The 57671-nt window shown below is 71.6% G+C and carries 49 protein-coding genes (1 of these 49 running past the window's edge); 25 read left to right on the top strand and 24 right to left on the bottom strand.

The window, feature by feature from the left end:
* Positions 1-900, bottom strand: partial view of an acyltransferase gene (locus QL987_RS04100; RefSeq protein ID WP_290156403.1) — the 5' portion only. It extends 219 nt beyond the left edge of the window; the window shows 900 of its 1119 coding nt (coding positions 1-900); its start codon is at positions 898-900; its stop codon lies off the left edge, out of view.
* 117 nt (positions 901-1017) lie between these two features.
* Here QL987_RS04100 and QL987_RS04095 point away from each other — a divergent pair, with 117 nt between their 5' ends.
* Both QL987_RS04095 and QL987_RS04090 read left to right on the top strand, forming a co-directional pair.
* Positions 1018-2253 (top strand): glycosyltransferase family 4 protein, encoded by a 1236-nt coding sequence (locus QL987_RS04095; RefSeq protein WP_290156402.1) that lies wholly within the window; start codon positions 1018-1020, stop codon positions 2251-2253.
* Positions 2250-2900, top strand: a complete 651-nt coding sequence (locus QL987_RS04090; protein ID WP_290156401.1) for a sugar transferase — start codon at positions 2250-2252, stop codon at positions 2898-2900. The genes QL987_RS04095 and QL987_RS04090 overlap by 4 nt, the downstream gene beginning before the upstream one ends.
* Positions 2901-2964: 64 nt before the next feature.
* Here QL987_RS04090 and QL987_RS04085 read toward each other — a convergent pair whose 3' ends face one another.
* From QL987_RS04085 to QL987_RS04040, 10 genes are all read right to left on the bottom strand, one after another.
* On the bottom strand, positions 2965-4104 hold the full coding sequence (locus tag QL987_RS04085) for a glycosyltransferase (protein WP_290156400.1): 1140 nt from the start codon (positions 4102-4104) through the stop codon (positions 2965-2967).
* Positions 4101-5345, bottom strand: coding sequence for a glycosyltransferase family 4 protein (locus tag QL987_RS04080; RefSeq protein ID WP_290156399.1), 1245 nt, complete (start codon positions 5343-5345; stop codon positions 4101-4103). Before QL987_RS04080 ends, QL987_RS04085 begins: the two co-directional genes overlap by 4 nt.
* Before the next feature lie 14 nt (positions 5346-5359).
* Positions 5360-6574 (bottom strand): hypothetical protein, encoded by a 1215-nt coding sequence (locus QL987_RS04075; protein WP_290156398.1) that lies wholly within the window; start codon positions 6572-6574, stop codon positions 5360-5362.
* A complete protein-coding gene (locus QL987_RS04070; RefSeq protein ID WP_290156397.1) occupies positions 6571-7836 on the bottom strand; it encodes a hypothetical protein in 1266 nt (421 codons plus the stop codon). The genes QL987_RS04075 and QL987_RS04070 overlap by 4 nt, the downstream gene beginning before the upstream one ends.
* Complete coding sequence (wecB, locus tag QL987_RS04065) at positions 7833-8981, bottom strand: UDP-N-acetylglucosamine 2-epimerase (non-hydrolyzing) (RefSeq protein WP_290156396.1); 1149 nt, start codon at positions 8979-8981, stop codon at positions 7833-7835. The genes QL987_RS04070 and wecB overlap by 4 nt, the downstream gene beginning before the upstream one ends.
* Positions 8978-10066 carry an NAD-dependent epimerase/dehydratase family protein gene (locus QL987_RS04060; RefSeq protein ID WP_290156395.1) on the bottom strand — a complete coding sequence of 363 codons (1089 nt, stop codon included), beginning with the start codon at positions 10064-10066 and terminating at the stop codon, positions 8978-8980. Before QL987_RS04060 ends, wecB begins: the two co-directional genes overlap by 4 nt.
* A complete protein-coding gene (locus QL987_RS04055) occupies positions 10063-11124 on the bottom strand; it encodes an SDR family NAD(P)-dependent oxidoreductase (protein WP_290156394.1) in 1062 nt (353 codons plus the stop codon). The genes QL987_RS04060 and QL987_RS04055 overlap by 4 nt, the downstream gene beginning before the upstream one ends.
* A 37-nt stretch (positions 11125-11161) precedes the next feature.
* Positions 11162-12568, bottom strand: coding sequence for a polysaccharide biosynthesis tyrosine autokinase (locus QL987_RS04050; protein ID WP_290156393.1), 1407 nt, complete (start codon positions 12566-12568; stop codon positions 11162-11164).
* Positions 12569-12683: 115 nt separating this feature from the next.
* Positions 12684-13109 carry a DUF3060 domain-containing protein gene (locus QL987_RS04045; RefSeq protein ID WP_290156392.1) on the bottom strand — a complete coding sequence of 142 codons (426 nt, stop codon included), beginning with the start codon at positions 13107-13109 and terminating at the stop codon, positions 12684-12686.
* A 106-nt stretch (positions 13110-13215) separates the two neighbouring features.
* Positions 13216-15999: an Ig-like domain-containing protein gene (locus QL987_RS04040; protein ID WP_290156391.1), complete on the bottom strand. Its 2784-nt coding sequence runs from the start codon at positions 15997-15999 to the stop codon at positions 13216-13218.
* A 167-nt stretch (positions 16000-16166) separates the two neighbouring features.
* Here QL987_RS04040 and QL987_RS04035 point away from each other — a divergent pair, with 167 nt between their 5' ends.
* Positions 16167-18101: a hypothetical protein gene (locus QL987_RS04035; protein WP_290156390.1), complete on the top strand. Its 1935-nt coding sequence runs from the start codon at positions 16167-16169 to the stop codon at positions 18099-18101.
* Positions 18102-18210: 109 nt separating this feature from the next.
* Positions 18211-19044, top strand: a complete 834-nt coding sequence (locus QL987_RS04030) for an aldo/keto reductase (protein WP_290156389.1) — start codon at positions 18211-18213, stop codon at positions 19042-19044.
* Positions 19045-19108: 64 nt separating this feature from the next.
* Here QL987_RS04030 and QL987_RS04025 read toward each other — a convergent pair whose 3' ends face one another.
* Positions 19109-20260: a methyltransferase gene (locus tag QL987_RS04025; RefSeq protein WP_290156388.1), complete on the bottom strand. Its 1152-nt coding sequence runs from the start codon at positions 20258-20260 to the stop codon at positions 19109-19111.
* Positions 20261-20402: 142 nt separating this feature from the next.
* On the opposite strand from QL987_RS04025, the gene QL987_RS04020 reads away from it, so the two are divergent.
* Positions 20403-21086, top strand: a complete 684-nt coding sequence (locus QL987_RS04020; RefSeq protein ID WP_290156387.1) for a GntR family transcriptional regulator — start codon at positions 20403-20405, stop codon at positions 21084-21086.
* A 28-nt stretch (positions 21087-21114) separates the two neighbouring features.
* Here the strand turns inward: QL987_RS04020 and QL987_RS04015 are convergent, their stop codons facing one another.
* From QL987_RS04015 to QL987_RS03995, 5 genes are all read right to left on the bottom strand, one after another.
* Complete coding sequence (locus tag QL987_RS04015; RefSeq protein ID WP_111075870.1) at positions 21115-21534, bottom strand: MerR family transcriptional regulator; 420 nt, start codon at positions 21532-21534, stop codon at positions 21115-21117.
* A 117-nt stretch (positions 21535-21651) separates the two neighbouring features.
* Positions 21652-22656 carry a DnaJ C-terminal domain-containing protein gene (locus QL987_RS04010; protein WP_290156386.1) on the bottom strand — a complete coding sequence of 335 codons (1005 nt, stop codon included), beginning with the start codon at positions 22654-22656 and terminating at the stop codon, positions 21652-21654.
* Positions 22657-22686: 30 nt separating this feature from the next.
* Positions 22687-23343: a nucleotide exchange factor GrpE gene (locus QL987_RS04005; RefSeq protein ID WP_111075872.1), complete on the bottom strand. Its 657-nt coding sequence runs from the start codon at positions 23341-23343 to the stop codon at positions 22687-22689.
* Between the two features lie 3 nt (positions 23344-23346).
* Positions 23347-25212, bottom strand: coding sequence for a molecular chaperone DnaK (gene dnaK, locus QL987_RS04000; RefSeq protein ID WP_290156384.1), 1866 nt, complete (start codon positions 25210-25212; stop codon positions 23347-23349).
* A 151-nt stretch (positions 25213-25363) separates the two neighbouring features.
* Positions 25364-25786 (bottom strand): pilus assembly protein CpaE, encoded by a 423-nt coding sequence (locus QL987_RS03995; RefSeq protein ID WP_290156383.1) that lies wholly within the window; start codon positions 25784-25786, stop codon positions 25364-25366.
* 297 nt (positions 25787-26083) lie between these two features.
* Between QL987_RS03995 and QL987_RS03990 the strand changes: the two genes are divergently transcribed.
* From QL987_RS03990 to QL987_RS03920, 15 genes are all read left to right on the top strand, one after another.
* Positions 26084-28726 (top strand): glycoside hydrolase family 2 protein, encoded by a 2643-nt coding sequence (locus tag QL987_RS03990; RefSeq protein WP_290156382.1) that lies wholly within the window; start codon positions 26084-26086, stop codon positions 28724-28726.
* 172 nt (positions 28727-28898) lie between these two features.
* A complete protein-coding gene (gene tatA / locus QL987_RS03985) occupies positions 28899-29195 on the top strand; it encodes a twin-arginine translocase TatA/TatE family subunit (protein ID WP_221849911.1) in 297 nt (98 codons plus the stop codon).
* A gap of 142 nt (positions 29196-29337) precedes the next feature.
* Positions 29338-30771: an MFS transporter gene (locus QL987_RS03980; RefSeq protein ID WP_290156381.1), complete on the top strand. Its 1434-nt coding sequence runs from the start codon at positions 29338-29340 to the stop codon at positions 30769-30771.
* Positions 30772-30846: 75 nt separating this feature from the next.
* Positions 30847-33021 carry an AAA family ATPase gene (locus QL987_RS03975; RefSeq protein ID WP_290156380.1) on the top strand — a complete coding sequence of 725 codons (2175 nt, stop codon included), beginning with the start codon at positions 30847-30849 and terminating at the stop codon, positions 33019-33021.
* A gap of 79 nt (positions 33022-33100) precedes the next feature.
* A complete protein-coding gene (locus QL987_RS03970) occupies positions 33101-33655 on the top strand; it encodes a DUF2231 domain-containing protein (RefSeq protein WP_290156379.1) in 555 nt (184 codons plus the stop codon).
* A gap of 56 nt (positions 33656-33711) precedes the next feature.
* Complete coding sequence (locus QL987_RS03965; protein ID WP_290156378.1) at positions 33712-34365, top strand: response regulator transcription factor; 654 nt, start codon at positions 33712-33714, stop codon at positions 34363-34365.
* A complete protein-coding gene (locus QL987_RS03960; RefSeq protein WP_290156376.1) occupies positions 34362-35519 on the top strand; it encodes a HAMP domain-containing sensor histidine kinase in 1158 nt (385 codons plus the stop codon). Before QL987_RS03965 ends, QL987_RS03960 begins: the two co-directional genes overlap by 4 nt.
* A 64-nt stretch (positions 35520-35583) precedes the next feature.
* A complete protein-coding gene (locus tag QL987_RS03955; protein ID WP_290156374.1) occupies positions 35584-36114 on the top strand; it encodes a hypothetical protein in 531 nt (176 codons plus the stop codon).
* Positions 36115-36155: 41 nt separating this feature from the next.
* Positions 36156-36656: a hypothetical protein gene (locus QL987_RS03950; RefSeq protein WP_146248221.1), complete on the top strand. Its 501-nt coding sequence runs from the start codon at positions 36156-36158 to the stop codon at positions 36654-36656.
* Positions 36653-37726, top strand: a complete 1074-nt coding sequence (locus QL987_RS03945; protein WP_290156371.1) for a peptidoglycan-binding protein — start codon at positions 36653-36655, stop codon at positions 37724-37726. Before QL987_RS03950 ends, QL987_RS03945 begins: the two co-directional genes overlap by 4 nt.
* Before the next feature lie 41 nt (positions 37727-37767).
* Positions 37768-38505 (top strand): ABC transporter ATP-binding protein, encoded by a 738-nt coding sequence (locus tag QL987_RS03940; RefSeq protein ID WP_290156430.1) that lies wholly within the window; start codon positions 37768-37770, stop codon positions 38503-38505.
* A complete protein-coding gene (locus QL987_RS03935) occupies positions 38502-39689 on the top strand; it encodes an ABC transporter permease (RefSeq protein ID WP_290156370.1) in 1188 nt (395 codons plus the stop codon). Before QL987_RS03940 ends, QL987_RS03935 begins: the two co-directional genes overlap by 4 nt.
* A gap of 277 nt (positions 39690-39966) precedes the next feature.
* On the top strand, positions 39967-40755 hold the full coding sequence (locus QL987_RS03930; protein ID WP_290156369.1) for a DeoR/GlpR family DNA-binding transcription regulator: 789 nt from the start codon (positions 39967-39969) through the stop codon (positions 40753-40755).
* On the top strand, positions 40752-41852 hold the full coding sequence (locus QL987_RS03925; RefSeq protein ID WP_290156368.1) for a hexose kinase: 1101 nt from the start codon (positions 40752-40754) through the stop codon (positions 41850-41852). Before QL987_RS03930 ends, QL987_RS03925 begins: the two co-directional genes overlap by 4 nt.
* Before the next feature lie 114 nt (positions 41853-41966).
* On the top strand, positions 41967-44126 hold the full coding sequence (locus QL987_RS03920) for a fructose-specific PTS transporter subunit EIIC (protein ID WP_290156366.1): 2160 nt from the start codon (positions 41967-41969) through the stop codon (positions 44124-44126).
* A gap of 213 nt (positions 44127-44339) precedes the next feature.
* On the opposite strand, the gene QL987_RS03915 is transcribed toward QL987_RS03920, so the two are convergent.
* Positions 44340-46025, bottom strand: coding sequence for a beta-N-acetylhexosaminidase (locus tag QL987_RS03915; protein ID WP_290156365.1), 1686 nt, complete (start codon positions 46023-46025; stop codon positions 44340-44342).
* A 61-nt stretch (positions 46026-46086) separates the two neighbouring features.
* On the opposite strand from QL987_RS03915, the gene QL987_RS03910 reads away from it, so the two are divergent.
* Both QL987_RS03910 and QL987_RS03905 read left to right on the top strand, forming a co-directional pair.
* On the top strand, positions 46087-47247 hold the full coding sequence (locus QL987_RS03910) for an ROK family protein (RefSeq protein WP_253466933.1): 1161 nt from the start codon (positions 46087-46089) through the stop codon (positions 47245-47247).
* A gap of 81 nt (positions 47248-47328) precedes the next feature.
* Entirely contained in the window at positions 47329-48042 is a 714-nt protein-coding gene (locus QL987_RS03905) for a DedA family protein (RefSeq protein WP_290156363.1), read from the top strand.
* Between the two features lie 28 nt (positions 48043-48070).
* Here the strand turns inward: QL987_RS03905 and QL987_RS03900 are convergent, their stop codons facing one another.
* A complete protein-coding gene (locus tag QL987_RS03900; RefSeq protein ID WP_290156361.1) occupies positions 48071-48268 on the bottom strand; it encodes a DUF2945 domain-containing protein in 198 nt (65 codons plus the stop codon).
* A gap of 222 nt (positions 48269-48490) precedes the next feature.
* Here QL987_RS03900 and QL987_RS03895 point away from each other — a divergent pair, with 222 nt between their 5' ends.
* Together QL987_RS03895 and QL987_RS03890 are read left to right on the top strand one after the other, a co-directional pair.
* Complete coding sequence (locus QL987_RS03895) at positions 48491-49546, top strand: serine/threonine-protein kinase (protein ID WP_290156359.1); 1056 nt, start codon at positions 48491-48493, stop codon at positions 49544-49546.
* 49 nt (positions 49547-49595) lie between these two features.
* Positions 49596-50219, top strand: a complete 624-nt coding sequence (locus QL987_RS03890; protein ID WP_111075893.1) for a phosphoribosylanthranilate isomerase — start codon at positions 49596-49598, stop codon at positions 50217-50219.
* 73 nt (positions 50220-50292) lie between these two features.
* Here QL987_RS03890 and QL987_RS03885 read toward each other — a convergent pair whose 3' ends face one another.
* Positions 50293-51054 carry an HAD-IIB family hydrolase gene (locus QL987_RS03885; protein WP_290156357.1) on the bottom strand — a complete coding sequence of 254 codons (762 nt, stop codon included), beginning with the start codon at positions 51052-51054 and terminating at the stop codon, positions 50293-50295.
* Positions 51055-51075: 21 nt separating this feature from the next.
* Positions 51076-51666 (bottom strand): nitroreductase family protein, encoded by a 591-nt coding sequence (locus QL987_RS03880; RefSeq protein WP_111075894.1) that lies wholly within the window; start codon positions 51664-51666, stop codon positions 51076-51078.
* Positions 51667-51727: 61 nt separating this feature from the next.
* Between QL987_RS03880 and QL987_RS03875 the strand changes: the two genes are divergently transcribed.
* Positions 51728-52651 (top strand): AEC family transporter, encoded by a 924-nt coding sequence (locus QL987_RS03875; RefSeq protein WP_111075895.1) that lies wholly within the window; start codon positions 51728-51730, stop codon positions 52649-52651.
* 356 nt (positions 52652-53007) lie between these two features.
* On the opposite strand, the gene QL987_RS03870 is transcribed toward QL987_RS03875, so the two are convergent.
* The 3 genes from QL987_RS03870 to QL987_RS03860 all read right to left on the bottom strand — a co-directional run bounded on the left by QL987_RS03870 (position 53008) and on the right by QL987_RS03860 (position 57587).
* Positions 53008-54768, bottom strand: coding sequence for a hypothetical protein (locus QL987_RS03870; protein WP_290156354.1), 1761 nt, complete (start codon positions 54766-54768; stop codon positions 53008-53010).
* Between the two features lie 43 nt (positions 54769-54811).
* Positions 54812-56653 carry a hypothetical protein gene (locus QL987_RS03865; RefSeq protein ID WP_290156353.1) on the bottom strand — a complete coding sequence of 614 codons (1842 nt, stop codon included), beginning with the start codon at positions 56651-56653 and terminating at the stop codon, positions 54812-54814.
* Positions 56654-56750: 97 nt separating this feature from the next.
* Positions 56751-57587 carry an exodeoxyribonuclease III gene (locus tag QL987_RS03860; protein WP_111075898.1) on the bottom strand — a complete coding sequence of 279 codons (837 nt, stop codon included), beginning with the start codon at positions 57585-57587 and terminating at the stop codon, positions 56751-56753.
* Between the last annotated feature and the right edge of the window lie 84 nt (positions 57588-57671).

Below are 57671 nucleotides of genomic sequence, written 5' to 3'. Positions count from 1 at the left end.
CCAGGCGAGCGGTCGCACCGCCAGCAACCGGGCTGGCAGGGAGTCCGAGGTGCCGAGGCCGACGATGCAGGCTGCCGCGACGGCGCCTGCGAGCGGGATCGTCAGCAGGAGTGCCAGCGGGTCGGACTTCCAGTCCGCGGGGAACAGTGCAGCGAGTGCCGTCAACGTGGCCAGGCTGCACCAGGTCGTGAGACGACCGGCCGTGCCGCTCCACCGTCCGCTCCGCCGGAGCCGGTCGAGGACCAGTGCGGCCAGGCACCCCGAGGCCAGGGACGACATGCTGAGCGGTGGTGCGTAGTAGATGCTCGCCGGGCCGCCGTCCGGACTGGGCGTGAAGAACGGCGCGCAACACAGCGGGCCGAGCACGACGATCGCGACGAGGATCCCGAGCAGCAGCCGACGACCGCGTCCGACGGGCAGGAGCAGTGCCGCGAGGACGGGCCAGAACACGTAGAACTGCTCCTCCGCGGACAGGCTCCACAGCGGGTCCAGGACTCCCTGGTGGACGCCGAGGAAGGCGCGGCCGATGTTCGTCGTCCACGTCAGTGCCAAGCCGGCCGCGAGCCCGAGGTTGCTCGTCGACTCGCCATACCCGCCGACCCATGGCCAGAGGAGCGCGACGGCGACGACGACCACGATGACGGGTGGTGCGATCCGGAGGGACCGGTTGAGGACGAACCGACCCAGGCGCACCCGACCGTGGCGGTGGAGCTCGGCGAGCAGGAGGCTCGTGATCAGCGTGCCGGACAGTGCATAGAACACCGGGAGCGCGAGCACCGCGCTCTGCAGCCCGGGAGCGCCCATGTGGTAAGCGGAGATCGAGATCGCCAGCACTGCTCGGAGTCCGTCGAGCGCCGCGATCCGCGCGGGTGCCCGACTGGTCGCGATGGGGATGTCCATCTCCCGAGCATCGTGCCCAGCGTCATCAGGATCGCAGTTATTCACATGTTGAATTTTACGCACGGATATAGACTATCACGCGATTGCTATTGATACTTCGTATGATAGTGTACCGAGATGCCCAGTTCTGACCGAGCGCACATGCGCATCACCATCGTCACCCAGTACTACCCGCCGGAGATGCAGGGCTGGATACCGGCTTCGGTCGCACGTGGTCTCGCCGCGCGGGGCCACGACGTCCGAGTCGTGACGGCGTTCCCGAACTACCCCTTCGGTGCGGTGTTCCCAGGATGGAGCCAGCGGTTCGGACACGTCGAACAGGACGGTGCGGTGACCGTCCACCGCGTCCCCATCGTCCCGGACCACTCCGATCGGGCGGGCCGTCGGATCGTGAACTGCCTGAGCTTCGCCGCCTCGTCGCTGGCCACGACCCGTACCGTCCGCCGCTCGGACGTCGTGTACGTGCACAGCGCGCAGCCGACCGCGGCGATCGGGCCGATGCTCTGGAAGGCACTGTTCCGCACCCCGTACGTCCTGCACGTGCAGGACGTGTGGCCGGAGTCGGTCATCGGCTCCGGCTTCATCGCGAGCGAGCGCGGAGCCCGTCTGGCGCGGATCGTCCTCCTCGCTTGGCTCCGACGCCTGCACCGCGGAGCGGCACACGTGCTCGCCATCGCCCCGGGGGCCGCACGCCTCCTCGTCGAGCGCGGCAGTCACCCGGACCGAACCTCGACCGTCGTCAACTGGGCCGTACACACGCCGTCCGCGGCAGAGCGTCCTGCCCGGGGCGAAGACGGCACCACGACGATCGTGTACGCGGGGAACATCGGACCGAACCAAGGCCTCGACGCGATCGTGCACGCCGCCGCGCGGTGCTCGGACCTGCCCGGGCTCCGTTTCGAGTTCGTCGGGGACGGACTCGCGAGGCAGCGCCTGCGAGACCTTGCCGATGCGCTCGGGGCGACCAACACCACGTTCCGTCCGCCGGTCAGCCGGGAGCACATGCCGGCGGTGCACGCCGGCGCGGACTTCGAGATCGTCGCGTTGGCGGACGCCCCGATGTCCCCGATCACCATCCCGTCGAAGCTCCAGGACGCCTTCGCGAACGGCGTCCCGGTCATCGCGGTCGTCCCGGGCGACGCTGCGGACATCGTCCGCGGGGGTGACGCCGGCATGGTCTCGCCGCCCGGGGACGTCGACGCCATCGAAGCGGCGTTCCGCGCAGCGCACGCCGTGGACTCCGACGGACGTGTACGCCTGTCCGCCAACGCACGCTCCGTCGTCGATCGCCACATGAACCCCCGTCTGGCGATCGACCGCATCGAGCAGGTCCTCCGGAAGGCCGCCGCATGACCGACAACGACGTCCTGAACCGTTGGGCGGGGCCGAAGCGCGTGTGCGACGTCGTCACAGCGGCCGTGCTCCTCGTCGTCTCGGCGCCCCTGATGCTCCTCGTCGCCGTCCTGATCCGGTGTGAGGGCTCCGGTCCGGTCCTCTACCGGCAGCTCCGACCCGGTCTGCACGGCGAGCCGTTCCAGATCGTCAAGTTCCGCTCGATGCGGCCCGACCCGGAGCTCGAGCGTCTCGGCACCGACGGCGACCACGTGCGGATCACCCGACTCGGACGCATCCTCCGGACCAGCAGCGTCGACGAGCTCCCGAACCTCGTCAACGTCCTCCGGGGCGAGATGAGCATCATCGGGCCTCGACCGCTCCTGATGTCGTACCTCGACCTCTACTCCGCCCACCAGGCACGCCGCCACGAGGTCCGACCGGGCATGACCGGTCTCGCGCAGGTCAACGGGCGGAACGACACCGACTGGACGACCCGGTTCGACCTCGACGTCGAGTACGTCGAACGGTGCTCCCTCCGGCTCGACGCCCAGATCCTCGTCGCCACCGTCTGGACCGTCGTGTCACGACGCGGGGTCTCCAAACGCGGGCACGCCACGATGGTCACGTTCCGGGGCGACGACACCGAGTCCTTCGCGACGCGCTGACCGGGTGCGTCACCGCGGGAGCGCCCGGCGCCGCCGACGCGTCACCGTGGGCGTCGCCTGCGCCTCACCGCGGCAGCCGCCGGAGCGCCAATTCGAAGACGTGCGGTTCCGGCGGTGTGGACCGCCACACGTCGTAGCTGCTCGCTGCCCGGGCCGCGCGGCTGGCCAGCTCCTCGCCCGAGTACGACGCCCATCGGTCGATCGTCGCGGCCCAGTCGTCGTCGGCGACGACTTCGCCCCCACCCGCCTCGACGCGGGCCGACCACGGTGTCGTGTCGGACAGCAGCACCGGGCGACCGACGGCGAGCGCCTCTGCGATCGTGTGTCCGAAGTTCTCGCCGGCGGTCGCCGTCACCATGGCGTGCGCCGCCCTGACCGCGTCCACCGCGGCTGCGTGCGGTTGCACCCCCGTGAACTCGACCTGGACACGGGCGGGAAGCACGGCAGCGGCTGCCGCGCAGCGCCGACCGTACGCGACGTCGTCGACCGGGCCGAGGACCACCAGACGGACCGGACGTGAGACGTGGGCGAGCGCCTCGATCACCAGGTGCGTCCGCTTCTTCGGGCTGATCCGGCCGACGGTGACGAGTTCGAGGCGTTCGTGCGTCGATTGCGGGGTCCGTTCGGCCAGGGCGGGCAGGCGGGTCTCGTTCTCACGGACGACGATGTCCGCGCTGGCTCCGACGGCCCGACGGACGTGCGACGCCTCGAGTTCGGTCGAGGCGTGCCACGTCACACCGTGGAACAGCCCCAGACGGCGAGCGAGCTCGAGGTACCGTCGCTTCTTCGCCGACTTCAGGGCGAGGGCCCCCGGGTCGAATTCGCCACGCGGTGCCACGAGCACCGGTCCGGCGGGGACGAGCCGGCACCGTCGCAGGAGCAGCGGCAGGACACCGAAGCGGGCATCGAACACGGTGTTGAGGTACGTGAGGTCGGGAGCCGGATGCGTCCGGATCGCGGACGCGAGACGGAGGACACCGAGCGGCCCACGGGTGTCGAGGAACCGGACCCGCCGACCAGCCGTGGTGACGACGGCGTCGGGCACGGCCAACCGAGTGGTCGCCCCGAGGTCCCGGTCCCGCGTCACGATCTCGAGCGCGATCCCCTCCGGTGCCGACCTGACGAGGGCGTCCAGTGTCCGGATCGGACCGCCGCCGGCCACCGCCGGTGGGAAGTACGGGGCGAGGATGCGGACCCGTGTCATCGGATTCCCCTGGTCCGCGCGCCGGAGTCGATCGCTTCGGCGACGAGGTCACGCCAGGCCTGCTCGGCGACGTCGTCAGCGTAGGTGGCCTCCACGTGGAGCCGCGCTCGGCGACCACGTGCGTCGGCACGCGCCGCGTCGTGGACACCCTCGGCCAGGGCCGCCGCGAAGTGCCGGACCAGGTCCTCCCCGAACGGCACCAGGGTGCCGACGTCTGCGGGGACCGCCTCGGTCGCACCCCGGGTCGCGGTCGTGACCACCGGGAGACCGGAGGCCATCGCCTCCAGGAAGACGAAGCCGAGCCCTTCCTCCTGCGAGGCGAGCGCGAAGAGCGAACTCGTCCGTAGCATCGCGGCGAGCGCGTCGTCCGACGGTGACTCGACGACCTGTACGACGTCGTGCAGACCGAGCTCCGTGATGAGGGCGACGTCCGCCCCGGGGAGGGTGTGCCGGCCGGCGAGGACGAGGTGATGGCGGACACCGTGGTCACGGCGGGCCATGGCGTAGGCGCGGAGGAGGGTCTGGACGTCCTTCCGCGGGTCGTTCAGGCGGCTCACCATGATGATCGGCCCGTCCGCGGTACGACGGGTCGACGGTCGGAACCAGTGGGTGTCCACGCCTGCCGGGACCACGCCCACGGGGCCTCCCGCGAGCGGCCGGAGCCGGTCCGCCATCGTGCCGTTGAGCGTCACGATGGTCGGTGCCGTGGCGAGCGCGCGGCGGTCCGTCCGCGCGGTCGCGATGGTCGCCCGGCGCAGGAGCGCCGCACGCCACCCGGAGGACGCCGAGAGACGTGCCGCTCGTTCCTCTTCCACGAGGCTCGCGACGCTCAGCACCCACGGCGTCCCCACATCCCGCATCACGGCGCCGATGGCCGGCGTGCCCGCGATGACGACGGCCGCGTCGCAGTCGTCCACGAGCGCGGTCAGGGCGCGGCGCGGGCGGTAGCGGTTCGTCTCCACCTCGGGCAGGACCGTCCCGACGTCCCAGGTCTCCCGCTCGGCTCCGGCCCGACGTCGCGCGATGGCGCCGCGGAACAGGGAGGACGGCCGGAGCGGGGTCGCGTGCTCGGCAGCGCGGTGGTACATCCGGGGGACGACGAAGCGGACGTGCCACCGGTCAGCCGCAGCCAGGTGTGGCCCGTCGAACGCGCGGGCGACGAAGTCCGCCTCCGCCGACAGGCCTCCGCCTCGAGCTTCGGGCGTGCGGTACTCGGGGACGATGATCGCGAGGGTGCGCATCGGTTCCTCCATCATCAGGTCGCCAAATCGGGGAGCACCCCGTGGCTGGGGGTCGGACGGGACAGCGTCGCGAGGCTCACCCACCACGCAGTCGCACTGAGCATCGTGACGACCGCCGCCGCGGCCACGACGGCGTCGAGGCCGGACAGCGCTGCGAGGACCACGACCGGGATCCGGACCACCGCGGACCCGGACCGGACGGCGACGATCCGACCGCCGCGGCCCAGCGCTCGGTGCGCGGACTCCGGCACCGCAGCGACGAGCTGGAACAACAACTCCAGCGCGGTCAGCGGGAGGATCGGCGCGACGAGTCGCCAGGTGTCACCGAGCAGAGCGCGGCCGATCGGGTCGGGGATGAACGAGAGGGCGGTGAGCGCCGGCATCGCGAGCGCGGTCATCAGCGCAGTGTCCACCACGAGGCCGCGGACGCCGCCGGTCGATTCGAGGTGCCGGAGCGTGCGGGGGATGAGCACGGCCCGCGCGGCGGACAACCCCACGGTCACCGGGCCGGCGAGCGTGCCTGCGCCACGCAGCGCTGCTGCGATCGAGAGCCCACCGATGGCGGTCGCGATCCACGTCACGAGTTGGACGACACCACTCCCGATGAGCGTGTCCGACGCGAACGCCACGGAACGCGCACCGGGCACCGGGGTCCGTGACCACACGGGCACCAGGTCGGAACCGGTCCGCGCCGCGGCGACGTAGCCGAGCACGGCGCCGCTGCCGGCCCAGAGCGCGAAGGCGACGCTCCCGCCCCAGGCGCCTGCGAGCGTGCCGAGGAACGCCGTGGCGCTCGCCACGGCCCAGATGGCCTCGAGGACGACGGCCGTGCGGGCGGACCCGATGGCGACGAGCACGGCGCGGACACACTCACGGACCGTGAGGCCGTGGGCAGCGACGGCGGCGATCAGCAGGTCCTCGGACGCCGTCGTGGTGCCGACGGCCAGGAGCACGACGGCACCGGCCACACCGATCAGTGACGCACGTCCCAGGGACCCCGTGCCGGAGGGGGTCCTCCGCGCATCGGCGACGAGCGGATCGGTGACGGCCGACCGGGCCAGTGCCGTGACGAGGAGCAGTGCCGAGGCCGCGATCCCGTACTTCCCCGTGTCGACCGTGCTCGACGTCCGTGCGACGGCGACGGCCACGAGGAGACCGGAGACGCTCGTGAGTGCGCTGACGGCGAGCGCGGCCGCTCCTCGTCCACCCGCCGACCGACGGACGGTCACGACGCCGCCGCCACGACGTCGGTGCGTTCCGAGGACGGTCGTCCGACGTCTCTCGCGACCGGCGGTTCCGACCGCCGCGCCCAGAGGTGCAGGACCAGGAACACCGGGAGGATCGTGACCAGGGTCTGCAACAGCGCGATGGTCGTGTCCGGGGGTGTGCTGAACCACGCGAGGGGCCCCCCGAGCATGAGCGTGAGGAGGACCACGGCGTACGGCCGTCGCGCGATCGTGCGCCACGGTCGGAGCGCCATCACGGCCGCGGCGCAACCGGCGTAGAGCAGGACCACCGTGAAGGTGCCCCAGAAGAACCAGGCGGTCGCGACCGGGAGGAACGTGTACGCGGAGAAGTCGACTCCACCGAGGTACTCGTTGATCAGGTTGCCGGACGAGACGCCGGCGCGGCCAGGGTCGAGGACCCGCGGTACCAGTCCGTACCGCAGGCTGTCCCACAGGCCGGGCTGGCCGAGATCGTGCCCGGGGCCGTACTGCGCGGCTCGGACGATCTGCTCGTCGAACCGGAGACGGTCAGACGCCGAGACGTCTGCGTCCACGTCGATGCCGTGCGCGGTCCGCAGCTGGTTCCGCACGGCGTACACGGTCGGCCAGAGCACCGCGAGGACCCCGATCCCGCCCGCGATCCAGGCCCGGGGCACCAGGTTCGTGAGGAACGCGAGCACGACCAGCAGGACGAGGAAGCTCACGGCCCGGGCCGTGATGGTCAGGATCGACGCCACGGCGATCTGCGCGAGGATGAGGACTCCGATCCACCGGAGGACCGCCACCTGGCTGAGGCCTCCGAGGAACCGCGCCGCGACGAGCAGCGCGAGGGCGACCTGGGCCCAGGAGACGAACGGCGTGAGGATGCTCGCGGCGCCGGACGGCAGGACCCCGTCGACCTGGGAGCGGAGCGTGCTGGCACCGAGCAGGGCACTCGTCAGGTTCGCCACGACGGAGATGATCGTCACCGTGCGCGCGATGGTCGCCACCCGCTGCGGCTCCCAGCGTGTGGGAGGATCCGGTGTCGACGCCGTCGGGGCGATGCGGCCGGATCGACGCTCGGCGGCGACGACGAGGGCGACCGAGGCTTCGACGACGAGGGTGCCGGCAACGGCGATCCCCCACATCTGGACGATGAAGTCCGTGCCGGGGTTGTCGTTCCAGATCGCCAGGGGCAGGAACACGAGGACGTGCGGCGCGGAGACGACGAGCGTCGTCGGGAAGCGCAGCGCGACACGGAGAACGAGGGATCGCTTCGCGCTCACTGCCGGCGCCGGATCCCGGCGTTCGCGTGGTGCGCGTGCGCCGTCCCGAGGATGACGGCGACCACGCGCCGGGCGGTGTCCGGTACCGAGTACTCGACCGGGCCTCCGGATGGAGGGCTGCTGACGCCCGCGCGCACGAACCGCACCGCCTCGCTTACGGAGGAGGGCGTCACGCCGGCGGTGACCATCGCGCCCGAGTCGAGGGCCTCGGGGCGCTCGATGCGGTCTCGGAGGGTGACCGCCGGGAACCCGAGCATGACGGACTCCTCACTGATCGTGCCGGAGTCGGAGAGCACCACGAACGCCGAGCGCTGCAGCGCGTTGTAGTCGTGGAAGCCGAACGGCTCGTGGAACACGAGACGGGGGTGGTGGGCGACGTCGACGTCCGCGAGCGCGCGACGGGTCCGCGGATGCGTGGAGACGAGTACCGGAAGGTCGTGCTCGTCGCCCACGGCCTGGACCGCCGCGAGCAGCGCGGCGAGACGCTCGGGGTCGTCGACGTTCTCCTCGCGGTGGGCGCTGACCAGGATGTAGCCGTCCGGTCGCAACGACAACCGGTCGAGGACGTCGCTCGCGTCGATCCGGGCACGGTGCGTGGCGAGGACCTCGCACAGCGGCGATCCGGTGAGGACGATGCGCGACGGGTGGATGCCCTCCGACAGCAGGTTCCGGCGTGCGTGCTCGGTGTACACGAGGGCGTAGTCGGCGACGTGGTCGACCATCCGGCGGTTGGTCTCCTCCGGCACGTTCTCGTCGAACGACCGGTTGCCGGCCTCCATGTGGAAGACGGGGATGCGCATGCGCTTCGCCATCAGCGCCGCGATGGCGCTGTTCGTGTCGCCGAGGACCAGCACGGCGTCGGGACGCTCAAGACGTAGGACCCGCTCGGTCTCGCGGAGGACGTCCCCGAGCACCGCGCCGAGCGACGACGTGTCGATGGACAGGCGGTGGTCCGGTAGACGGAGGCCGAGCTCGTCGAAGAAGACGTCGCTCAGCTGCCGGTCGTGGTTCTGCCCGGTGTGCACGAGGACGTGGTCGCAGGTGGCTTCGAGCAGGTGGATGACCTGGGAGAGTCGGATGATCTCGGGGCGGGTCCCGACGATGGTGAGCACCTTCGTGCGGTGCGGCTTCAGCTGCGTGGTCATGCTGGTTCCTGGTGAGTGTCGGGTCGAGCGGGGTCGAAGAGCTCGTCGGCCCAGAACACGGTGACGAGGGGGACGTCACCGGTGTTCGTGACGGAGTGGGCCCAGAGGGTCGGCATGTCGACGGCGACCGGTTCGTCGCCGGTCACGCGGATCACCTGGCGCTCGTCCGTGAGCACGCGGCGGAGGACGATCTGCGCCTCGCCCTGGACGACGACGAAACGCTCGACCTTGCGGCGGTGGAAGTGGTCGCCGCGGGTGACCCCGGGCAGGGTGGTGGACATCGAGGTCTGTCCTGCGCTGCCGTGTGCGCGGACGAGTTCGGTGAAGGAGCCGCGTCCGTCCACGGCCGGGCCGAGCCGGTGGACCGGGTCGAGCGCGAAGGCGTACGAGCGGTAGGTGTTGAAGAGGTCACGGTCGAAGGCGTTGCGGAGGACCGGGAACTCACCACGTCGGTACGGGGTCGCGAGCGCGCCGATCCGGTCGGCGAGCTCGGGGATCGCCAGCGTGGTGCCGCGGCGTCGGAGCTCGGCCTGGTCGATCATGCCCGCGAGCGCCTCGCCCACGTCCTGCGCGTGGACGAAGGTCCGGATGTCGGTCGAGTCCACCTGCGGCTGCTCTCCCCGGGCGATGCGGTGGCAGAAGGTCAGTGCGACACCGTTGTGGTACGGCGTCCCGTGCTCGCCGAAGACGTTGTCGATGACGACGTCGACGTACTCGGCACCCCATCGTGCCGCCGCCGCGGCCAGGACCTCCCCGGCTCGGGCCTTGCCCTCCGTGTACGGGGTCGTCCCGCTCATGCCGGTGTTCGCGTAGACGACACGGCGGGGTCGCGCCACGGCGCGTTCGAGCGCCGCGACGAACCGTCGGGCGAGCTCGGTGTTGCCGTCACGGACGTCCTGCTCAGGACCGCGGGAGATGCCGGCGACGTGGATCGCGGTCTCGATCGAGCTCCCGTCCGCTCCCGCGCCCTCGACCACCGGGACCGTCGCGCGGAGGTCGACGTCGCGCCAGGACCGCCCGTGCGCGTGCAGCACCGTTCGGAGGTGCCACCCGACCAGACCGCCCCGACCGCTGATCGCGATCACGCGGCCACCCCGACCACGTGCCGTCCGGCGGAGGCCAGTTCGGCACGGATCTCCGGCAGCGAGAGCAGGAGCTGCTCGACACCGCACACGTCGAGGCGTTCGACCGAGTGCGAGTCGTACGCGAGACGCTCCGTCTGCATGAGGTCGCCCTCGTCGACGTAGGCGGAGTAGTTGAGGTCCCGGACGTCCGCGGGGATGCGGAAGTAGTCGCCCATGTCCTCAGCGCGGGAGAGCTCTTCACGACTCGCGAGTGCCTCGGAGAGCTTCTCGGCGTGCCGTGTCCCGATCACCCGGAACGGGTCTCCGTCGACCCCGAACAGGTTGGCCAGGGCGCGTGCGAGATCGCCGATCGTGCACGATGCGGCCTTCTTCACGAACAGGTCGCCCTGGTTCGCGTGGACGAAGGCGTGCTCGACCAGGTCGACGCTGTCGTCGAGCGACATCATGAACCGGGTCATCTCCGGGTTCGTGATGGTGAGCTGCTGTCCCCGCCGGATCTGGTCCACGAAGAGCGGGATGACCGAGCCCCGCGAGTACATGACGTTGCCGTACCGCACGCACGAGACGGTCGTCTCGGCGTCGTGGTTGTTGAGCCCGTAGGACAGCGCCACCTTCTCCATGAGCGCCTTGCTGATGCCCATCGCGTTGACCGGGTACACGGCCTTGTCGGTGCTCAGGCAGACGACCGACCGGACACCGGCATTGACCGCCTCGGCGACCACGTTCTGGCTGCCCAGCACGTTCGTCCGCACCGCCTCGAGCGGGAAGAACTCGCACGACGGCACCTGCTTCAGCGCGGCGGCGTGGAAGACGTGGTCCACACCGCGCATCGCGCGACTGACGCTCTCCGGCTCGCGGACGTCGCCCAGGTAGAAACGGGCGCGGGGGTCGTTCAGCTCGTTCCGGAGCTGGTCCTGCTTCGCCTCGTCTCGGCTGAGGATCCTGACCTCGCCGATGCCGCGGGCGAGCAGGCGTCTGGTGACGGTCTTGCCGAAGGAGCCAGTACCGCCGGTCACGAGGACGCGGGAGCCGATGAGGGAATCGGTGCTGATGGTCATGGTGGTGGTCCTGTCCAAGGTCGTGAATGGGTGGGGATCAGTCAGCGACACGGGCGCCGCGGAGCGGATGCAGATCGTGCTTCGTCAGCTCGGGGACGTCGCCGAGGTACCCGTAGCCGTACTGTGATGCCGAGGTCCTCGCCATGCTGATCGCGATGCCGAGCGTGTGCGCATCGGCACGTTCGAGGATCATGAGCGCGTCGCGGAGCTCGTTGGTGCGCGACTTCGCCGCCGCGGTCACGACGATCGCGCCGGAGGTCGCAGCAGCCAGGATCGCGGCATCCGTCACGGGGAGCAGCGGTGGGGTGTCGATGATCACGTAGTCGTTGTCCGCCGCGAGCGCAGCGAGGACCTCTGTCATGCAGGCCGATGCGAGGAGATCCGAAGGGTTCGGAGGGACTGGCCCCGTCAGCAGGACCTGACCCGTGGCGCCCCAGGGCTGTATGACGTCCTCGAGCTCGGCCCGCCCGATCAGGACGTCCGTGAGGCCGGCGTTGTTCTCGAGGTCGAGCCGCGTGGCGACCGCGGGGCGTCGGAGGTCGCAGTCGATGATCGCCACTCGGGCACCACCCTCCATGAGCGCTGCTGCCAGGTTGACCGCGGTGGTCGTCTTGCCTTCGTTCGCGTTCGCCGAGGTGATCACGAACAGGCGGCCCGTTCCCGTGCTGCCGAGGAACCGCAGGTTCGTCCGGAGTGCCCGGAACGACTCTGCGAAGGCGCTGCGGAGGTTGCCCTGGATGAACACCGGGGCATGTTCCAGGTCCTTCGACCGTGGCACGATCCCGAGCACTGGTCGGTCGGTGACGGACTCGACCTCGGCACGACCGCGGATCCGGGTGTCGAGGAGATCGCGGAGCAGGGCGCCGAGGACGCCCACGGCAGCACCACCGGCGATCCCGAGCAGCAGGGTCCGTGAGATCTGGGGGGACGCTCGGTCTTCGGGCGGGAGGGCCGGCTGGACCGTGCGGATGGAGACCGGGCTGGTACCGCCGGGTCCGGCCTGCTCGAGGTCGTCTGCTACGAGCGAGGTGAAGCTCGCGCTGATCGCGTTCGCGGTGGCCGCTGCTCGTTTCGCCGAGGTGTCGTTCACCGTGAGGGTGAGCAACACCGTGTCGTTGGGGGAAGTGGCGCGGACACGATGGGCGAGGTCCTGCGCCGAGATGTCGAGACCGAGCTCGTCGATGGCGGGCTGGAGGACGCGGGGCGAGGTGATGATGTCGACGTACGAGCGCACGCGCTGCTCTGCTGCATTGCCCCCCTGCACGAGGTCCGTCGCCGAGCCGGTCTCGGACGATGCCACGGTCACGTACAAGCGGGCGGTCGCATCGTACGTCGGGGTCGAGAGCACGAGTGCGGCGCATCCGGCGGTGGTCCCGAGGACGAGCCCGGCGAGGGCGATCGGCCACCGGCGCCGGAGGGAGTGGAGGAGGTCGGGGAGGTCCATGTGCGTCCTGTCTGCATCGGTCTGACCAGCATAGCATGCGATATGTAAAACTGAAATGCAAAAAGAGAAAGAGCCGGCCGAGCATGCTCGGCCGGCTCGTGGTCGTCGTCGTGGGTCAGTCGACGGTGTTGCCGGCACCCTGGTCGTCGACGGACGGCGCGTCACCGGTCACGTGGACCGCGTTGTTCGAGCCGAGCAGCGTGAGGGACTTGAGCGACGAGACGGTGATGTCGTTGTCGCTTCCCTCGACGACCATCGTGCGGGCCGTCCCGACGGTGATCTTGCCGCCGTCGGACGCCACCGCGACGGCGTCGCACTTCTTGATCTCGTGCTTGCCCGCGGTCCCGCTGATGACGGCCTGCTCGCCGTCGCACGCGTTCTCGTACGGCGCAGGTGTGTAGTCGCCCGCCGGCGCCGAGGCGGAGGCCGAGGCCGTCGGCTTCTCCGCAGCGTGGTCGGTCGACTCCCCACTGCAGCCGGTGAGGAGGAGCGCGGTGGCGCTGAGGAAGAGGAGCGCAGGTGCGATGCCTCGGATCTGCATGATCGGTCCTTCGGTGTTCGAGCACCCCTGACGCGGGGCGGGAGGGAAGCGTGGACAGGCGGCCGAGGCCGGCTGACGGTGGTCGTCAGCCGGCCCCGACCGGGAGTCACGGGGTGATGGTGAGTGGAACCCGGACGGTGTCGACCTTGCCGTCCGCGTCGTCCTGGACGACGCGCACGTTGTACGGCGTCGTGTAGGAACCCATCGGACGGTCGATCCGCCAGTTGCCGCGCGCGTCGGCGACACCCGTTGCGGGGCTGGCCGGGTTGTCACCCCACACGTAGACCGTGACCGTCGTCCCGGGCCGGGCGGTTCCGGTGAACGTCTGGACACCCGCTGCGGCGGTGCTGCCGGCAGTGGGGCTGGTCACCGTGAGGTCGGCCGGTGCGCCGAGCCACCCGTACGGAGCGACCCGGATGTCGTCCACCTGGTTCACGTGGCCGTCGACGGCGGGTTCCTGGCGGACGGCGATCCGGTCATAGCTCGTGTTCGCGAGGGCACGGCGGATGGTCCAGACACCGGTCTTGGCATGCGCCGTGGTCACGATGTCGTACGCAGCCACGCCCGGGTTGTCGAGGCCGAACGGGTTGAAACGGATCGTCGCGCCGGGAGTGGCCTTGCCGGAGAATGTCTGGTCACCGGGGTTGAAGAAGTCCCCGTCCTTGAAGTTCGTCAGCTGCAGGTCGCCCGGCTCGCCGATCTCCTTGTAGGGGCGGAGGTTCCAGTTGGTCAGCTCGTTCACGACGCCGGCCTGCGCGGTCTGCTTGACGGAGAACAGCGGGTAGCTCGTGTCACCGAGGGCGCGCTGGATCTCCCACTCACCGAACTGGTCGACGGTGGTGGTCAGGTTGTACCCGGCGTTCGCGGCGGAGAACCCGTGGACGTTCAGCGTGATCGTCGCACCGACGGTTCCGCGACCGGTGAACAGCTGCGGGCCGGGCACGAACGTGCCGTCCTTGACGTGCGAGCCGATCTGGACGGACTCGGCCGGGATCGGCGCCGTCGCGGAGAGCGTGTCGGTGGTGGTCAGACCACCCTTGGACTTCGCGGTCGCGGTGAGCTGGATCGCACCGGCACCGAGGCCCTTGAGGGTGCGGTCGAAGGTGCCGTCCTCGTTCGTGACCTCGAAGGTGTCAACGGTCTTGCCCCCGGTCGTGATCGACACCTGCGCACCCTTCGACGAGGTACCGGTGACGTCCATGGTTCCGTCGGTGAACGTCGCAGGGCCGTTCAACGACACCGCTGCGCCGAAGTCGGCCTCCGCGGCGGCGGTCTGCGTCCCCTCGATGCCCGTCTGCTCGATCGTCAAGGCGTGCTTGCCGGGGCCGATCGGGTCGATCGGCAGGGACCAGTCGCCGGTCCCGCTGGTGCCGGACACCTTCGTGGTGCCGAGGGTCGTGCCGTCCTCGTCCTTCACGGTGATCGTGGCGCCGGCAGCACCGGTGCCCGACACGGTGGCCTTCGCGGACAGGTCGTCCTCGTCGAACGCCACCGTCGCGGTCGGGGCGGTCACGTCGGACTTGCCCGGGTTGACGGTCACCTCGGCGGTGGTGACGTTGTTGCCCTTCGAGACACCGGCGACGACGAGCTGGTACTCGCGGTCCTCCAGGTCGTTCAGCACGATGCGGTAGCCGTTGGTCGCGGTCGCCTGGCCGAGGACGACCCGGGGGTTGCCCTTCTCGTAGACGCGGATGAGCGAGTTGGTCTGGGCAGTGCCCGAGACGACGAGCGGCTGCCCGGCGTCGAGCTCCGCGCCGTTCTCCGGGCTCGAGACGGCGACACCGGCGCCGTAGGGGATCGTGACGTCCTGCGGGGTCGCGTCCTCGTCGCGGATCTCCTGCGTCGCGGTGAGTTCGTAGTCACCCGCGGCGTTCGGGGCGTTGACGGGGACCTCGAAGGAGCCGTCCTCACCGGTCATGGTCGTCGCGACCTGCTTGGTGCCGCTCTTGACCTTGATGGTGGTGTTCTTGCTGGCCGAACCGGTGAGCTTGGCGACCGCCTCGACGTTCGCTTCGGAGAGCTCCGGCTGGACCGACAGTGGCGTGACCGGCAGGTCCACGTCGACGTCGCTCTCGGCGATGAGCTCAGCGCCGTTGTAGGCCTTGAGGTGCACCGACGTGTTGCCCAGCGCGAGGGCGCTGAGGGCCTGCGACCACTTGCCGTCCTTCGCGGCGGCGTTGTAGGTCTTCTTCTTGCTGTCCTTGTCGAGGTAGGTGACCTCGACGTCGGTCGCGTCGTCCGGCGCCGTGCCGTCGAGCAGGGCGGTGCCGGCCTCGAGGTCGACGTCCTGAATGTCGGCGCTCAGGCCGGCGAGGGTGGTCGGCAGATCGACGAAGCTGGCTTCTTCCCGCTGGGACGACAGCTCGAAGAAGGTGTCTCCACTCCGAGTCTCAAGGCTCGAGACCAACCACGGAGAACTGCTGATGAACCGCTGACTCTTGAGGGCTCCGTCTTCGATCGTCCACTTCAGCGCGTCGGTTGTGTTGCATGAGTTCATGATCGCGGCCGGCTGGGAATTGACCGTGGTGGCTCGCAAGCATGGGCTGCTGCTGGACCGGTCGGTTTTCAAGGTCCAGTAATCCGTGCCATCGACCGTCTCTGCGAAGTGAGCGGTCAAGGACAGCGCGTCCTGCTTCGCCTGGTCCAGGGTCGTCGCTGATCGCACCGTGCCCAGAGCAAACTTGTCAGCGAAGTAGTTGTACCCGGTCGGCGTCTTCGCGATGAGCTGGAGCGTTGCCCCCTCGTCGCCCACTTCGTACTCGTGCGTCGACGACGCCTTGGTCTCTGTCGCGGCGCCGGCCGGCATGATGCCGAACCCGAGTCCGCTGATGACGGTCGTCGCGGCCAGGACGCCAGCGCCCAGCTTCCCGACGGTCTTCTTCTTGGCCATCTGTGTGGTGTCTCTCTGTTCGTGACGGGACATCCCGGACCCCACGGCTGCGGAGTGTCGGGAGCGGATCAGGCCGCGACTCCGCGGCAGAGAGCAAATATATCACATCTGAATACGGAATAGCACTAGGGTCCTCCTGACCACGTTCCCTGAGGAAGAGGACATCGATGCACCGTCCACCCCTGATCCGCACCGCGACGCTCGCCGCCGTCGGCCTGACGATCGCTGCGCTGCTGACACCGGCGGCAGCGACAGCAGCGCCGACAGACCCGACGGCTCCGGCCGCGCCCGCAACACAGGCACCCGCCCCCCAGAGCCGCACCGTCGCCAACCAGCCCACCGGCGTCAGCCTCACCGCGATCGACTCCCGGACGTACCGCGTCACCGGCACGCCGCACTGCGGCCTGTTCGAGTCCCCGTGCCAGATCCACGTCGGCAACGTCGGCGGCGACTACCACTGGGACGGCGGGACGTCGACCGCGGTGTTCGCCAACTGGCGCTACGGCGAAGCGAAGACCCCGGAGTTCTGGACCTACGGCTGCACGCTGTTCGGCTGCAAGGACTCCGCGCACGTCCGGGGCAACCCGGTCGTCCGTCCGTTCCCGGACCAGAAGCTGACGGCGAGCGTCGTGCGGCAGGACGACGCGCAGCGGACCGTGACGGTCAGCGGCAACGCGACCGGCGGCGCCGAGGTCCGCCGGAACGACAACCGGATCGCGACGGCGACGTCGGCCGACCCGGGGGTCTGGAGCGCGACGGTCTCCGGGCTCTCGGTCGGCTGGAACACCCTCGTGTTCGAGCAGTACGTCCGCGGCACCTACAAGGGCCAGGCGCTCGTCTCGGTCCAGATCGCTGCGCCGACCCAGCCGGAACGCATCGTGGGGGACAGCGGCAGCGCCACCCTCGAGCGGGCCGCGACGACCCCGGTGTCGGCGTCCTTCACCCCGCGCTCGGCCTTCTCGACGCCGTCCGGGTCGATCGAGTTCCACGCCCCGGCGGGCACCACATTCGCGACGGGCCAGGACCGACAGCGCGGGCAGCGGTTGTCGGGCGGCTCGTGGTCGGACTTCAGCGGGGACACCCTGGTGAGCGGTGTCCGGTCCGCGGACGGTCGGACCTACCGGTACTCCCTGGCGAACCGTGACTGGGGTGTCGCGAACGGCCAGCGGTTCCGCTTCACCATGGGTGTCGAGACACCACTGGGCATCACCCAGACCTCGAGCTCGATGACGGCTCGCCTGGTCGGGTCGATCGCCGCCGGGTCGTTCGACACCACGGCGACGGTCCGGACGACGGTGAACGACAAGGCCCTCACCGCGCGGGTGACGGACGTCGACCAGTCCGCGCGCAGTGCCACGCTCGAGGGCACCACGCCGGCCCGGACGACCGACCTCGAGATCACCTGGACACGCAACGGTCAGCAGACCACCCGGCGCATCCAGCCGACGAGCCCGGGAGCCTGGACGGCCGCGCTCGACGGGCTCGAGTACGGCGCGAACACGGTCCGGGTCGAGGCGTTCGCCAACACCACGTCGATCGGCTCGACGGACGTGCAGGTGGCGGTCCCGCGTCCGGACTTCAGCGCCACCGCCCGGTTCGATGACGACGTGGACGTCCCGGTCGTGGTCGGCGGCTCCGGTGCCACCGGGTCGACCGTCGAGTTGTCCGACGGGCAGACCAGCGTCGCCGTCGTCCCGGTGCGTGACGGACGCTGGGAGGTCTCGCTCCCCGCTCCGGACCGCGGTGGTGTGCGGACGCTCCGCGCCGAACAGCGCCAGGGCGGCCAGGTGACCGACCGGGCCGACGTGTCGATCGACTACGGCGCCGCCGTGCGGATCACCTCGCCCGGGGACGGCTTCATGGTCTCGCCGGTCTTCCCGGAGGTCCTGGTGACCGGTCGCGCAGCTGACGGGGCGATCGTCACCCTGACCGACCGGAACGCGCCGGGCGTCGTCCTCGGTCGGGCGGTGGCCCGTGATGACGGCACGTGGGCGATCAGGACGCCCGCCCTCGACGACCAGGACCACCTGCTGGTGGCTACGGCTCGTTCCCGTGGCGCGAACACCACGACGACGACGCTCTCCATCGTCGGTACTCCCTGACCGGAGGCCGTCACCAGGGTGCGCCGACCGGCTCCCGCGGGACCGGTCGGCGCACCCTGCTGGGAGTTCTCGGAGCGCTCGCTGAGGGGCGAGGAGTTGGATGGACGGCATGACCACCGTTCCGAACATCACGCTCAACGACGGACGCACGATCCCCCAGCTCGGCTTCGGCGTCTACCAGATCGATCCCGCCGAGACGAAGGCCGCGACCCTGGCCGCGCTCGAAGTCGGGTACCGCCACATCGACACCGCCGAGATGTACGGCAACGAGAAGGAGGTCGGCGAGGCGATCGCGGAGTCCGGCATCGACCGCTCCGAGATCTTCGTCACGTCGAAGCTCAACAACGGCTTCCACGCCCCCGAACTCGCTGCCGAGAACGGCAAGAAGTCGGCCGACCTGCTCGGCGGCTACACCGACCTGTTCCTCATCCACTGGCCCCTGCCGACCGTCTCGGACTTCGTCCCGACGTGGAAGGCCCTCGAGGAGCTCTACCACGCCGGCACCAGCCGCAGCATCGGTGTGAGCAACTTCCAGGCCCACCACCTCAACCGCCTCGCCGCGGAGACGACCGTCACCCCGGCCGTCAACCAGATCGAGGTGCACCCGTACCTCGCGCAGGAGGAGCTCCGCGCCTACGGCCGCGAGCACGGCATCGCCACCGAGGCCTGGTCCCCGATCGCACAGGGTCTCGTCCTCGACGACGAGACGATCGTCCGCATCGCGGGCGCCACGGGCAAGACCCCGGCGCAGGTCGTCCTCCGCTGGCACATCCAGCGCGGCGACATCGTCTTCCCGAAGTCAGTCACCCGTTCGCGCGTCGAGGAGAACTTCGCGATCTTCGACTTCGAGCTCTCCGACGAGGACATGACGGACATCACGGTGCTCGACAAGGGCCACCGCACCGGCCCGGACCCCGACACGTTCGACTACGTCCCGGCGTAGTCCGATCCGACACGACGAAGCCCCCGCACCGATCGGTGTGGGGGCTTCGTCGTGTCGAGCAGTGTCAGCCGGTGGCGACCGAGGCGGTCACCGTGAACTTCGCGGTGCGCACGACCTGTCGGGTCGGGCCGACCAGGCGTTCGAGGACCGGGCGGTACCGCAGGTGCGAGTTCCAGACGCACCACAGTTCGCCACCGGCCTGGAGGATCGTGGCCGCGTTCCGGAACATCGCCTCGGCCGCGTCGGTGCTCACCGTGGTGCCCTCGTGGAAGGGCGGGTTGCACAGCACGAGCTGGGCGCTCCCGGAGTCGATCTCGTCCCCGGCGTCGCTGCGGAGGACCCGGACCCGGTCGGCGACGCCGTTCGCCTCGGCGGTCGCGGTGGTCGAGGCGACCGCGGTCGAGGTGACGTCCGTCGCGATGACCCGGACGGCCGGCCTGCGACGTGCGAGCTCGACCGCGATGACGCCGTTCCCGCTGCCGAGGTCCACCGCGGTCCGGGCCGTGGGCACCGCGTCGTCCATCGCCTCGAGCAGCACCCGCGTCCCGAGGTCGAGTGATGCCCCGGCGAACACCCCACCGTGCGCAGCGATCGTCATGCCGAGTTCGTCGAGGTGCACGCGCCGGGGCCACGGAGCGGTGACGGCAGCGCGGGCAGCAGCGGCGGCGAGGGGGTCCTGCGCGACGAGCAGTCGGCTCTTGCCCCGACCGCGCGAGGCCGTGACGTCGCCGAAGTACCGACGGAGGACGTCGTTCTGCGACAGCGTCATGTGCTTGTTGACCCCACCGCAGAGCAGCACCACGTCGGGGGCGGCCCACCGCGCGACGGCCCGGGCGACCTCGTCCAGCCGGTCGTTCGACTTCGGCAGGCGGAGCAGCACGAGTCGGACGTTCCGGAAGGCGTCCTCGAGGCTCCGGGGATGGGTGAAACCACGGCGTCCGAACGTGCCGGCGGCGGCGCCGAGAGCCCGCTCGCTCGTCAGGGAGTCCTGCACGACACGGATGCCGTCGGCTCCGTGCAGGGACAGCAGCCCGAGCGTCAGGACGCCGTACCGGTCGTCGACGACCGCCACCTCGCCGGGTTGCCGGAGTGCGTCGCCGTGCACGTGCGGCGCCTCGTCGAGCAGGAACCGGTCCGTGCCGTCGATGGTCATCAGGTCCGGACCGCGGTCGGCGGGGGAACGGCGGAAGTGGTCCGCGAAGTCGAATGACGGCACGGTCCGAGGGTAACCGGGCCGGACTGGCATCCGGACCACACCACGGGGAGCAGTGGTATGTCACACGCGACACAGACCGTTCTGGACCCTACGCTCGTGAGTTCCCGGACCGTCCGGGCCTGGTCGAGCAGCGAGAGTGCCGATGTTCCCACCGCGACACGACACCAGGCCGCTGCTGCGCGACCTCGCCCGTGAGCGTCTGCGTGCCGAGATCATGAGCGGAGCGGTCGTCCCCGGGCAGCGGCTCGACGACCAGGAGCTCGCCGCGCGCCTCGGGTGTTCGCGGACTCCGGTGCGCGAGGCCTTGGCCGACCTGGCACACCTCGGGCTCGTCGAGCTCCGGCCGAACCGCTACACCAGGGTGGCGGTCCCCGCGCAGGAGGACGTCGTCCCGGCACTGCAGGCCCTCGGGCTGCTCTTCGGCGGTGTGGTCCGGATCACGGTGCCGCGACTGGGTGACCGGAGTCGCAGTGCGGTCTTCCGGCGACTCGGCGTGCTGCTCGACTGCCTCGAGGCGCCGTCGTGGCAGCCGGCTGCGGACGCGGCGACGCCGATCTACCGCACGTTCATCGACGAGTGCCGGAACCCGATGGTGACGGCGGCGCTCCGCGGCTCCCTCGACGGGCTGGTGTTCCGGCTCCGGCACCGCGACCTGCGATCGGCTCTGCCCTGGCCGGACATCCGGAACAGCCTCATCGCCCTGCGCGTGGCGATCGACGTCCGCGACGGTCGACTCGCCGAGCGGGCGACCTGGTCAGCGCACCTGCTGCCGGACCCCGCCGGTCCGGATCCGGACCGGGACGACGTCGGGTGTGATCGTGTGTGAGACGTGTCTGCGCATGACCGGTGGGTGCTCAGCGCTGCGGACGGTAGAGCACGACCGCGTTGTTGCGCTGCGGGCGGGCACCGGCGCGGAGGGAGACCGCGGCGCCGGTCGCGGTGGCGGCGAACACCCGGGCACCCGGTCGGCTGATGAGCTGGTCGGCGAGGGCGCGTTCGAGGTCGCGGACGCGGGCCCGCAGCAGGGTGTTCTCGTTCTCGAGCTCGAGCACCCGGCGGATGCCCTCGAGGGACACCCCCTCCGAGCCCAGTCGCGCGATCTCCCGCAGCTGGGTGATGTCGCGCATCGAGTACCGCCGGGAGCCGCCGCGGGTCCGACCAGGGACGACGAGCCCGAGCCGGTCGTACTGCCGCAGCGTCTGTGGGTGCATCTCCGCGAGCTCCGCCGCGACCGCGATCGCGAAGACGGGGGAGTGCTCGTCCAGGTCGGCCATCGGGCGCTCCTTCCGTCGGGTGTCGCAGGTGTCGGTGTCGATGTGGGCCGGCCGGGAGGCTCGGTGCCGGTTCCTGACGGAGCCGCACCGGGCCTCCCGGCCGGGTCGGACGCGACGCTAGCCGCGTGCCTTGGCGAGGAGGTCCTCGCGGGGGTCCTCGTCGGGCAGGGCGGCCGCGAGGGCGTCGAGCGCCTCGCGTGCCTTGTCCGACAGGTGGGACGGGACCGCGACCTGGACGGTGGCGAGCAGGTCGCCGGTGCCGTTCTTGGTCGCGACCCCGCGCCCCTTGACGCGCAGGACGCGCCCGGACGGCGTGCCCGGGGCGACCCGCAGCTTGACGGTCGGACCGCCGAGCGTCGGGACCTCGATCGTGGCGCCGAGCGCAGCCTCGACGAACGTCACCGGCACGTCGATCCGCAGGTTCAGGCCGTCGCGCTCGAACACCGGGTGCTTCCGGACGGTGACGGCGACCACGAGGTCACCCGCCTCACCGCCGTCGGGGCTCGGTTCGCCGCGCCCGCGCAGCCGGATCTTCTGGCCGTCGGCGACGCCCGCGGGGATGCGGACGTTCACCTGCCGGCCGTTCCCCTGTGCGAGCTTGACGGTGTCACCAGCGATCGCGGTGGCGAAGTCGAGGGTCGTCGTCGCGGTGACGTCGCGCCCCTTCGTCGGGCCACCGAAGCCGCGGAAGCCGCCGGTGTTCTGGCCGAAGCCGCCACCGCCGAACATGCCGCCGAGGATGTCCTCGAAGCCGCCGGCACCGCCGCCGCCCTGACCGAAGCGGACGCGCTGTCCGCCGCCGCCCTGGCCGCCGCCGAACATGCCGCCGAAGACGTCCTCGAAGCCGCCCTGGCCGCCCGGACCACCCGCGGTGAAGCGGGCGCCGGAGCCCATGGCGCGGACCTGGTCGTACTCCGCACGCTGCTCCTTGTCGGAGAGCACCGAGTACGCCTCGCTGAGTTCCTTGAACTTCGCCTCGGCGGCTGCGTCACCCGGGTTGGAGTCCGGGTGGTACTGCCGCGCGAGCTTCCGGTACGTCTTCTTGAGCTCAGCTTCGGATGCGTCCTTCGACACGCCGAGCACGGCGTAGAAGTCCTTGTCGAACCAGTCCTGACTGGCCACGGCTCACCTCCCTTCTTCCGTCGCCGGCGCTCAGGCCGGGACCGCCACCGCGACCTTGGCGGCACGGATGACGCGGTCGCCGAGCTTGTAGCCCGGCTCCACGACGTCCGCCACGGTCTGGCTGGTGGCGCCCGGCGTGGGCAACTGGACGATGGCCTCGTGCACGTTCGGGTCGAAGGACTCGCCCTTCTCACCGATCTGCACGAGCTTGAACCGGTCGAACCCGCCGCGGATCTTCTGCGCGATGACGTGCATGGGGCCGTCGGTCAGGTCACCGTGCGCCTCGGCACGGTTCAGGTCGTCGAGGGCGGGGAGCAGTGCCCGCACGACCTCGGCGATGACGACCTCGCGGTTGGCGTCCCGGTCACGCTCGACGCGCTTCCGGAAGTTCACCAGCTCGGCCTGCGCACGGAGCATGTCCGTCCGCATCTCGGCGACCAGGTCGCGGTCGGACGGCGAGAGCCGGTCCTCGGCGATGCCGGAGGCGGCATCGGCGAGGAGGGCTTCGTCCTCCGGGCTGAGGTCGTCGGCCGGACCACCGGCCGCGGGGCCGTCGACCGGGACCTCGACGTCGGGGCCCTCGGCCTCGATGAGGTCCTCGGGCTCGGTCGCGTTGGTGGCGTCGCCCTCGACCTGCGGGTCCTGGGCGTCGTCGACGTTGCCGTTGTCGTTGTTCGGGTCAGCCATCGGTTACTTCTTGTCCTTGTCGTCCTCGTCGTCCACGACCTCGGCGTCGACGATGTCCTCGTCGTCACCGGTGGCCTGGCCCTCGGCGCCCGCTTCCGGACCGGCGGCAGCAGCCGACTGGTCCTGCGCGTAGATGGCCTGGCCGATCTTGCCCTGGGACTCGTTGAGCTTGTCGAAGGCGGTCTTCACCGCATCGTCGTCGTCACCCGCGAGGGCCGACTTCAGCGCGTCGACGTCGGCCTGCACCTCGGACTTGACGTCCGCGGGGAGCTTCTCGTCGTTCTCCTTGATGAGCTTCTCGATCGAGTAGGCGAGCTGCTCGGCCTGGTTGCGACGCTCGCTGGCTTCGCGACGGGCCTTGTCCTCGGCTGCGTGCTCCTCGGCTTCGCGGACCATGCGCTCGATGTCCTCCTTCGGCAGCGACGAGCCGCCGGAGATGACCATCGACTGCTCCTTGCCGGTGCCCTTGTCCTTCGCGGACACGTGCACGATGCCGTTGGCGTCGATGTCGAACGTGACCTCGATCTGCGGGATGCCCGCGGGTGCCGGGGCGATGCCGGTGAGTTCGAAGGTGCCGAGCGGCTTGTTGTCGCGGGTGAACTCGCGCTCGCCCTGGAAGACCTGGATCGCGACCGACGGCTGGTTCGAGTCGGCGGTGGTGAAGGTCTCGCTGCGCTTGGTCGGGATCGCGGTGTTGCGGTCGATGAGCTTCGTCATCAGGCCGCCCTTGGTCTCGATGCCGAGCGAGAGCGGGGTGACGTCGATGAGCAGGACGTCCTTGCGCTCGCCCTTGAGGACACCGGCCTGCAGTGCGGCGCCGACAGCGACGACCTCGTCCGGGTTGACGCCCTGGTTCGGGGACTTGCCACCGGTCAGCGACTTGACGACCTCGGCCACGGCGGGCATGCGGGTCGAGCCACCGACGAGGACGACGTGCGCGATGTCGTTGACCGACACGCCCGCTTCCTTGATGACGTCGTTGAAGGGCTTCTTGGTGCGGTCGAGCAGGTCGGAGGTCATCTGCTCGAACTGTGCGCGCGAGATGGTCTCGTCGAGGTTCAGCGGACCCTCGCTGGTGAGCGTGAGGTAGGGCAGCTGGATGTTGGCGCTGAGCTGGCTCGACAGCTCCTTCTTCGCCTGCTCGGCGGCTTCCTTGAGGCGCTGCTTCGCGATCTTGTCCGTGGACAGGTCGACGCCGTGGTCGGCCTTGAACTTCTTGACCAGGTGGTCGACGATGCGCTGGTCCCAGTCGTCGCCGCCGAGGCGGTTGTCGCCGGAGGTGGCACGGACCTGGATGGTCGAGAAGTCGTCGTCCTTGCCCACCTCGAGCAGGGAGACGTCGAACGTGCCGCCACCGAGGTCGAAGACCAGGATGAGCTCGTCTTCCTTGCCCTTGTCGAGGCCGTAGGCCAGCGCGGCCGCGGTCGGCTCGTTGATGATGCGGAGGACGTTGAGGCCGGCGATCTCACCGGCGTCCTTCGTGGCCTGGCGCTCGGCGTCGTTGAAGTACGCCGGGACGGTGATGACCGCGTCGGTGACGTCTTCACCGAGGTACTGCTCGGCGTCGCGCTTGAGCTTGCCGAGGGTGCGGGCCGAGATCTCCTGCGGCGTGTACTTCTTGCCGTCGATGTCGGTCGTCCAGTCGGTGCCGATGTGGCGCTTGACCGAGGCGATGGTGCGGTCGACGTTCGTGACGGCCTGGCGCTTGGCGGTCTCGCCGACCAGGACCTCGCCGTCCTTCGTGAAGGCGACGATCGACGGCGTGGTGCGGAGGCCCTCGGCGTTCGCGATGACGGTGGGCTCACCGCCCTCGAGCACGCTGACGACCGAGTTGGTGGTTCCGAGGTCGATTCCTACTGCGCGTCCCATGGGACTCCCTTTCGGTAGTGGAGCAAAGTCTGCTCGGACTTGCGTCCGATGGACTCAACTCTACTCCGGGCTGGCTGGGCGTCAAGGCGGACAGCTGGGAAGTTGCGCCGAGCCGGCTCAAGTCCTGCTCGACGGTTGCATCGACCCGGGATCAGTCGAGTGCCGCGGCGATGTAGGCCGCCAACGCCTCGCCGTACGCGATCGCCGGGTCCGCCGCGGCGTAGGACCGCTCGGCGCCGTCGATCCGGGCGGCGACCGTGTGCACGATCCCGGCAGCGGGCGAGGTCGTCCGGGTCAGTCCGACGAACGCGGGCCCCAGCAGTTCGCGGAGCTGGTCCTCGCGCGGCAGCCAGAGCGACTCGTCCGCCGTCACCGAGTCGAGCGCCCACTCGGTCGTCCCGTTGAAGCCCAGGATCGTGCCGGTCGGGTGGTCGTGGCGTTCGACGGTCATCTCGGACACCGTGTAGACGTCCTCGTCGATGCCCGGCTTGTCGATCACGAAGCGGTCGCCGGTGTCCGGGTGCCAGCGGAGGCCGGCGTCACGCAGGGAGCGGGCGAGTTCGACGCTGATCATGCGCTCCACCCTGGCACTCGCGGGTGCGTCCCGGCCGGGAGGCCCGTGGCACGTCCGCGCACACCGCGCGCCCCGTGGACCGCGCGTCCACACCTCGGACCGGGATGCCGGGCAGCCGTACTAGCATCACCGAGCATCCCCACGCGCGACCGCCCGTCGGTCCGCGTGCGCGACGTGACGACGCCCGGGCGACCGGCGCCGTGCCTCCCGGCCGTGGACGACGAGGCGGCGGTGAGTCGGACGACGTCCCCGGACCGCGCTCGACGCGGACCGATCCGCCAGCAGAGAAGGACCCGCATGACCCTCGAACGCGAGGAACTCCGCGACGACTGGACCGTTTCGGCGGCCGAGGAGGGCGCGCGTGACGACCTGCCGCAGGCGGTGCGTGGCCGGGTCCTCCCGGCGACCGTGCCCGGTCAGGTGCACACCGACCTCGAGCGCGAGGGGCTGCTGCCGGACCCGACGTTCGACCGCAACGAGTCGTCGACCGCGTGGGTCGGGCAAACCGACTGGGTCTACCGACGGGTCGTCGACGTCGACCCACGCGGGTTCGAACGCGTCGACCTGGTCTGCGACGGCCTCGACACCGTCGCGACCCTGACGCTCGACGGCGTGCAGGTCGGGACCACCAAGAACATGCACCGTCGCTACCGATTCGACCTGCTCGACATGACCGACGGGACGAACGCGAACACCGACCGCGAGCTCGAGGTCCTGTTCGAGTCGCCGTACCGCGAGGCCGAGCGGGTCGCCGCCCGCGCCGGCACGATGCCCGGCCCGTACGACGAGCCGTTCCCGTACGTGCGGAAGCAGGCCTCGAACTTCGGCTGGGACTGGGGCCTGACGGCGGTCACGAGCGGGCCGTGGCGTCCGGTCGCGATCGAGCGGTGGTCGACGGCTCGGCTGCGGGACGTCCGGCCGCTGGTCGACGTCGAGGCGGGGGAGGGTGTGCTCGACGCCCACATCGCGTTCGAGCGCTCCGGCATGAACGACCTGGACCAGGACGGCGAGGACGACGACCTGGTGCTCGTCGTCACGGTCTCGGGCCACGGCACGAAGCAGCGTTCCCGGGTGAACGTGACGCCGAAGGAGGACGAGGCCGTCGTGACGGTCCGGATCCCCGAGGCCGAACTGTGGTGGCCGCGCGGGTACGGCCCGCAGCCGCTGTACGACGTCGAGGTGCACCTGCAGACGGTCGACGGCGACGTCCTCGACCGCACGTCCTTCCGCACCGGCTTCCGCTCGGTGCACGTGGACACGGCCGAGGACTCGGTCGGTCGGCCGTTCGCGATCCGGGTGAACAGCACCCTGATCGACGTGCGCGGGGTGAACTGGATCCCGGACGATGTCATCGTCTCGCGCGTGACGAAGGAGCGGTACGCCGAACGGCTCGACGCTGCCGTGGCGCTCAACACGAACCTGGTGCGGGTGTGGGGCGGCGGCGTCTACGAGTCGCACGACTTCTACCAGCGCTGCGACGAACTCGGGCTGCTGGTGTGGCAGGACTTCCTGTTCGCCTGCGCCGCGTACCCGGAGATCGAGCCGATCCGCAGCGAGGTCATCGCCGAGGCGCGGGACAACGTCGTCCGACTGGCCCGACACCCCTCCCTCGTGGTCTGGAACGGCAACAACGAGAACATCTGGCTGCACGACGCCGACGGGTGGGGCGAGGAGCTCGGCGACCGCGGTTGGGGCCTCGACTACTACCTCGACCTGCTGCCGACGATCGTGGACGCGGTCGACCCCTCCCGCTTCTACACCGTGGCATCGCCGTGGTCGGGGTCGGAGGCGCTCGCCGCGAACGACGTGGACCACGAGACGCACCACTCGTGGGACGTCTGGAACCGGGTGTCGGACGAGCACTACCGCGACTCGGTGCCGCGCTTCGTCTCCGAGTTCGGCTGGCAGGCGCCTCCCGCGTGGCGGACGCTCCGCGAGGCCGTCACGGACGACCCGATGACGCCGACCTCGCCCGGGGTCGTGCACCACCAGAAGGCCGACGACGGCATGGGCAAGCTCGCCCGCGGTCTCGAGCCCCGGTTCGGCGAGGGCTGGGACGGCGACCTCGACCGGTGGCACTGGCTCACGCAGCTGCAGCAGGCGCGCGCCATCGCGACCGGGGTCGAACACTGGCGGACGCACTGGCCGCGCACCACCGGCGTCGTCGTGTGGCAGCTCAACGACCTGTGGCCGGTGTCGTCGTGGTCGGCGATCGACTCGGCCGGACGCCGGAAGCCGCTCGCGCACGAGCTCCGTCGCCTGTACGACGACGTCCTGGTGGCGATCCGGCCGGTCTCGACCGTGGTCACCACGGTCACGCCGCTCGCGCCGGGCGCGGAGCGCGAGGACCCGACGGGAGGCGCGCACCCGCCGACCGCGCAGCTGCCGGTCCCGCAGTCGTCGGACCTCGACACCCCCGCCTCCCCGGTCGAGGTCGCCGTCCGATCGGCCCGGAACGGCATCGACTCGGTGGTCCGGGTCCGACGGGTCGACCTCGCCGGGCAGATCCTGGCCGAGGAGTACCTGCCGGTGGTGCTCGACGGCCCCGGGGTCGCCGTGGTCCGGCTGCCGGCCTCCGTCGGTGTCGTCGCGGACCCGCGGGGTGAGTTGATCGTGGCGGACATGGACTGGCGCCGTGCGGTGTGGACGCCGGCTCCCGACCAGGACATGCGTTGGCAGCCGGCGCACTACCGCGTGACGGTGTCGGACGAGCCGGACCGCTCCGGCGTCCGGATGGTCGTCGAGGCGGAGTCGCTCGTGCGCGACCTGCTCCTGCAGCCGGACCGGGTCTCGCCGACCGGCACGGTCGACCGTGGCTTCATGACGCTGTTGCCCGGTGAACGGGTCGAGTACCGCGTCGCCGGTGTGACCGAGGCGGACGCGGCGGCACTCACCGCAGCGCCGGTGCTCTGGACGCTCGACCGGGTCCTCGCCGACTGACCCGACAGCCCGCGCGGTGTCCGGCCGTCGACCCTGAACGAACGGTGTCCGTTGCGCCGCCCGCCTGTGATTCTCCGGCCCCGGCGGTTAGCATGGGTGGACCGCGGGACACCGCCGCACCGGTCGACGATGACCGGACCACGCGATCAGTCCCAGTACCGAAGGAGACATCATGTTCCAAGGCCTCACCGGACTCCACCTGGTGATCATCCTGGGCATCGTGCTGCTGTTGTTCGGTGCGACCAAGCTGCCGGCACTCGCGAAGGGCCTCGGCCAGTCGATCAACATCTTCAAGAAGGAGATGGACACCGACGACCGCAAGAAGCCGGCGACGCCGGACGTCACCGACGCGACGTCCTACGGTGCGACCGCGCAGCAGGCCGCTCCGGTGCAGCAGCCGGTCGTGAACCCCGGCCCCTCGGTGCAGTCGAACACGGTGCAGCCGAACAACGACTCGCGCACCCAGTAGCGCCTCCAGACCGCCGATCCATCGGCATCCCGGCCCCGGGACCGACAGCCCCCGTGCTCCTGCTTCCTCGCAGACCGCACGGGGGCTGTCGTCGTCCTGCCCGCCGCCACCACGGGCTGGCCGAGCGGCGCATGATGGCACCATGACGTCTGCCCCCGCCGCCGACCGGCCGGGAGGCACGGCACCCCTCCACGACGACCGCCGACTCGTGCTCGTGGTCGCGATCCTGTCCTCGTTCGTGGTCGGCCTGGACTCGAGCGTCGTCAACGTCGCCCTGCCCGCGATCCGCACGGAGCTCGGCGGCGGGCTGGTCGTGCAGCAGTGGACGGTCGACGCGTACCTCGTCACGCTCGGGTCGCTGATCCTCGTCGCCGGCTCGCTGTCGGACCTGTTCGGCCGCGTCCGGATCATCACGGCCGGGCTCGTCGTGTTCGGCATCGCCTCGGTGGTGTGTGCGGTCGCCCCGACCGGCGAGGTGCTCATCGTCGCCCGGGCGTTCCAGGGCGTGGGCGGGGCGCTCGTCACCCCGAGTGCGCTGGCCCTCATCGTCGCGGCGTTCCGCGGTGCCGTGCAGGCGAAGGCGATCGGCACGTGGACGGCCTGGTCGAGCGCGGCGTCGATCCTCGGCCCGGTCGTGGGCGGGCTCATCGTGGACGGCATCGGCTGGCGGTGGATCTTCGTCGTCACGGCGGTGCCGATCGCGGTGACGATCCCGCTGGTCCGGCGGATCTCGGGTGACGTCGTCGCGGGGGACCGGCCCCGGGTGGACGTGGTGGGTGCGGTCCTCGCAGTGGTCGGCGTCGGCGGGGTGGTGCTCGGGCTCATCGAGCAGGAACGCCTGGGGTGGGGCGCACCGGTCGTCGTCGCCGCGCTGGTCGTCGGCGCGCTGGCGCTGGTCGCCTTCGTGCCGTGGGAGCGCCGGGTGACGCGGACCTCCGGGTCGCCGCTCGTGCCGCTCGAGCTGTTCCGGGCCCGGAACTTCGCGGTCGGCAACCTCGCCACGCTGTCGATCTACGGCGCCCTCGGCATGGTCTTCTTCGTCGTCACGCTGTTCCTGCAGGAGGTCTGGGCCTTCCCGGCGTGGGTGGCCGGCCTCGCGACCCTGCCGCCGACCGTGGTGCTCCTGCTGCTCTCGACGACCGTCGGGGGACTGGCCGGGCGGTTCGGTCCGCGGTGGTTCATGGCGGCAGGCCCCGCGGTGGCTGCGGTCGGCGCGCTCCTCATGCTCACGGTCGGCGAGGACCCGAGCGGCTACTGGACGGCCGTGCTGCCCGGGCTGGTGCTCGTCGGACTCGGGATCACCCTCATGGTCTCCCCGCTGACGAGCGCCGTGCTCGGCTCGGTGCCGCAGCAGGAGGCCGGGGTCGGGTCCGCCGTGAACAACGCGGTCGCCCGGATCGCCGGCCTGGTGACGGTCGCGCTCGCGGGGGTCGTCCTCGGCGGCGAGGTGAGTGTCGGCGGCATCCACCGGGCGATGGTCGTGATGGCCGTCCTGCTCCTGGCCGGTGCCGTGGTGAGTGCCATCGGCATCGTGAACGTACGATCACCGGAAGCGGAAGAAACCAGCCCGTTGTAAAGTTGAGCCAGATGGACTCAAGGTGAGTCCGACGACTTCGTGACCACACGAGCGACGCAACGGAAAGGACAACGCATGGCGAACCTCCAGGGCGCCCCTGACTCGCAGGAGAAGCAGAAGACCGCCCTCGAGCAGTACGGCGTCGACCTCACCGCGGTCGCCCGCAGCGGCAAGCTCGACCCGGTGATCGGCCGCGACGCCGAGATCCGACGGGTGTCGCAGGTGCTCACCCGCCGCACCAAGAACAACCCCGTGCTCATCGGCGAGCCCGGTGTCGGCAAGACCGCCGTCGTCGAGGGGCTCGCGCAGCGCATCGTCGCCGGTGACGTCGCGGACTCCCTCAAGGACAAACGGCTCGTCTCGCTCGACATGTCGGCCCTCATCGCCGGCGCGAAGTACCGCGGCGAGTTCGAGGAGCGGCTGAAGGCCGTCCTCAAGGAGATCGACGACTCCGACGGCCAGGTCATCACCTTCATCGACGAGCTGCACACCCTGATGGGCGCCGGGGGTGGCGAAGGGTCCGTCGCCGCGTCGAACATGCTCAAGCCGATGCTCGCCCGCGGTGAACTCCGGCTGATCGGGGCGACCACGCTCGACGAGTACCGCGAGTACATCGAGAAGGACGCGGCCCTCGAACGACGGTTCCAGCAGGTCTACGTGGGGGAGCCGAGCGTCGAGGACACCATCGCGATCCTCCGTGGCCTCAAGGAGCGCTACGAGGCGCACCACAAGGTGACGATCAACGACTCCGCCCTCGTCGCGGCGTCGGCACTGTCCGACCGCTACATCTCCGGCCGCCAGCTGCCCGACAAGGCGATCGACCTCATCGACGAGGCCGCCAGCCGCCTGCGCATGGAGATCGACTCGAGCCCGGTCGAGATCGACGAGCTGAAGCGCAGCGTCGACCGGCTGCGCGTCGAGGAGTTCGCGCTGAAGCAGGAGAAGGACGACGCGTCGAAGGCCCGGCTGTCGACCCTCCGTGCTGAACTGCAGACCCGCGAGGAACGGCTCCGCGAGCTCGAGACCCGCTGGCAGGCCGAGCGCGCGTCCCTGAACCGGATCGGTGAGCTCAAGCAGCAGCTCGACGAGCTCAACATGCGCTCGCAGCGGGCCCAGCGTGAAGCCGACTACGAGACCGTGTCCCGCCTGGAGTACGGCGAGAAGCCCCGCATCGAGGCCGAACTCGCCGCCGCGGAGCAGGCCGGGTCCGCCGACCGCATGGTGAACGACAGCGTCACCGACGAGGACATCGCCGCCGTGATCGCGCAGTGGACCGGCATCCCCGTCGGCCGACTGTTGCAGGGCGAGACCGAGAAGCTCCTGCACCTCGAGAGCGAACTCGGCCGCCGGATCATCGGGCAGCGCACCGCCGTCACCGCCGTCTCCGAGGCCGTCCGACGCACCCGCGCCGGCATCTCCGACCCGGACCGGCCGACCGGCTCGTTCCTGTTCCTCGGCCCCACGGGCGTCGGCAAGACCGAGCTGGCGAAGGCGCTCGCCGAGTTCCTGTTCGACGACGAGAAGGCCCTCGTCCGCATCGACATGAGCGAGTACGGCGAGAAGCACTCCGTCGCGCGGCTGATCGGCGCCCCGCCGGGCTACGTCGGGTACGAGGCCGGCGGGCAGCTCACCGAGTCCGTCCGCCGTCGGCCGTACTCGGTGATCCTGCTCGACGAGATCGAGAAGGCCCACCCGGAGGTGTTCGACGTCCTGCTGCAGGTCCTGGACGACGGGCGGCTGACGGACGGTCAGGGTCGGACCGTCGACTTCCGGAACACGATCCTGGTCCTCACCTCGAACCTCGGCTCCCAGTTCCTCACCGACCCGGCCCTGACGCCCGAGCAGCGCGAGAGCGGTGTCCGCGAGCTCGTCCAGCAGGCGTTCCGGCCGGAGTTCCTCAACCGGCTCGACGACATGGTCGTGTTCCAGGCGCTCAGCCCGGAGGACCTCGGCCAGATCGTGTCGCTGTACGTCGACCGTCTGGCGCGGCGGCTGTCCGGGCGCCGGCTCGACCTCGCGGTCACGCCCGACGCCCGTGCCTGGCTCGCCGAGCGCGGGTACGACCCGGCGTACGGGGCCAGGCCGCTCCGCCGGCTGATGCAGCGGCAGATCGACGACCAGCTCGCCCGGGCCATCCTGGCCGGGGACGTGCGGGACGGCGACACGGTGCGCGTCGACGTCGCGGGTGACGGGCAGGCGCTGACGGTCGAGCCGTTCGCGCTGGCCGAAGGCGAGCTCGTCGAGGAGTAGGCGCGGTCAGGCGTCGGACGGGAGGCCCGTGGCCGGTTCCTGGGGGCCGGCCACGGGCCTCCCGGCTAGCGTCGGCGACATGCCCGAGATCAAGGCCCTGCGCCGCGTGACCGAAGCCATCGAGCACGCGAGCGTGCTCGATGCAGCCGTCGACTTCGACCGGAAGGTCGTCACCGCGTTCGCCCGCCCGCGGGCCGTGCGGCAGCTCCTGCACGGGGTGCCGTTCGGGCACCCGATCCACCCGCTGATGGTGCAGGTGCCGCTCGGTGCCTGGATCTCGGCCGCCGTCCTGGACCTGATCGGCGGGAAGGGCAACCGGAAGGCCGCGACGACCCTGATCGGCGTCGGCGTCGCCTCGGCCGGCAGTGCGAGCGTCGCCGGGTACGTCGACTGGTCGGAGCTGGACCGCGAGCAGCTCCGGACCGGGTGGGTGCACCAGGCCGTGAACTGGGTCGGAATCAGCCTGTACGGACTGTCCTGGCTGCAGCGGAAGCGCGGCGACCAGGCGTCGGGGAAGCTCCTGGCCTTCGCCGGACTCGGCGTCGTGAGCGTCGGCGGGTACCTCGGCGGGCACCTGGCCTACCGGCAGCGTGCCGGGGTCAGCGATGCCGGCGAGGTGCCGTTCGACAAGTGATCGCCCGCGCCTGATCCTCTCAGCTGATCCACCGGTACATCACATGCAATGGGAGCATGCGTGTACTCGTGGTGGACGATGAACCCGCCCTCGCCGACCTCGTGGTCCGGGGGCTCCAGCGGCAGGAGATGGCCGTCGACGTCGCGTACCGGGGCGACTCGGCCGACGAACTGCTGAGCGTCAACGACTACGACGTCGTGGTGCTCGACCGGGACCTGCCCGGACTGCACGGGGACGAGGTCGCCCGGCGGATCGCGGCCCGGGGGTCCCTGACCCGCATCCTGCTGCTGACCGCGGCGACCTCGTTGACCGACCGGGTGAACGGACTCGAACTCGGCGCGGACGACTACCTGACGAAGCCCTTCGAGTACCCCGAGCTGGTCGCCCGGGTGCGGGCACTCGGCCGGCGGGCGGTCGCCCCGGTCGCTCCGGTCCTCGGGCGTGACGGTCTGGTCGTGGACACGAACCGGCGGATGGCGACCCGGGACGGCAAGCCGCTCGACCTGACCGCGAAGGAACTCGGGGTCCTCGAGGTGCTGCTCCGCGCGGACGGCCGGGTGGTCTCCGCCGAGGAGCTGCTCGAGAAGGTCTGGGACATGAACGTCGACCCGTTCACGACCGCGGTCCGGGTGACGATGTCGAAGCTGCGGCGGAAGCTCGGGGCACCCGACCCGATCCGGACCGTGCCCGGGCAGGGGTACGCCCTGTGAGCCGAGTCTGGAGTCTCCGGACCCGGACGGCCCTGGCGTTCGCGCTGACGTCGATGGCGTTGACAGCGGCGGCGATCGTCTTCGTGACGCTGGGCTCCCAGCACGCGATCGCAGAGGTCGTGGTGGCGGACGCTGCGGGCGGTGTCGCGATCTCACCCGATGCCTCCAGCGCTCCCCTCCGGACGACCGGGCCGGCGCCCGACGGTGCCGCCGGACCCGGTGGGATCGCGATCGTGTCCCGTGTCGCCGCACTGCAGTGGCAGTGGTCGGCACTGGGCATCGCCGGCGCCGGGGTCGTCGCCGGGCTGACCGGGTGGCTGCTCAGTCGGCGGATGCTCGCGCCGCTCGACCGGATCGCCGGAACGGCCGAGCGGATCTCGGCGTCGACGCTGCACGAACGGATCGACCTGCACGGACCGGACGACGAGCTCCGCCGGCTGTCGCGGACGATCGACGGACTGCTCGACCGACTCGAGACGGCCTTCGCCAGCCAACGACGGTTCGTGGCGCAGGCGTCGCACGAGCTGCGCACCCCGTTGGCGGTCCAGCGGGCGGCGATCCAGATCGGGCTGCACGACGACGCCGACGCGGTGGACCTGGCCCGGGCCCGCGCCGAACTGCTCGAGCAGAACCGTCGGACCGAGCACCTGGTGGAGTCGTTGCTCGTCCTGGCCGAGGCGGAGCGCGGGCTCGACGGGCGGACGGTGGACGTGGACCTCGGCGTCCTGGCCGGTGCGGTCGTCGACGAGGCCCAGGCGGCGGCACGCGAGGCGGGCGTCCGGCTGCACTGCAAGGTATTCGGTGCCGGTGCCGGTGCCCGTGCGGTCCGGTGCGAGCCCGTGCTCACCCGGCAACTCGTCCACAACCTGGTGGACAACGCGATCGAGTACAACGGCCCGGGCGGCCACGTCGACGTCGAGGTCGACGGCACGGTGCTCCGGGTCCGCAACACCGGGCCGGAGCTCGACGTCGCGCTCGTCCCGACCCTGACCGAGCCGTTCCGACGCGCGAGCGCTGCTGCCGGTGGACGGCGGCACAGCGGGCTCGGCCTGTCCATCGTCGAGGCCGTCGCGCAGGCCCACGGCTGGCGGGTGTCCTTGACGGCTCGACCGGGCGGCGGACTCGTCGCCGAGGTGGACGTCTCGCCGAGGTGAACGTTTCGCCGATGTGACCTGCGCGGTACGCCCGGCGAAACACGGTGTCCGGTGTCCTGGATGCATGCACACCACGACACGCACACGAACCAGCGCGAGGACCCGGCTGCTCCTCGCGACCGTCTCCGGAGCCGTGCTCCTGGCCGGACTGACCGCCTGCTCGGACGGGACGCCGCCGAACGGTGACGGGGCAACCGCAGCGGACGGTCCGGGCATCGGCGCGCAGTGGGGCTCCTGCATGCGGGCCGCGGGCTTCGACGTGCAGGACCCCAGCGACGACCAGGTCCGGTCGGGAACCGCCCTGGCCCCGGAGACCGGTGACCGCGAGGCCTTCGCGACGGCGGCGTCGACGTGCTCCGCCGACCTCGGCGTCGAGCAGGTGGACTCCGCCGAGAAGGACAGGTGGACACGGGAGTACGCCCGCGTCGCGTCCTGCATCCGCGACGAGTACCCCGACTACCCGGAGCAACAGCCCGGCGGCCTGTCGTTCAACCCGGAGGACTACCCGCGGGCGCTGGAGGACGGGTTCCAGGAGCGCGCCGACGAGTGCCTGGCGGAGTTCTCGCCCGACACTAAGTCCCAGCCGGTCGGCTGACCGCCGCCCGCCACGACCATCACGACCACGAGGAACACATGATGACCAGACGACCCACCCTGATCGCCGTCACCGCGGCGGTGCTGCTCCTGCCGGGGCTGCTGACCGCTTGCTCGTCCGGCTCCGACGACTCCACGACGACCGGCGCGGCGCCGACCCCGGTCAGCGAGCGTGCCGGCGAGGTCGGCTCGTGCATGCGGGACAAGGGGTACGACTTCGACGACTCTGCGCTGACCGGCGGCGACTTCACACTCGCTGCCCCGGAGGGTGTCGATCCCCAGCAGTACGCCCAGGACCTCGGTACGTGCAGCGGCAACCCGGACACCGGCGGCGTCGACGTCGGCGACGTGCCGCCGGGGCCCGAGGACCTGGCGTTCGCGAAGTGCATCCGGGACAACGGCTTCGACGACTACCCGGACGGCGCAGAGGCGCGGCGTGACTACCACCCGCGTGACGAGTCCGCCTTCTCCCAGGTCGAGACCACGTGCGTCACGACGGCCTACGGCGACCAGTCGGAGCCCCAGAAGGCGGGTCCGCGGTGAACCGGCGCCGCACCACCCGGATCACGGTCACGGCCGCGTGCCTGGTCGCCGTCCTCGGCGCCGGAGCCGCGACCTGGGCGCTCCTCGACCCGCCGACCTCGAGCCAGGCGGCCGAGACGGACACGAGCACGGACGCGGGAACGTCGACCGGTACGGTCACGAAGGGCGACCTCGTGGCGTCGAAGACCATCGCCGGCACGCTCGGGTACGGGGCCCCGGTCGCCCTGCCCGGCGCGGCCTCCGGCACGCTCACCTGGTTGCCGAAGCCCGGGCAGGTCATCCATCGTGACGACCCGCTGTACGCCGTCGACGAGCGACCGGTCCGGGCGATGCACGGCAGCACTCCGCTCTGGCGCCCACTCGCCGTCGGGACGACGGGCGCCGACGTCCAGCAGCTCAACGAGAACCTGGCCGCGCTCGGCTACGACGTGGCGCAGGACGGCGTCTTCGGGCGCCGGACGCTGGCCGCCGTCCGGCAGTGGCAGCGGGACCGAGGGCTGCCCGTCACCGGCCGGATCACGGCGGACCAGATCGCCTTCGTCGACGGGGACGTCCGGGTGGCCGGGGTCACCGGGCAGCTCGGGCAGCCGGCCGAGGGGGAGACCGAGGTGCTGCAGACGACGAGCACGAAGCGCGTCGTCACCGCCACCGTGCCGCAGCGCGACGCCGAACAGGTCGCCGTCGGCACCGCGGTCCAGGTCGTCGTGAACGGCGCCGGGGGTCCGATGCCGGGCGAGGTCGTCGACGCCGTGCCGACCGAGTCCGACGACGGTGCCCAGGACGTGGCCGTCACGGTGGCGTTCGACGCCGGGGACCGGAAGCTGCCGTCCGCGGCCTCGGCCCAGGTCACCGCTCGGAGCGAGACCGCGCACGACGTGCTCTCGGTGCCGGTGTCCGCGCTCGTGGTCGACGGGGGCGACACCGGGCCCGCCCCGCAGTACGCGGTCGACGTGCTCCGGCCCTCCGGTGAGCCCCACCGGGTGCGCGTCGAGGTCGGCCTGGTCGCCGACGGCCGCGCCCAGGTCACCGGCGACGTCCACGAGGGCGACGAGGTCGTGGTGCCATCGTGAGCGTCGCAGCCGTCCTCACCCCGGACGCCCCGGACGACCGGGTGCAGCCGGTGGACGACGTGGTGCTGTCCCTCGACGACGTGTCCCGGAGCTACGGGGACGTCCAGGCGCTCCGCGGGGTCTCGCTCGAGGTCCGTCGCGGGGAACTCGTCGCCGTCGTCGGACCCTCCGGCTCGGGGAAGTCCACGATGCTGAACATCGTCGGCACCCTCGACCGCCCGAGTTCCGGCACGATCGCGATCACCGGCCAGGACGTCGGCACGATGCGCGACGACGACCTCTCCGCCCTGCGCGCCGAGCACATCGGGTTCGTCTTCCAGCACTTCCACCTGCAGGCGGGAGCCACCGCGTGGGAGAACGTCGCGGACGGCCTGCTCTACTCGGGTGTCCCGCGTCGGGAACGGCACGACCGAGCCGTCACCGCCCTGGGCCGGGTCGGGCTGGGGCACCGGGTCGACCACCGCCCCGGGCAGCTCTCCGGCGGTGAGAAGCAGCGCGTCGCCATCGCCCGTGCCCTGGTCGGGGAGCCGACCGTGCTGTTGGCCGACGAGCCGACCGGCGCGCTCGACACCGCGTCCGGTGCGGCGATCGTCGCCCTGCTCCGCGAACTCAACGCCACCGGGACGACGGTGCTCGTCATCACGCACGACCTGGACCTCGCCGCCTCCCTGCCGCGGCGGGTCCGGATGCGCGACGGGCAGCTCGAGAGCGACAGCGCGGACCGTGCCGGCGGCCGCAGCGCCGGCGGCGGCAGCGCACCGACCGGAGTCGGCCGGTGAGCGCGCGGCGCACCCTCGGCCCGGGTGACCTGCTCCGGCTCGGCGTCTTCGGCCTCCGCACCCGGCCGACCCGCGTGGTCCTGTCGGCCCTCGGCATCGCGATCGGCATCGCGGCGATGATCGCGGTCGTCGGCATCTCGTCCTCGAGCAAGGCCGCCCTCGACCGGGTCCTCGACACCCTGGGCACCAACGTCCTGACGGCGACCCAGGCGCAGGGCTTCACCGAGGTCCCACCCCTGCCGGAGACGGCGGTCGCCTCGGTCCTCCGGCAGGACCCGGTGCTCGACGCGGCCGGGGTCGGCGCCGTCACCGACGGCCGTGTCTACCGCAACCCCTTCATCCCCGCAGCGGAGTCGAAGGGCATCGGCATGCTCGCCGCCTGGGGAGACGTGCCCGAGGTGCTCGGCGGGTCGGTCGCCTCCGGCCGCTGGCTCGACCCCGCAGCAGATGCACCTGCCCAGGTCGTGCTCGGGTCCGCGGCGGCACGCAACCTCGGCATCGACCGGGTGGACGCGAGCACCCGGGTGTGGACGGGGGACCGGTGGGTGCAGGTGGTCGGGGTGCTCGAGCCGTTCGGCCTGGCCGCCGACCTGGACAACCAGGTGTTCGTCCCTCGCGGGTTCGCGGCAGCGCTCGGCTTCGACGGGCACCCGACCGCCGTCTACACCCGGGTCGACCCGGACGACGTGGCACGCGCCCGCGAGGTCCTGGCCGCCGCGATCAGCCCCGGCACACCCCAGGACGTCGGCGTCACGCGTCCGTCGGACGCCCTGGCCGCCAAGAACGCCACGGACGACTCGTTCACCGGCCTGCTCGTCGGGATCGGCGGGGTCGCTCTGCTCGTCGGCGGCATCGGCGTCGCGAACACGATGGTCATCACGGTGCTCGAACGCCGGGCGGAGGTCGGTGTCCGACGGGCGCTCGGTGCGCGGCGGGCGGACGTCCGCAACCAGTTCCTGGTCGAGTCGCTGCTGCTGTCCTTCCTGGGCGGGGTCGCCGGGGTGGTGATCGGTCTGGGCGTGACCGTCGCGTTCGCGCTCAGCCAGGGCTGGCCGGTGGCGACTCCGCTCTGGGCGGTCGCCGGTGGCCTCGGCGCGACCGTCGTGATCGGCGGGGTCTCCGGCCTCTACCCGGCCAGCCGGGCGGCGAAGATCCCCCCGACCAGTGCGCTCGCCGCGGTGTGACGCGAGCGCGCTGGCCGCGGTGTGAACCCGCGGACGCGCTGGCCGCGGTGTGACGCGAGCGCGCTGGCCGCGGTGTGACGCGAGCGCGCTGGCCGCGGTGTGAACCCGCGGACGGGAGGCCCGCAGCCGGTCCGGCGGACCGGTGGCGGGCCTCCCGTCCGTCCCCTGCGCGCCGGCGCGCACCTGCGATCGTGTTGGTTCGACCGCGGAACAGTTGCGTTCGTGTGGGGTTCGGACGTACAGTTCTCGAAACCCACGCGAACGAAGGAGTTCGGGCATGTACGCAACCGAGCGGCACGAGGCCATCACCGCCGCCCTGCAGTCCGCCGGGCGCGTCTCCGTCGCCGACCTGGCCGACCACTTCGACGTCACGACCGAGACCATCCGTCGCGACCTCGGCGCCCTCGAGACCGCCGGCCTGCTGCGCCGGGTGCACGGCGGAGCGGTCCCCGCCGAGCGCTCCAGCCTGGTCGAGCTCACCGTCGCCGAGCGTGAGGGCCAGCACGGCTCCGAGAAGACCGCGATCGCCCGGGCCGCCATGCGCCTGGTGCCGCCGACCTTCACCGGATCGATCGCCATCGATGCCGGCACCACCAGCGGCGCGGTCGCCACCGAGCTCGCCCGCTGGGAACCGGCCACCGCGGGGGCCACGATCACCGTCATCACGAACTCGGTGCCGATCGCCGCCACCCTGCAGCACAGCGAGCACGTCGAACTGCACTTGCTCGGCGGCCGGGTCCGCGGGGTCACGAGCGCCGCTGTCGGCACCGCGACCGTCGACCAGATCGGCGCCCTCCGCCCCGACGTCGCCTTCATCGGCACGAACGGCCTGTCCGCCGGCTTCGGGCTGAGCACCCCGGACGAGTACGAAGCAGCCGTCAAGGCCGCGTACGTCCTGGCCGCCCGCCGGAGCGTGGTCCTCGCCGACGCGGCGAAGCACGGGGTCGAGGCCCTGATGCGCTTCGCCCGTCTCGACGAGATCGACACCCTCGTGACCGACCAGGTGCCGCCGGCCGACCTCGGCGGAGCACTCGCCGACGCCGACGTCGAGGTGATCGTCGCATGAGCACCCCGACCATCCCGCAGCCCCGGCGCCCGATCGGCGGGCGCATCGTCACCGTCACCCCGAACCCGTCGCTCGACCGCACCATCGAGCTCGCCGGGGAGCTGCAGCGCGGCGCCGTCCAACGAGCCACACGGTCGACGGCCGAGCCCGGCGGCAAGGGCGTCAACGTCTCGCGCGTCGTCGTCGCCAGCGGCGGGGACACCGTCGCGGTCCTGCCCGGCGACGAGCTCGACCCCGTCCTCGTCGGCCTCGCGACCCGGGGCATCCCGACCGCCGCGCTGCCGATCGGTGCGGCGCTCCGCTCGAACGTCACCGTGACCGAGCCGACCGGCACCACCACGAAGCTCAACGAGCCCGGCCCCTCGCTCGTCGACCGCCTGGACGACCTCGCCGACCTGGTCGCCACGACCGCCGGTCCGACCGCGACCGGCCCCGCCGCACGCTGGGTCGTCCTCGCCGGGTCCCTGCCGCCGGGTCTGCCCGACGACGCCCTCGCCGTGCTGGTCCGAGCCGTCCGACAGCGCCACGGCGACGACGTCCGGATCGCGGTCGACTCGTCCGGCGTCCCGTTCACCGCGCTGCTGCAGTCCGGCGAACGGATCGACCTGGTCAAGCCGAACGCCGAGGAGCTCGCCGAGGTCGTCGGCGGCGACCCGGAGCAGTACGAGCAGGACCCGGAGCGCGCCGCCGCCGCAGCCGCGCGTCTGCGGGAGCGCGGCGTCGACACGGTCCTGCTGACCCTGGGCAGCGCCGGGGCCGTCCTGGTCGACGGCACCGGTTCGTGGACCGCAGCCGCACCGCGGATCACGGCCCGCTCGACCGTCGGTGCGGGGGACTCCTCACTCGCCGGGTACCTGCTCGCCGAGGTCGCCGGCGCCACACCCGAGCGCCGACTGGCCCAGGCCGTGGCCACCGGAGCCGCCGCCGCCGGACTGCCCGGCAGCGACGTCCCGGCCCTCGACGCCACCGATCCGGACGCGATCGTCGTCCACCGCCTCGGTCCACCGGCCAGCCCGGTCGGGCCACCGCCGACACCGCCCGGTGCATCCGCACCGACGCCGGTCGGCGAGACCGTCCCCGTCCCGCACGGCGCCTGACCACCCGGTCCGTCGTCCCTCCCGATCGTCCCGGTGCCACCCGTCCCGGTCCGACCGTTCCGTCCCCACCAGCACAGCCCCCGGCGCCCCGCGCCACTTGCGAAGGAGCAACCCATGTCCGCAGCGCACAGCACCGGCACCAGCGCCGGCAACGGCGCCGACCTGATCGGCGTCGACCTCGTCGGCCTCGACGAGGACCTCGGTGCCACCTCGGCCGACGTCATCCGCGTCCTGGCCGACCGCATCGCCGCGACCGGTCGAGCCGCCTCCGGTGACACCCTCGCCGCCGACGCGATCAAGCGCGAGGCGAGCGTCGGCACCGGCGTCCCGGGCGGCATCGCCATCCCGCACGCCCGGTCCACGTCGGTCACCACGCCGACGCTCGCGTTCACACGCCTGGCCCGGAAGGTGCCGTTCGGCGCCCCGGACGGCGACGCCGACGTCGTGTTCATGATCGCGGTGCCGGACGGGGCCGACAAGGACCACCTCACCGTCCTCTCCACCCTCGCCCGTGCGCTGATCCGCGACGACTTCACGGCCGCCCTCCGCGCCGCGGCGAGCCCGCAGGAGATCGTCGACCTGGTCGACCGCGAGGTCAGCGGCGAGGTCGCCGCAGCCGGCGTCGGGACCGGGGGACGAGCCTCCAGCCCGTCGACCACGGCCGCTGCCGGTTCCGACACCCACGTCGTGGACAGCGACACCTCGGCCGCCGGCGGCCGCCGCAAGGTCATCGTCGGTGTCACCGCCTGCCCGACCGGCATCGCGCACACCTACATGGCCGCCGACGCCCTCGTCGCCGCTGCCCAGCGCGCGGGTGCCGAGATGCACGTCGAGACGCAGGGGTCCTCCCAGGTGGAGCCCCTCGACCCGGCGCTCATCGCCCGCGCCGACGCCGTCGTGTTCGCGGTCGACGTCGACGTCCGCGACCGCAGCCGGTTCGCCGGCAAGCCCCTCGTCTCCGGACCCGTCAAGCGTGGCGTGGACGAGCCCGACGCGATGATCGCCGAGGCCCTCCGCGCCGCCGACGACCCGAAGGCCGCGCGGGTCTCCGGCTCTGCCGCCGAGGCCGGCACGAGCACCGCCAAGGACGAGCACTTCGGGCAGTCCCTCAAGCGCTGGCTGCTGACCGGCGTCTCCTACATGATCCCGTTCGTCGCGGGCGGCGGGCTGCTCATCGCGCTCGGCTTCCTGCTGTCGGGCTACGGCATCGCGCTCACGCACGGCAGCGACGGCGTCAACAACGCCGTCTGGGCGCTGCAGCACTACACCCTGGTCGACCTGCCGCCGCAGGGGCTCGGGTACTACCTCGGCGCCGCCGCGTTCGAGATCGGCTCCGTGTCGCTCGGGTTCCTCGTCGCCGCCCTCGCCGGGTACATCGCCTACGCGATCGCCGACCGTCCGGGCATCGCGCCGGGCTTCGTCGCCGGGTCGATCGCCGTGTTCATGAACGCCGGGTTCCTCGGTGGCCTGGTCGGCGGCCTCATCGCCGGTGCCGCCGCCTACTGGATCGGACGGATCCCGACCTGGCGCTGGCTGCGCGGCCTGATGCCGGTCGTGATCATCCCGCTGTTCGCGTCGATCATCGCTTCCGGCCTGATGCTGCTCGTGCTCGGCGGTCCGATCGCCTGGGTCATGACCGAGCTCACCGCCTGGCTCAACTCGCTGTCCGGGGCCTCGGCCGTCCTGCTCGGCATCATCCTCGGCCTGATGATGGCGTTCGACCTCGGTGGCCCGGTCAACAAGGTGGCCTACGCGTTCGCCGTCGCCGGCCTGGGTGCCGGCAGCGCCACCAACGTCGTGCCGTTCGAGATCATGGCCGCCGTGATGGCCGCCGGCATGGTCCCGCCGCTCGCCCTGGCCCTCGCCTCGACCGTCCTGTACCGCAACGGCTTCACCAAGCCCGAGCGCGAGAACGGCAAGGCCGCGTGGCTGCTCGGCGCCTCGTTCATCTCCGAGGGTGCGATCCCGTTCGCCGCCGCCGACCCGCTGCGGGTCATCCCGGCGTCGATGGTCGGCGCCGCGGTGACGGGAGCGATCTCGATGGCCGCCGGGGTCACCTCGCGGGCACCGCACGGTGGGATCTTCGTCTTCTTCGCGATCGGCGGCATCGGGATGTTCATCCTGGCGATCGTCACCGGGACGATCGTCTCCGCCCTGGTCCTCGTGGCGCTGAAGAAGTGGGTGCGTCGGGCTCCGGCCGCGACGGACGCGGGCGCCGCGCAGGCGGCCTCGGCCGGCGAGACGGTCGGGCAGCGCGCGCCGGTCGCGGTGTAGCCGCACCACGTGACGGACGGGAGGCGCAGGAATGGGGGTACCGCGCCTCTCGTCCGTCTCGACACGCCCGGGGGCTGACGCCGAGCGGTCACGAAGCGTCGTTCTGGAGGCGTGGGACCGACAGTTCGTGACCACTCGGCGGAGGTGAGCGGGGTGCCGTGACCGGTCGGGGTCACGCGGCGGGCCCGGCGGCGGGCGGCCGACCCGGCGCGACTACCCGGCGATGTTGGCCGTCACCGCGTCGATGTAGGCGGCGCGCTCCTCACGGGAACTCGGGCGACCCGGCACGCTCGGACGCTCCTCCCACGGCAGCGGCCCGGACTCGTGGCGGTACTCGATGCCGAGCGCGTCGAGCCGCGCCAGGTGCTCGGTCAGGCGCTCCCGGAAGTCCGCGACGTCGCGCGGGCCGGCGACGTCCGCCGACCAGAGCGCCTCGGACAGGGCGACCACGCGCGGGAACAGCTGGTAGTCGAGCCGCCGGACGGTGTCCACGTGCTCGGTCCACATGTTCGCCTGCCCACCGACCACGTGCGCCCGCTCGGACTCGGTCAGGGACTCGGGCACCGGGTCGAACGCGTAGACGTCGTCGACGGTGAGCACGATCGACACCGGGATCGGCTCGTTCGGCAGGTCGCTCTGCCGGTAGTCGAGGTACACCTGGTCGTCCGGTGTCGAGATGACGTCGTGTCCCCGACGGGCCGCCGTGACCGCTCCGCGCATGCCACGCCAGGACACCACGGTCGCGGACTGGGAGAGCGTGCCGCCCTCGAGGATCTCGTCCCACCCGAACGCCCGGCGTCCGTGCGACTCGATGTGGGCCGCGAGCTGGCCGACGATCCAGGCCTGCAGCTGCTCCTCGTCCTCGAGCCCGAGCTGCCGGATGCGCTCCTGCGTGCGCGGGTCGTCCTCCCACTGGTCCTTCGGGCACTCGTCGCCGCCGAGACCGATGTACGCCGAGGGGAACAGCGCGATGACCTCGTCGAGCACGTCCTTGAAGAACTGCACCGTGCTGTCGTCGGCGTTGAGGACGTCGTGCGCCACACCCCACTCCGTCCAGACCTCGACCCGACGCTCCGGGTGCACGCCGAGCTCCGGGTAGGCAGCGAGGGCGGCCCGGACGTGCCCGGGCGTCTCGATCTCCGGCACGACGGTCACGAAGCGGTCCTCGGCGTAGGCGACGATCTCGCGGATGTCGTCCTGCGTGTAGAAGCCACCGTGCGGGCGGCCGTCGTACCCGGCGACCTGCAGCACCCCGTCGGCGTCGGGGACGTGGGCGCCGACCTGGGACTCGCGGCGCCAGGAGCCGACCTCGGTCAGGCGCGGGTACTTCGTGATCTCGATGCGCCAGCCCTGGTCTTCGGTGAGGTGGAAGTGCAGGCGGTTGATCCGGTGTGCCGCGAGCTGGTCGACGACCCGCAGGACCTCGGCCTTGGTCCGGAAGTGCCGGGCGACGTCGAGCATCACGCCGCGCCAGGCGAACGCGGGGGCGTCCTCGACGACCGTCGCCGGCAAAGTCCACGCCGCCGTGCGCACCTGCCCGCGGCGGTACACGTCGGCGGGCAGCAGCTGCAGCAGGGCCTGGACACCGTAGAACACACCGGCCGGGCCGCCGCCCTCGACGGAGACCCCGTCCGGCGTGACGGTCAGGCGGAAGGACTCGTCGCGGCTGTCACCCGGCCCGGCGGGCAGGTCCTCGGGCGCAGTGGCGATCGTCAGCGCGATCACGGGGGCGTCGGAGTCGCCCGCGCCGAACAGCGGCAACCGCGTGGAGGCTCGGAGCACCTGCTGCAGGTACTGTGCGGTCGACTCGGTGGCGGGCTCGGCGCGGACGCGCGTGCGCTCGTCGATGGTGAAGGTGCCGGACGAGTCGTTCCGGGATCGCGGTCGGGGGATCAGCATGTCGGTTCACCATTCCTCAACGGTCTTTCGTAATGTGGAGATTATGGCGACGCACTCGAGCATGTCAACGATCGGCAGCTCCCCGGCCCTGCTCCGCAGGATGAACTCCCGCGCGGTCCTGGCCGAGCTGTTCCGGGCCGGACCCGACGTCGGGGACCCGGGGCGGGCCTCCCGGACGGTCACCGAACTCGTCGCCGCCGTCGGGCTGACGCGCCCCACGGTCGAGGCCGCGCTGACCGACCTGGTCGCCGAGGGCTGGGTCGAGGAACTCAAGGCCGTCGCCACCCCGAACCGCGCCGGACGCCGCGCCCGCCGGTTCCGCATCGACGCGCGATCCGGACTGGTGCTCGGCATCGACCTCGGCCTGCACGCCGTGGTCGGCGTCCTCGCCGACCTGCACGGTGACCCGGTCGCCCGCACCGAGCAGTTCGCCCCCACGCTGGCCCCGGTCGAGCAGGCCGTGGACGCCGTCCGCGAGGTCGTCGACCGCCTGGTCGGCACCCTGCCGCCCGGACGACTGCTCGCCGTCACCGTCTGCGTCCCCGCGATCATCGACCGCGCCGGCCGCATCGTGCACTCCGTCGCCGCGCCCGAGTGGCAGAGCGGCGGCATCACCGACCGCATCGCCGCGCTCGTCCCCGACGCGGTCACCGTCTTCGAGAACGACGCGAAGGCCGCCGCCCGCGCCGAGGCCGCCTGGGGGCGCCTGCACGGCGTCCGAGACGGCCTGCTCCTGGTGATGGGGCGACAGATCGGTGCGGCCCTGGTGGTCGGCGGCACGGTCGCGCAGGGCGCCCACGGCGCCGCCGGTGAGGTCGGTGGGATCGCCGCGACCGGGTGGCCGGCTGCGGCACGCGCCCTGGAGGCCCGGACCGGCTCCGGCGCAGACCTCCCGTCCGCCGCCGGTGACGGCCGTGCCGCCGTGCGGGCGCTCGCCGCGGACGTCGCCCCCGGGGTCGCGCAGCTCGTCGCCGCGGTGGACCCCGAGGTCGTGGTCGTCGGCGGCGAGGTGCTGCCCGACGGCGAGGAGTTCTGCACCGCCCTGGCCGGTGAACTCGAGCGGACGCCGGGTCTCGGGCTGCCAGGCGCCGCCGGGGTGTCGGTCGTGCCGTCGGGCCTCGGGCGGGACGCGGTGTCGCGCGGAGCGGTGGCGCGGTCCCTGGCGACGGCTCGGGCGGAGCGGCTCGGGCTCGGGGCGGAGCTGCGCACCGGCGTCGTCTGACGGTTGCGGGCGGGCGTGGGGCGCGTCCCGCAGCGCGCTCGCGCACCGGAGTCTGTCAGCCCGCTCAGGCAGGGTGGGCGGATGACGACTGCCGTGCCCTCGACCGTCGCCCACACCGGCGCCCTGACCGCATCCTCCGGCTCCGGGGGTGGACCGGACCCCGACATCGGTGGGCTGACCGGCCTGGTGCTGCAGGTCATCGACGCGATGGGGGAGTGGGGCGTCGCCCTGATGCTCTTCATCGAGACGGTGTTCCCGCCGATCCCGTCCGAGGTGATCCTGCCGCTCGCCGGGTTCCTCGGAGGTGCCGGCCGGATGGACCTGACGCTGGTGCTGGTGCTGGCGACCGCCGGCTCGTACCTCGGGGCGCTGGTGCTCTACTGGCTCGGCGCGGTGATCGGCTTCGACCGGACCGTCCGTTGGTTCGGCAAGCTGCCGCTGGTCGACGAGGACGACTTCCGGAAGGCCGCGTCCTGGTTCCACCGGCACGGCAAGAGCGCGGTGTTCTTCGGCCGCCTGGTGCCCGTCATCCGCAGCCTGATCTCGCTGCCCGCCGGCGCCGACCGGATGCACCTCGGCACGTTCACGCTCTTCACGGTGCTCGGCAGCGGCCTGTGGAACTCGGTCCTGGTGCTCGGCGGAGCGGCCCTCGGCACCCAGTACGAACGCATCGAGGCCTACACCGACTGGATCGACCGGGCCGTGTACGCGGCGGTCGTCGTCATCGTGGTGGCGTTCGTCGTCCGCCGGGTCCGACGAGGCCGGGCCGCAGCGCGGTCGACCGCGTCGGAGTAGCGGACCGACCGCGTCGCGGTAAGGAGCCCTACGCCTTCGTCAGCGCCGACTCCTTGTGGGCGGCCTGCTTGCCGGACTCCTCCGACTCGATGATCCAGTACGGGTCGTCCTCGGTCGGCTTGAAGGACTGCCCGTCGAACTCGAAGTCGGACGTCTTCTTCTCGACGAGCTTGCCCGTCGTCTTCCCCTGGGACGTGTTCCAGTGGACTTCGTCGCCCTTGCGCATCTCGGCCTCCTGCCTCGTCCGGACCGGCTGTCCGGAGCCCGGACGGTACCCGGGCACCCCCGGCAGTCGCCGACACCATCCCGGTTACGCACCGGGGACGCGAAGACGGGTCACATTCGCGTAACCCCGCCTCGGATCGGCAGGCCCGCGCGTACCGTGGCAGAGGAGTCAGACCGCGATCACCGACGCGGTCCCCGAACTCCCAGAGGATCGAACGACACCATGAGCATGGCCATCGGCAGCGCACGAGCGGACACCGTCCTGGCAGGACGCTACCGCCTCGTCAAGCTGATCGGCACGGGCGGCATGGGCTCCGTGTACGAGGCCCGTGACGAGCACACCTACCGCGCGGTCGCCGTGAAGATGTTCGCGACCCCCGAGCGGATGACCACGGCCGACCGGGTCCGCCAGGAGCGCGAGATCCGCCTGCTCAGCATGCTCTCGCACCCCGGCCTCATCCCGCTCTACGACGCCGGCACGCACGACTTCGAGGACGGCCCGCACCGCTACATCGTGATGGAGCTCATCGCCGACGCGACCCTGCTGCGTCGCCTGGTCGAGGGACCGCTGCACAACTACGAGGTCGCCGACCTCGGCGCACAGCTCGCCGACGCCCTGGCCTACGTGCACTCCCGCGGGATCGTGCACCGCGACGTCAAGCCCGCGAACATCCTGCTGAGCGACGAGGGCGCCTCCGGGTTCGTCCGGACCGTCAAGCTCACCGACTTCGGGGTCGCGCACTTCGTCGACGGCTCCCGGCTCACCAACGACGGCACGATCATCGGCACCGCCGCCTACCTGTCCCCGGAGCAGGTCGCCGGCGAACCGATCAGCTACGCCACCGACGTCTACTCGCTCGGCCTGGTGCTGCTCGAGGCGCTGACCGGCGACCAGGAGTACTCCGGCACCGTCATCGAGGCCGCCCTCGCCCGACTGCGTCGAGACCCGCACGTCCCCGACTCGGTGGCGTCCGAGTGGCGGGAGCTGCTCACCCTGATGACGTCCCGCGACCCGGCACGTCGGCCCACGGCCGTCGCCGTCGCGCGTGCCCTCCGCGGCGGGTCGACGCAGGTCACCGGACCGGTGCCGCTGGGTCCCGAACGGGAGGTCCGCCGCAGGGAGCACCGCATGCACCGGGCCGCCCATCGGCACGCCCGGCGCGGGACGTTCGACGTGGTGCGACGCTGGCGCCGACGGAACGTCCTGGCCGCGTCGGCCACCGCGCTCGCCGTCGCCGCGGCCTGCGTCGGCTGCTACGTCGTCGGCGCACTGCACTGACCAGGAACCTCGGGCTCGTCGGCTGCGATCGATCAGGCAGGATGGGTGCATGAGCGACCAGCGATGGATCAAGATCTGCGGCCTCTCCACCCCGGAGACGGTCGACGCCGCCGTCGAGGCCGGTGCGGACGCCGTCGGGTTCGTCTTCGCCGCCGGCAGCCCCCGCACCGTCACGGCAGACACCGCGAAGGAGCTCGTCGAGCGTCTGCCGGAGGGCATCGACGCCGTCGGGGTGTTCCGTGACCAGCCGATCGACGAGGTCGTGGGCATCGCCTCCGCCGTCGGGCTCACCACCGTCCAGCTGCACGGCCGCGAGTCCGCCGCTGACTTCGCCCGTGCCCGCGACGCCGGCTTCTTCACGATCCGCGCCCTGGCCGCCGCCGACTACCTGGCCGAGACCGCCGACCAGCGCGCCGCGTTCGACCACGACCTGCTGCTGCTCGACGCGGCCGTCCCCGGCAGCGGACACCTCGTCGACCCGGCGACCCTGACCGGCACCGTCGACGAGGCCTGGATCCTGGCCGGCGGCCTCACCCCGGAGAACGTCGCCGGGCTCGTGCAGCGACTCGACCCCGACGGTGTCGACGTCTCGAGCGGCGTCGAGTCGGAACGCGGCGTCAAGGACGTCCGCGCGATCCGGGCGTTCGTCGAGGCGGTCCGCAACATCCCCTGAGGCGGGCGGTCTCTGAGACGCGGGGCGGGCCTCCTGGCCGGGTCCCTGCTCGTCAGGCCGTGCGGAGCGCTCGTCAGGACTTGCGGAGCGTCGGGATGAGCTCGCGGAGGAACGCGTCGGTGTCCTCCCAGCCCTCGACCGCGTGCGTGGGCACGCCCAGGGCCTTGACCGGGTAGTCGTTGCCCTCCGGGTCCAGGCGGTCGCCGACGAACAGCATGTCCGACAGGGCGACACCGGTCAGCTCGGCGAGGCGCTGCATGCCGTACGCCTTGTCGATGCCCTTGCGGGTGATGTCGATGCTCGTGGAGCCGCCGGAGCGGACCTCGAGGTCGGGCAGCTCGGCCTGCACCAGGCGGCGCAGGTCGTCCTTCTTCGCACCGGTCGGGTCCCAGCGCTTCTTGACGTCCACCGGAGCCGACTGGCCGAGGGCCGAGAACGTGATCTGCGATCCGCGGTCCTCGAGGATCGCGCCCCAGGTCTCGGACTCCCAGTAGCCGGCGGCCTTCGCCTGCGCCTCGACCGCGGCGAGGGCACGGGCCTTCTCGTCCTCGGTGAGGTCCTCGGCGTACTGCAGGGTCCAGTCCAGTTCCCACGCGTAGTACCGGGTGCCGCACGTCGGCATGAGGTGCAGGTCGTCGAGGCGCAGCCCCGGTCGCTTCCGGAGCGGCGTGACGAGCTGCTGCTCGAACTGCTGGAAGTTCCCGCCGCTGATGACGGCGACGGGGACGACCTCGAGCAGGGCCGCGAAGGTCTCGAGCATCTGCGGATCGAGCGGGGACTTCGACGGGGCGAGCGTGTCGTCGAGATCGAAGGCGACGAGGCGAGGTGCAGGCATGCCCTCGATCATGCCAGGCGGCTACTCCTTGACGAGCACGACCTCGTCGAGGGGGATGCGGGTGCGCGGGGCGACCTCACGCTCGGCGGCCTTCTCGTCGAGGACCGACGGGTCGGCGACGGTGCCCACCGCGGTGACGGTGAACGGCACGAAGCGCTCGGGCAGGTCGAACGCGGCGGACAGGCCCGCGGCGTCGATGCCGGCCATCTGGTGCACGTGCAGGCCCTCGGCGTGCGCCTGGACGGTCAGCGCAGCGAGCGACTGGCCCAGGTCGTACTCGGCGAAGCGCAGCGGCTCGCCGTCCTCGTTCGTGGTCTCGAGGATCCCGACGACCAGCGCGCTGGCGCGGAACGCCCACGCGGCGTTGAAGCCGAGCAGGTTCTCGGTGACCTTGCGGAACGCGTCCGTGCCACGGCGGGCGGCGACGAAGCGGCGGGGCTGCAGGTTCATCGCGGACGGGGCCCAGCGGGCGGCCTCGAGGACGGCGTCGAGCTGCGCGTCCGTCATCGTCGCGGTCTCGTCGTAGGAGCGCGGGCTCCACCGTTCCTCGAGCAGGGGCACGAGGGGCTGGCTGGAGTCCGTGGAGCGGGAGAGCGTCGTCTGCGTGGTCATGGTTGCCGGAACAACCGCCTGCGCGCGGCTATTTCCGTCCGGGCCTGCGAAGATGGGCAGGATGAGTGGCGTCCTGATCGGCTTCGCGATCATCGCCGCCGTCATCGTCACGGGCTACGGCGTCGGTCGCGCCGGACTCCTCGGACCCCACGCGCAGTTCGTGCTGAGCCGGCTGGCGTTCTTCGTCCTCATGCCGTGCCTGCTGTTCCACACGATCGCCACGGCCGACGTCCGGACGCTGTTCTCGCCGATGCTCGCCGTCTCCGCGATCACCGCGCTGTCGGTCGCCGCCGGCACCGCCCTGGTGTTCGGACTCGTGCTCCGGCGTCCACTCACCACCACGACCGTCGGAGCGCTCGCCGCCTCGTACTCGAACGCGAACAACATCGGACTGCCCGTCGCCGTCTACGTGCTCGGGCAGGCGACCGCGGTGGTGCCGGTGATCATGCTGCAGCTCGTCGTGATGGCACCGATCGCCCTGACCGTCCTCGACGCGGCCACGGCCTCCGGTGGCGGGTGGCGACGCCGCGTGCTCGGGCCGGTGTCGAACCCGCTCATCATCGCGTCGCTGCTCGGGCTGCTCTGCTCGGTCACCGGCGTGCAGCTGCCGGATCCGGTCCTCGAACCCTTCGCCCTGGTGGGCGGCGCGGCGGTCCCCGTCGTGCTGCTCTCGTTCGGGATGAACCTGCACGGCGCCGCTCCGCTGCGGGACGCGGCCACCCGGGTCGACGTGCTGCTGGCGAGCGGGGTGAAGCTCCTGGTGATGCCGACCGTCGCGTTCCTGCTCGCCCGGTACGCGTTCGGGTTGGACGCCGAGCACGTGTTCGTCCTGACCGTCCTGGGCGGGCTGCCGGCGGCGCAGAACGTCTTCAACTACGCCCAGCGGTACGGCGCCGCGGTGCCGGTGGCGCGGGACGTGGTGCTGCTCACGACCGTCGGGTCGGTGCCGGTCCTGGTCGGGATCGCGGCGTTGCTGCACCCGTAGGGGCGTCCGGCGGGAGGCGCGTGGCGGGGCCGGGGCGCGCCTCCCGTCCGCCTGACGTGCCGTCGGGTGACGCGTCGTCGGGCGACGTGCCGTCGGGCGACCGCCGGCCGTCTGACGCGCCGTCGGGCGACTGCCGAGTGATCACGAAGTGTCGGTCTCGGCCGGCCGGAGCGACAGATCGTGACCGCTCGGCGGAGGTGCGCGGGGCGCCGGGGCGCCGGAAGCGGCGCGGAGCGGGCGGAGTCGACCGGGCGGAGTCGAGACGGCCGGCAGACGCGACGGGAGGCGCGCACCCGGCTGGTGCGCGCCTCCCGTCGCTCGTCGGTGCAGTCCAGTGCACCGCGGTCGCGTCGCGGTCAGCGTCCGCGCTCGGCACCCTCGATGCTGACGGCGGCGCCGTAGTCGAGGTCGAAGGACCGGTCCGGACCGACCGCGATGCCGTCGAGGAGCTGCTCGACCGTCACGGTGTGCACGCCCCCGGCGTTCGGGGCGGGCACGTCGACCGTGAACGCGCCACCCGCTGCCTCGTCGCCCGCGATGACCGGGGTCCCGACCGGGGCACCGTCGCGGAGGAGCTGGACGGTCGCGCCGGGGACGGCCGTGCCGGTGACCTGCGCGGGCCGGGTCACGTCGTCGTCGAAGTGGTCGGCCACGTCGGCGAGGTCCGTCGCGTCGAGCTGGACGGTGCGCTCCTCCTGGCCGACGATCGAGCTGCCGACGAGCTGTTCGATGACGAGCGTCTGCTCCACACCGACCGGCAGGTGGCGCAGCGTGGTCGTCCACGTCGAGTCGTCACCCGCGGCACGGGTGGCGACGGACTCGATCGGTGCGCCGTTGATCGTCACGGTCGCTCCGGGGATCTTCGTGCCGGACAGCGTGATGCTCCGGTCGGCGACGTCCGCCACGGGGTCCTCGACGGACCACGAGTCGGAGTAGTCGTCCTCGGCGGCGAGCTGGGCCGCGTCGTCCGACGAGCCGACCACGACACGACCGTCGTCGCCGAGTGCGAGGTACCAGTCGCGGTTCGACCGCGACTGCAGGACGGTGCCGCCGGTCCGCTCGACGGCGGTGAACTGCTGGACCCGGTCGCTGGTGCGGCAGGTCGAGAGGATGACCCGTCCGTCCAACGCCGCGCTGCTGGCCGGCTGGACGCAGCGGTTGCCGTTCACGACGACCTGCGCGGTCGTGCCGGTCTTCGGGACCGCCCACGAGAGCGTCTTGGCGGTGGCCTCGTCGGTCGGCTTCGAGTCCCACGTGATCTCCTGCAGGAGGCCCTCGCCGGAGCGGACCGGCTCGAGCGCGACCGCTTCGCCGGCCGTGGCGCTCGTGAAGAGGGCGCGGCCACCGCGGAGGTCCTTGTCCTCGATGATCGGCCAGGCCAGCGTGGGGTCGGTCGGCCCGACCGGGGCCGCGCCCGCCTGCTGCGGCGTCACGACGATCTCGTCGTTGCCGACCGCGATGGTCACCGTGGCGATGGAGAACTCGCCGGCGAACGAGACCCCGAAGAGGCCGTCCGGACGTGCCGTCGTGCGGTACTCCTTGTCGTACACGTCGACGACGCGGATCCGTGCACCCGGGTAGGTGGTTCCGATCACGGTCTGGCGGCGGTTGCCCGCGCTGCCCTTCTGCCAGATCTTCAGGTCCTCCGGTTCGGCGAGGGCCTTGCGGACGGTGGCCAGCGCGGGGCTGGTCTGGCGGTCGTCGTCGGTCACCACGAAGGCGTCGATGTCCCACCGCCCGTCCTCGACGGTGAACTCGACGTCGGCGGTGCCCGCGGTGACGGCGGTCGTGGCGACCACCTCGTCGTCGTCGGCGTTCCACGGGTCGTTGCGGTCGACGACGGTGAGGGTGCCGGCGGCGCTGGACTCGATCGTGGCGGTCACGTCGTTGCGGTCGACGTCGAAGCGGGGCCGGTCGCCGGAGGTGCTCTCGGGCGCTGCACCGTCGACGGCGGTGATGGTGGTGCTGCTGCCCGGGATGACCGGGAGCTGGGGGATGGTGGCGCTGGTCTGCGCGCCGGTGGGGTCGGCGGTGGCGGTCTCCGGCGCCGTGGCGGTCCCGGCGCACAGGGCGGCGGTCAGCACGGCGGTGCCGAGGAGGAACGGGCGGTACTTCACGGAAGGCCTTTCGAGGTGAGGGGGAGTGGTGTCGGCCGTGGGGTCAGGACGCGGTGGGAGCGTCGACGGTGACACCGGCGCCGTAGTCGATCGCCACCGTGGTCGGCGTCCCGACCGCGGCGCCGTCGAGGACCTGCACGACCGCGAACTCGTGCGGACCGGCCTCGTTCGGAGCCGGCACGTCGAGCGCGAAGGACCCGGCGTCGTCACCGTCGGCCGCGGCAGTCGTCGTCGCGCCCTCGACGGGGATCCCGCCGTCGAGCAGCTGGATCGTCGCTCCGGGTTCGGCGTCGCCGGTGATCTGGGCCGGGAGGGTGACGTCGTCGCGGAACGCGCTGGTCACGCCCGAGAGGTCTCCGGCGTCGATGCGGACGGTCTGCTCGCTCTGGGCGACGACGACGCCGTCGATGAGCTGCTGGACCTCGAACGTGCGGGCCTGTCCGATCGGCAGGTCGTGCAGCGTCGTGCTCCAGGAACCGCCCGCGGCGATCGCACGCGCGTCCTTCGCCGACCGGGCGCCGGTGCCGTTGTCGACGGGGGTGCCGTCGACCGTGACGACGGCACCGGGGATCGCTGTGCCGGACAGCCGGACCGAGCGGTCCGCCACGGACGGGGCGGGCTCGTCGACCGACCACGAGGACTCGTACTGGTCGACGTAGGCGAGCACCGCCGCGTCGGCCTCGTCACCGAGGACGATCATGCCGTCGGCGCCGAGGGTCAGGTAGCGGGACTCGTCCGATGCCAGGCGCAGCAGCGTGTCGCCGTCGCGCAGGACCGCGGTGAAGGTCTGGCTCGGGTCGCCGTCCTCGGCACGGATGCAGGCCGCGGAACGGAGCGAACCGTCGTCTCCGGCGGTGACGCAGGTGTTGCCTTCGAGGATGATCGGTCCGGACACGTCGACGTTCGGGATCGACCACCCCACGGCGTTGTTGCCCGCGATGTCCTCCGGGCCGAGACGCCACTGCAGCCCTGCGCTGGACGCAGTGGTGAGGTACGCGCTCTCACGCCCCTCCTCGCCACCGACGAAGAGACCGAACAGGGAGCGGAGGTCCCCGAGGTCCACGATCGGCCAGACCAGGGACGGGTCACCCTCGCCCGGCTCGACCTGTTCGAACGGGACGACCTGGGCGCCGTTGGTGAGCTGGTTGTGCTCGACGACGACCTCGGTGCGCGCGGTCGACCCGAAGTAGCTGATGCCGAAACGACCGTCCTCCCGCGAGCGGGTGGAGTACCGCTCGCCGTCGTCGGTCACGATCTCGACGCGTTCGTTCGCGTAGGTCGAGCCGGTGACCGTGATCCGCTGGTCCGAGCTGCCCGCCACGTCCGAGTAGGTGCCGGCGAGGTCCTGGACGTCCTGGCCCCCGACGGCGAGCGTGAACTGCTCGGGTCGGGTGCGCTGCCCGTCCGCCGTGACGACGTACATCGAGTAGTCCCAGTTGCTGTCCGGCACCGCGAACGAGACGTCGCTCGTGCCGGCCTCGACCGGGGTCTCGAGGACGACGGCGTCGTCGGTCGGGTCGTACGGGTCACCGTGTTCGACGACCGTCAGGGTGCCGTCGTGGCTGGAACGCAGCGAGAGGTCGATCGGGACGTCGTTGTCGATGTCGTCGTCGTCGTCCGGGACGACCCAGAGCGGCAGGTCCTGCCCGTAGTCGGTCTCCCACTCGCCGTTGACGGTGAGGAGCAGGGTCGAGGAGCCGGGGAGGTCCGGGTACTCGGGGATGATCTCGCGCTGCGCTCGGGAGTCGTGCGCCGCGGTGGTCGTCGTCGCCTTCGTCGCGGTGGCGTCGGCGGGGGCGGCGTCGGCGGTGCCGGCCAGCGCGAGTCCGGAGGCGATGGTCGCGACGAGGGCGGTGGCGCCCGCGAGGGTGGGTCGGTTGTGCACTGTGGTCCTTCCCGAACAGCTGGGGTGCTGGTCGTCAGGATCACTACTCTCTCATGTCAAATGTAAAATACATCGACGGTGAGGGAATCGACGCCGATCAGAAGATCATCGGGCGGTCGTCGTCGAGCACCGTGTCGAGGTCCAGGTCGACCGACACCGGCACGTGGTCGCTGGGGGCGTCGCCCTTGCGCTCGTCACGGTGGATCGTGGCCGCCACGGTGACGTCCGCGAACGCCTGCGAACCCATCACGAAGTCGATGCGCATGCCCTCGTTGCGGGGGAAGCGCAGCTGCTTGTAGTCCCAGTACGTGTACCCGGTCGGCACGAGGGGGCGGACGACGTCCTGCAGCCCGCGCTCCTCGAACGCCCGGAACGCCGCGCGCTCGGGTTCGCTGACGTGCGTGGAGCCCTCGAAGACCCGGACGTCCCAGACGTCGTCGTCGAAGGGAGCCACGTTCCAGTCGCCCATCAGTGCGAGGGGCAGGTCGGGCTCGGCCTGCAACCACTCCGTCGTCCGGTCGGCCAACTGCGCCAGCCAGTCGAGCTTGTACGTGTAGTGCGGGTCACCGAGCTCGCGGCCGTTCGGGACGTAGAGGCTCCACAGCCGGACACCCTCGACCGTGACGCCGATGGCTCGGGCCTCGACCGGCAGGTCCGGACCCTCCTGCCCCTTGAGGAAGCCGGGCTGGCCGGGGAAGTCCCGGGTGACGTCCGCCATCGGCAGGCGGCTGGCGAACGCGACGCCGTTCCACTGGTTCAGGCCGTGCGCCTCGACCGTGTAGCCGGCGGCCTCGAACGCCTCGACCGGGAACTGCTCGGGCTTGCACTTGATCTCCTGCATGCCGAGGACGTCGACGTCCTCACGCACCAACCAGTCGACGACCCGGCCGACTCGGGTGCGGACGGAGTTGACGTTCCAGGTCGCGACGCGCATGGGATCGAACCTACCGGGAGCGGCCGACCGCCCGCCCCGACAGCAGCGGGGCACCCACCCGGGAGGCCCGCCCCCTGTCCGCGG

This window comes from Curtobacterium sp. APC 4022 (assembly GCF_030407555.1).
Taxonomy (GTDB): domain Bacteria; phylum Actinomycetota; class Actinomycetes; order Actinomycetales; family Microbacteriaceae; genus Curtobacterium.
This window is presented reverse-complemented; position numbering and strand designations above follow the sequence as displayed.

Coding starts and splice junctions, on each gene's coding strand:
- QL987_RS04035 (WP_290156390.1), top strand. CDS start 16,167: ATGCACCGTCCACCCCTGATCCGCACCGCGACGCTCGCCGCCGTCGGC.
- QL987_RS03880 (WP_111075894.1), bottom strand. CDS start 51,666: ATGACCACGCAGACGACGCTCTCCCGCTCCACGGACTCCAGCCAGCCC.
- QL987_RS04095 (WP_290156402.1), top strand. CDS start 1,018: ATGCCCAGTTCTGACCGAGCGCACATGCGCATCACCATCGTCACCCAG.
- QL987_RS03905 (WP_290156363.1), top strand. CDS start 47,329: ATGACGACTGCCGTGCCCTCGACCGTCGCCCACACCGGCGCCCTGACC.
- tatA (WP_221849911.1), top strand. CDS start 28,899: ATGTTCCAAGGCCTCACCGGACTCCACCTGGTGATCATCCTGGGCATC.
- QL987_RS04030 (WP_290156389.1), top strand. CDS start 18,211: ATGACCACCGTTCCGAACATCACGCTCAACGACGGACGCACGATCCCC.
- QL987_RS03990 (WP_290156382.1), top strand. CDS start 26,084: ATGACCCTCGAACGCGAGGAACTCCGCGACGACTGGACCGTTTCGGCG.
- QL987_RS03910 (WP_253466933.1), top strand. CDS start 46,087: ATGTCAACGATCGGCAGCTCCCCGGCCCTGCTCCGCAGGATGAACTCC.
- QL987_RS04005 (WP_111075872.1), bottom strand. CDS start 23,343: ATGGCTGACCCGAACAACGACAACGGCAACGTCGACGACGCCCAGGAC.
- dnaK (WP_290156384.1), bottom strand. CDS start 25,212: ATGGGACGCGCAGTAGGAATCGACCTCGGAACCACCAACTCGGTCGTC.
- QL987_RS03875 (WP_111075895.1), top strand. CDS start 51,728: ATGAGTGGCGTCCTGATCGGCTTCGCGATCATCGCCGCCGTCATCGTC.
- QL987_RS03950 (WP_146248221.1), top strand. CDS start 36,156: ATGACCAGACGACCCACCCTGATCGCCGTCACCGCGGCGGTGCTGCTC.
- QL987_RS04080 (WP_290156399.1), bottom strand. CDS start 5,345: ATGCGCACCCTCGCGATCATCGTCCCCGAGTACCGCACGCCCGAAGCT.
- QL987_RS04015 (WP_111075870.1), bottom strand. CDS start 21,534: ATGGCCGACCTGGACGAGCACTCCCCCGTCTTCGCGATCGCGGTCGCG.
- QL987_RS03860 (WP_111075898.1), bottom strand. CDS start 57,587: ATGCGCGTCGCGACCTGGAACGTCAACTCCGTCCGCACCCGAGTCGGC.
- QL987_RS03900 (WP_290156361.1), bottom strand. CDS start 48,268: ATGCGCAAGGGCGACGAAGTCCACTGGAACACGTCCCAGGGGAAGACG.
- QL987_RS04045 (WP_290156392.1), bottom strand. CDS start 13,109: ATGCAGATCCGAGGCATCGCACCTGCGCTCCTCTTCCTCAGCGCCACC.
- QL987_RS03955 (WP_290156374.1), top strand. CDS start 35,584: ATGCACACCACGACACGCACACGAACCAGCGCGAGGACCCGGCTGCTC.
- QL987_RS03980 (WP_290156381.1), top strand. CDS start 29,338: ATGACGTCTGCCCCCGCCGCCGACCGGCCGGGAGGCACGGCACCCCTC.
- QL987_RS04055 (WP_290156394.1), bottom strand. CDS start 11,124: ATGACCATCAGCACCGATTCCCTCATCGGCTCCCGCGTCCTCGTGACC.
- QL987_RS03970 (WP_290156379.1), top strand. CDS start 33,101: ATGCCCGAGATCAAGGCCCTGCGCCGCGTGACCGAAGCCATCGAGCAC.
- QL987_RS03915 (WP_290156365.1), bottom strand. CDS start 46,025: ATGCTGATCCCCCGACCGCGATCCCGGAACGACTCGTCCGGCACCTTC.
- QL987_RS04020 (WP_290156387.1), top strand. CDS start 20,403: ATGTTCCCACCGCGACACGACACCAGGCCGCTGCTGCGCGACCTCGCC.
- QL987_RS04050 (WP_290156393.1), bottom strand. CDS start 12,568: ATGGACCTCCCCGACCTCCTCCACTCCCTCCGGCGCCGGTGGCCGATC.
- wecB (WP_290156396.1), bottom strand. CDS start 8,981: ATGACCACGCAGCTGAAGCCGCACCGCACGAAGGTGCTCACCATCGTC.
- QL987_RS03920 (WP_290156366.1), top strand. CDS start 41,967: ATGTCCGCAGCGCACAGCACCGGCACCAGCGCCGGCAACGGCGCCGAC.
- QL987_RS03895 (WP_290156359.1), top strand. CDS start 48,491: ATGAGCATGGCCATCGGCAGCGCACGAGCGGACACCGTCCTGGCAGGA.
- QL987_RS04085 (WP_290156400.1), bottom strand. CDS start 4,104: ATGACACGGGTCCGCATCCTCGCCCCGTACTTCCCACCGGCGGTGGCC.
- QL987_RS03890 (WP_111075893.1), top strand. CDS start 49,596: ATGAGCGACCAGCGATGGATCAAGATCTGCGGCCTCTCCACCCCGGAG.
- QL987_RS04040 (WP_290156391.1), bottom strand. CDS start 15,999: ATGGCCAAGAAGAAGACCGTCGGGAAGCTGGGCGCTGGCGTCCTGGCC.
- QL987_RS03885 (WP_290156357.1), bottom strand. CDS start 51,054: ATGCCTGCACCTCGCCTCGTCGCCTTCGATCTCGACGACACGCTCGCC.
- QL987_RS04090 (WP_290156401.1), top strand. CDS start 2,250: ATGACCGACAACGACGTCCTGAACCGTTGGGCGGGGCCGAAGCGCGTG.
- QL987_RS03995 (WP_290156383.1), bottom strand. CDS start 25,786: ATGATCAGCGTCGAACTCGCCCGCTCCCTGCGTGACGCCGGCCTCCGC.
- QL987_RS03965 (WP_290156378.1), top strand. CDS start 33,712: ATGCGTGTACTCGTGGTGGACGATGAACCCGCCCTCGCCGACCTCGTG.
- QL987_RS03930 (WP_290156369.1), top strand. CDS start 39,967: ATGTACGCAACCGAGCGGCACGAGGCCATCACCGCCGCCCTGCAGTCC.
- QL987_RS03925 (WP_290156368.1), top strand. CDS start 40,752: ATGAGCACCCCGACCATCCCGCAGCCCCGGCGCCCGATCGGCGGGCGC.
- QL987_RS03975 (WP_290156380.1), top strand. CDS start 30,847: ATGGCGAACCTCCAGGGCGCCCCTGACTCGCAGGAGAAGCAGAAGACC.